Origin of the sequence: Streptomyces sp. NPDC048297, from assembly GCF_043201585.1 — a bacterium.
Lineage (GTDB): Bacteria > Actinomycetota > Actinomycetes > Streptomycetales > Streptomycetaceae > Streptomyces.
In genome coordinates, this window is record NZ_JBICZA010000015.1 from 111,012 (window position 1) to 168,682 (window position 57,671).

A 57,671-nucleotide genomic window follows, 5' to 3' on the forward strand; every position below is an offset into this window, starting at 1 on the left:
TCGCAGAGGAGGCGGAGCCACAGTGCCCGGTCGGTGGCGGAGGAATTGGAGCGGCGGACGAGAGGAGCACGGCACGGGCGAAACTCCAGCCGGTACGTGGAGTCTCTGAGTTCCGGCGGCGGTCGAAGCGGGAGTAGCGGTCGGGAGGTGCGCGGTGTGGACGAGACCTCGCAGAGGAGGCGGAGCCACAGTGCCCGGTCGGTGGCGGAGGAATTGGAGCGGCGGACGAGAGGAGCACGGCACGGGCGAAACTCCAGCCGGTACGCGGAGTCCCTGAGTCCCGGCGGGAGCCGAAGCGGGAACAGCGGACCGTTGGAGCACGGCCCGGATGAAACCCCCGCTGGTACGCGGAGTCCCTGAGTCCCGGCGGAGGCTGAAGCAGGAGCAGGAGCAGGAGCAGGAGCAGGAGCAGGAGCAGGAGCACCAGCGGCGGACGGTAGGAGCGCGGCACGGACAGAGCGGCACGGCGCGCGTGGCCCCGGTATTTCGTCGGTGGCGCGGGCAGGAGCGGCAGGCGGTGCGGGTACGGCCCGGACGGAACACGGTGAGCGGCACACGGACTGCGCGGAGGCGGACATGCGGCGGACGGATCCCGAGGGCCACGGGCCCGTCCGGTACGGGCCGCCGCTGCCCGTGGACGGGCTGCCCGTGCTTCCCGAACTCGCCGCGCACCTGGCCGCCGCCGCGCACCGCCCCGAGGCCCAGCCGGTCGGCGGCGCTCCCGCCCTGCTGGAGGCGGCCTGCGGGTACTGGACCCGGCGCGGGCTGCCCTGTGTCCCCGACCGGGTGGCGGCCGGTCCCGGCGCCCCCGCCCTGCTGCTGGCCCTGACCGCCGCCCTCGCCGGCGACGGCGGCGACGTCCTCGTGCCCCGCCCCCGCGCCTCCTGGTGGGGGCCCTGCGCCCGGCTGCTGGGCCGGCCCGTCTTCCCCGTGCCGACCCCGGCCGAGAGCGGCGGCGTACCCGACCCGTACGCGCTGCTGGAGACCGTCCGCAGGGTCCGTGCGGAGGGCGGCGACCCCCGGCTGCTGGTGCTGTCCGTCGCGGACGACCCGACCGCCACCGTCGCCCCGCCCGAGCTGCTGCACGAGACCGTCGAGGCCGCCGCAGCCGAGGGCCTGCAACTGGTCAGCGACGAGACCTGGCGCGACACCCTCCACGCCCCGCACGAGACCGTGCTGCTCAGCCCCGCCGAGATGCTGCCCGACCGGGTCACCGTCGTCTGCGACCTGGCCGGTTCCCTGCTCCCGGCCGGCTGGCCCGCGGCCGTGGCCCGGTTCCCGTCGGGCGAGGCGGGGGAGTGGCTCCACGCGCGCGTGCTCGACATCCTCACCGCGCTCGGCGCCCGCGTCGCCGCGCCCGTCGCCACCGCGGCCGGGTACGCGCTCGACGAACCCGAACCGGTCACCGAGCGCCGCGAGGCCGCCGTACGCCTCCACGCGCGCGTGGCCGCCGCCGCGCACGCGCGGGTCGTCGCGGCCGGCGCGGTCGCCCGGCCGCCGCAGGCCGGCCGCCACCTGTACGCGGACCTCGGCCCGCTGCGCGAGCCGCTCGCCGCGCGGGGCGTCGGCGACGCACAGGAACTGGAGGACTTCCTCACCGCCCGCCTCGGCATGCCCGCGCCCGGCGGTCACCGCTTCGGCGACGACCTCGGGGCGCTGTGCGTACGGCTCGCCACGGGGCCCCTGCTCGGCGGAAGCGACGAGGAGCGCACGGAATGCCTCACGTCTCCCGCGCCGTTGGAACTGCCGCATGTGCACCGCGCGTTGATCACCCTGGGGTCGGTCTTCGACGATCTCCGCGATGACGCCGAGCGAGGGGAGCATCCTCGATGACGCAGCAGACGCACGAGCCCGGATCCACCGCCATGACGACGACCACGCCCCCGACCCCGACCGCCATGACGAGCACGGAAGACACGGCGAGCGCGCCACATACGACGAGCGCGCCGTACACGACGAGGGCACCGCACATGACCGGCGACGCGCCCGGCGGCGCCATCACTCGCGTCCCTCTCGCCACCCCGGCCCCCCTCACCTCCCCGTTCCCGCCCCCCGCCGCACCCCGGCCGCTGGCCGAACACCGGGTGTGGCCACGGACGTTCCACGACCGGCTCACCGCGCCCCTGCCCGGCTTCAAGGCCCTCGCCCGCTTCGCCCGCGAGGGCGCCGTACGTCCCGGAGCCGACGGCCTGGCCGGCGTCCACGAACTTCCCTACGAACCAGGCCCGTTGCCCCGGGTGGGCGCCCGCACCCTCGCCGTCACCTGGGCGGGGCACGCCAGTTGGGTCGTCCGGATCGGCGGGCTGACCGTACTCACCGACCCCGTGTGGTCACGGCGCATCCTCGGCACGCCCGCCCGCATCACGCCGGTCGGGGTCGCCTGGGGCAGCCTGCCGCGCGTCGACGCGGTCGTCATCAGCCACAACCACTACGACCATCTGGACGCCCCCACCCTGCGCCGACTCCCGCGCGACACACCGGTGTTCGCGCCCGCCGGGCTCGGCCCGTGGTTCCGGCGCCGCCGCTTCACCCGCATCACCGAGCTGGACTGGTGGGAGGGTGCCGAACTGGCCGGTGTCCGCTTCGACTTCGTGCCGTCCCACCACTGGTCCAAACGCACCCTCACCGACACCTGCCACAGCCTCTGGGGCGGCTGGATCCTCACGGCACGCGACGGCCTGCGCGTCTACTTCGCCGGGGACACCGGCTACGGCCACTGGTTCACGCGGATCGGGCGCCGCTACCCCGGCATCGACCTGGCCCTCATGCCCATCGGCGCCTACGACCCGCGCTGGTGGCTGCGCGACGTCCACTGCGACCCGGAGGAGGCGGTCCGGGCCACCGTGGACGTGGGGGCGCGCAGGATGGCGCCGATGCACTGGGGCACGTTCGTGCTGTCGGCGGAACCGGTGCTGGAGCCGCTGGCGCGGGTGCGGACGGCGTGGGAGAAGGCGGGCCTCGACCGGGAGGACCTGTGGGATCTCCCGGTCGGAGCCTCGATGGTGCTGGACTGACAGGCCGCTACCCGCGCGGGAACACGGGCGGGAAGAGTTCGTCCTGCGTGCGCCCGCGGTGGTCGCGTTCCGGGTACGCCGCGCGCATCTGGTCGAACAGCCGCTGGCCGGCCCGCCTGAGTGCGGGGAGGTCGACGCCGGGGATCGAGCCGTCGCGCATGACGACCTTGCCCGCGACCATCGTCAGGACCGCGTCGCGGGCGGTGCCGTTGAGCACCAGCGTGCGCAGCGGATCCTCGGTGACGCCCATCCGGAAGTCGTCCAGGGCGAAGGCCGCAAGGTCTGCGGTGGCGCCCGCGGCGAGCCGTCCGAGATCCGGCCGGTGCAGGGCCTTCGCCCCGCCGGTCCACAGTGCGTCGAAGTAGCCGGACAGATGCCCCTGCCCCAGGTCGCCGGCCTGGAGCTTGGCCACCTGGGTGCCCATGTCGATCCCGCGGATCAGGTCCGGCGGGAACGAGTCGGTGCCCAGGCACAGGTTCGCCCCCTGTGCCCGGTAGCCGCCGAAGGTGTGCAGGTTGTGGGCGTAGCGGGCGTTGGTCAGCGGGCAGTGCACGATCGAGACGCCGGCGTCGGCCAGCGTCGCGACGTTCCCGGTGTCGGTGCCGAGCACGTCGGGGTGCACGTCGAGCACCACCGCGTGCGGGACGATCAGCCGGTCGGACAACAGCCCTGAGTCGGCGATGAGTTGCAGCGGGGTGCGTCCGTAGGCGCGCTCGATGTAGTCACGTTCCGTCCTGCCCTGCAAGGCGTGCAGGCGTACCAGCGCGTCGCGCCGGTGCGCGGCCTCGGCGACGTCCTTGAGGAGTTCAGGGGTCAGGGTCTCGATGCGGCACGGCAGCAGCACCCCGGTCACCAGGGGATCGGCGAGCTGTTCGGTGTGGTCCAGGAAGCGCAGCGCCTCGGCCAGTCCACGCCGGCCCGCCTCCTCGTCGAACATCACGGTGCGCCTGCCGTCGGCGCCGACCACGTTCACGCCGGACCGGAACGACGGCCCGAGGAAGCCGCGCAGACCAAGGCGTGAGGACACCTCGGCCAGCGCCACGAAGTCCTCGTAGGTCTCCGCCCAGTCGCTGTGCACCTCGGAGGCGATCGGCATGTAGCTGGTGATGCCGTGCAGGGCGAGCTGGACCAGCGCGTACTCGCGCACGGTGCGCCGCTCCTCGGCGTCGAACACCGCCCGGGGCGCGGCGAAGTAGTCGGCCGACCAGACGAAACCGGAGGCGAGGTCCGGGGACGCCCAGGAGTCCAGGATCAGGTGGTCGATGTCGGTGAGGGCGTCCAGGTCGATGAGGCCGGGCGTGACCACCGCGTCACCGAGGTCGATGCGCTGGTCGGCCTCGTGCCGGCCGAGTTCGGCGCGGTCGCCGACGTCGAGGACGGTGTCGCCGTCGATCAGTACGGCGCCGTCCGGGATCTCCACGTGCGAGCGCCCGTCGTGGGCGATCACCCAGGAGGCAGTGACCAGGGTCTTCATCGACATCCCTTCACATTCGACCGGTTCGCCGGCAGGGCTCCGACCGTCCGTACGGCGGTGCTACCGGACGTCGGCGGACCCTAGTAGGACCGCGAACTTTGGTATACCGTATCGCCACCCCACCCCGATTTGGTATACCAATTTCGCCTGCCTTCCCCTCCCCCTGTCTTCCCCTCCCCCTGTCTTCCCCTCCCCATCGAGCACCAGAGGATCGACATGCCGGATCCGCATCCGCGTGAGCCGCAGAGTCCGCCGGGCCGCACCGGCGCGCCGGACCCCTCCGACGGGCAGGTGGCCACCCTGTCTCCGGCGCGGTCCACGGCCGCGACAGCCGAGCGCGGTCCCGACGCGGAGGTCGCCACCGCACGGTCGCTGCTGGGCACCGCCTGGCTTCGCATCCGGCGCAGCCGGATCGCCGTCGCCGCGCTGATCGTCGTGGTCCTCATGGTGCTCTTCGCGGTCCTGGCCCCGGTCCTGGTGTCCATCGAGGGCTCGGACCCGTTCACCTCCCGGACCGGGCCGGACTACCTGGACGACTTCGCCACGCCGGGCCTGCCGCTGCCGTACTACCGCTTCCCGTCCGGCGAGCACTGGCTCGGCCTGGAACCGGGGCTCGGCCGCGACATCTTCGCGCGCATGGCCTACGGTGCGCGGATCTCGCTGACCATCGCGCTGCTGTCCACACTGGTGTCGGTCGTCCTGGGCACCATACTGGGCGCCGCCGCCGGTTACTTCGGCGGCAAGGTCGACATGGTGATCAGCCGGGTGATGGATCTGTTCCTGGCCTTCCCGCACCTGCTGCTGGTGCTGTCGCTGACCCCGATCATGCAGTCCCGGCTGCGCGGCACATCCCTCGACTCGGGCAGCCTGGTGCCGATCGCCTCACTGGTGATCATTCTCGGCTTCTTCGGCTGGGCCTACCTGGCCCGGGTCGTGCGCGGCCAGGTGCTCTCGATCCGGGAGCAGGAGTTCGTCGAGGCCGCCCAGGCCTACGGGGCATCGCACCGGAGCATCATCTTCCGGCAGATCATCCCGAACGTCATGGGGGTCGTGCTGGTCTACGCGACCATGATGATCCCCACCAACATCACCGCCGAGGCGGCCCTGTCGTTCCTCGGCGTCGGCGTCAAGGACCCCACACCCTCCTGGGGCCAGATGCTCAACGCGGCCCAGGCAGGCAACTGGTACCTGTCCGACCCCTGGTTCCTGGCCGTCCCGGCCGGCGCCCTGGCGATCACGGTGCTCGCGTTCAACCTCCTCGGCGACGCGGTCCGCGACGCCCTGGACCCCAAGTCCTCCCGCGGCTGACCCAGCTGACCCAGCTGACCCACTGACCCCTCTGACGCGCCATTCCGTTCTTCCTGACGCGCCATCCCTTTGTTATCGGCAAGGAGACGCAGTGAACAGAAGCACCACGGCGGCGATCGCCCTGGCGGTGAGCGCCGGACTGGCCCTGACCGCCTGCGGCGGCCCCAAGCCCGCCGCCGGCTCCCACTCCGACACCCCGCGCGACGCCTTCGCGCCGGTGACGATCGGAGCGGGCTTCTCCACCAAGGGCGGGAACCTCAACGTCCTGATGTCCTCGGACTTCCAGACGCTGGACCCCGGCAACAGCAACTACGTGCAGACCGCCAACGTGGGGCAGCTGTACTACCGCACGCTGACCATGGCCAAGGAGAGCGCGGGCAAGCCGCCGACCATCGTCCCGGACCTGGCCACCGACCTGGGCAAGCCCTCCAAGGACGGCCTCACCTGGACGTACACCCTGAAGAAGGGGCTGAAGTTCGAGGACGGCAAGCCGATCACCAGCAAGGACATCAAGTACGGCGTCGAGCGCACCTACGCCCGCGACGTCTACACCCAGGCACCGCAGGAACTGAACACCGCCCTGGCCGACGACAGTTACAAGGGCCCGTACACCGGCGGCGACTTCAAGGGGATCGACACCCCGGACGACCGCACCGTCGTCTTCCACCTCAAGCAGCCCTTCGCCGAGTTCCCCGCCCTGGTGTCGCGGTCCAACACCGCGCCGGTGCCCAAGGGCAAGGACACCAAGCTCGACTACACCAACCACCCGGTCTCGTCCGGCCCTTACAAGATCAAGTCGTACGACCGCGGCCGGTCGATGAAGCTCGTCCGCAACGACCAGTGGGACCCGGCCACCGACCCGAACCGGACCGCCCTGCCGGACACGTTCACCTTCACCCTGTCCACCGCGCAGGCGACCATCAGCCAGCAGCTGCTCGCCGACTCGGACCCGACCGCGATCACGCTCGACAGCAACGGCGGTCTGCAGGCGTCAGACGCCGCCCAGCTGGGCACCCCCAAGGTCAAGGCCCGCACCGCCGCCGCTCTGCTCGGCTGCACGGACGTGCTGAACCTCAACACCGAGACCATCAAGGACCCGCAGGTCCGCAAGGCCATCGCCCTGGCCGTCGACCGCAGCGCCCTCCACATGCAGTACGGCGGCGAGCGGTTCGGCAAGCTGGCCGCGTCGTACATCAACCCGGCCCAGCGCGGCTACGTCGAGCAGCACACCGACCTCGACCCGACCGGCAAGCCGAAGCCGGACGAGGCCAAGAAGCTCCTCGCGGGCAAGAAGGTCCCCCAGAAGCTGGTCTACGGCTACGCTGACGCCAACCCCCGCTACAAGAACGTCGGCACCGTGCTGCAGCAGAACCTCAAGCAGCTCGGCATCGACCTGCAGCTGCGCCCCATCCCGGCCGCCAACTACTACACGATCCTGGCCGGTGACCAGATGCCCGACATCGCCCGCAGCGGCTGGTGCGGCGGCGCGGACAGCGGCTCGGTGCGCACCACCATCGACCCCAACCTGGGCCCGAGCGTGGACGGCAAGACGTACGGCTTCTCCAACATCCCGCGCTACTACGACCCGAAGATCTCCCGCGAGATGTACGAGCTGCGCGGCACCAACGGGTCCAGCGAGGAACTCGGCAAGAAGTGGGCGACCCTGTTCGACCAGGCCATGCAGGGCTACCCCATCATCCCGCTGGTGCGCAGCTACACCAGCAGCGTGGTCGGCTCCGACGTCCGTAACGCGCAGATGGGTTACTTCTTCGGCGCCATCGACCTGTCCATCGTCGGCGTCCAGCACTGACGGCTCGCGTCACTAAAGAGGTTGAAACGGTGAGTCCCTCCCGAGTCGGCAGGTCGCGCCCATGACTCGTTTCCTGATGCGGCGATTCGTCGCGATGATCGTGCTGCTGTTCGTCATCAGCTTCGTGACGTTCAGCCTGTTCCAGCTCGGTCCGGCGGACCCGGCCGCGGCGGCCTGCGGCCAGGAGTGCACCCCGCAGCGCATCGCCGAGGCCCGGGTCGCGCTCGGGATGGACAAGCCGTTCCTCACGCAGTACTTCGACTACATGTCGGGCCTGCTCGGCGGCCGCATGGTCGGCGCGCCGGGCACCGAGACGCTGTGCTCCTGGCCCTGCCTCGGCAAGTCCTTCCAGACCAACGAGGACGTCACCGCGATCATCGGGCGGGCCCTGCCGTACACCCTGTCGGTGGCCAGCGGCGCGATCGTGCTGTGGACCCTCGTCGGCGTCGGTCTCGGTCTGCTGGCCGCGCTGCGCAAGGGCCGGCTCACCGACAAGCTCATCGTCGGCGCCGCCTCCGTCGGGGTGTCCCTGCCCATCCCGGTGACCGGCCTGCTGTTGCTGCTGTTCTTCGTCAGCACGCTGAACCTGCTGCCGTTCACCACCAACGAGATCACCTCGCCGTTCGGCGCCGCGGGACCGGGCGGCTGGGTCCTGAACTACCTGCTGCCCTGGGTGGCGTTGGCCGTCCTGTTCAGCGCGCAGTACATCAGGGTCACCCGCAGCAACATGCTGGAGACCCTCGGCGAGGACTTCATGCGCACGGCGCGCTCGAAGGGCCTCACCCGGCGCAGCATCGTGTTCAAGCACGGTGTGCGGGCCGGCATCACCCCGGTCGTCACCATGCTCGGCCTCGACATCGGCAGCCTGCTCGGCGGCGCCGTCCTCACCGAACAGATCTTCTCGGTACCCGGTGTCGGCTTCACCGCCGTCCACGCCGCACAGGCCGGCGACCTCCCGGTCACCATGGCCATCACCATGATGGCCGCGTTCTTCATCATCGTCGCCAACGTCCTGGTCGACGCCGCCTACGCGGTCATCGACCCGCGAGTGAGGGTTGCCTGATGACCACACCCGAAGCCGCGCCCCTGCTGGACATCCGCGATCTGCGGGTCAGCTTCCCGACCGACGACGGCGTGGTGCACGCGGTCAACGGGATGGACCTGACGCTGGGGCGCGGGGAGACCATCGGCATCGTCGGTGAGTCGGGATCCGGCAAGACCGTCACCAGCCAGGCACTGATGGGACTCCTCAAGGGCACCTCGGCCACCGTCACCGGACAGATCCTGCTGGACGGACAGGACCTCAACCCGCTGACCGAGGCGCAGATGCGCGCCTACCGCGGCAAGAAGATCGCGATGATCTTCCAGGACCCGCTGTCGGCCATGCACCCCTTCTACCCCGTCGGCGCCCAGATCGCCGAGGCCTACCGGGTGCACAACGACGTGTCCAAGAAGGCCGCGGCGACGGCCGCCGTCGACATGCTCGGCCGGGTCGGGATCCCCGACCCCAAGCGCCGGTACTCCGCGTACCCGCACGAGTTCTCCGGCGGCATGCGCCAGCGCGCGATGATCGCCATGGCACTGGTCTGCGAACCCGAGCTGCTGATCGCCGACGAGCCCACCACCGCGCTCGACGTCACCGTGCAGGCCCAGATCCTCGATCTGCTCGGCGAGTTGCAGGCCGAGACCGGCTCCTCGGTGATCATGGTGACCCACGACCTCGGCGTGGTCGCCGAGGTCTGCCACCGGGTCGTCGTGATGTACGGCGGCGAATGCGTGGAACAGGCCACCGTCGGCGCCCTGTTCCGCGACCCGCGCCACCCCTACACCCAGGGGCTGCTGGCCTCGATGCCGTCACTGGCGACGAAGTCCGAGCGGCTGAACCCCATCCCGGGCTTCCCGCCGTCACTGCTGGCGCTGCCCGAGGGCTGCCTGTTCGCCGACCGCTGCCCGAAGGCACACCTCGTACCCGGCAACGCCTGCACCACCCGCCGGCCGGCCCTGACCGGCCCCGACGGGCACCCCTCGCGATGCCACCTGACGACCCTGGAACCGGCCCAAGAGGTGCTCCGATGACACCGCTGCTGCAGGTCACCGACCTGACCAAGCACTTCCCCAGCCGCTCCGGCGCCTTCCGGTCGGCAGGCGGCGTGATCAAGGCCGTCGACGGAGTCGGCTTCTCGGTCGAGGCCGGCCAGACCCTCGGCCTCGTAGGGGAGTCGGGCTGCGGCAAGTCGACCACCGGACGACTCCTCATGCGCCTGCTGGAACCCACCTCCGGAAGCATCCGGCTCGACGGCCGGGAGATCTCCGAACTGCGTCGCTCGGACCTCCAGGAGTACCGGCGCCGCGTCCAGATGGTGTTCCAGAACCCGTCGTCCTCCCTCAACCCCCGCCAGTCCGTGGGCAGCGCGATCGCCGCACCCCTGCTGGCCCAGCGGATCACCCCGCCCGGCGGCGTCAAGGCCAGGGTGCGCGACCTCATGGACCGGGTGGGCCTGCGCCCCGACCACTACAACCGCTTCCCGCACGAGTTCTCCGGCGGCCAGAAGCAGCGCGTCGGCATCGCCCGCGCGCTCGCCCTGGACCCCAAGCTGATCATCTGCGACGAACCGGTCTCCGCGCTGGACGTCTCCGTACAGGCCCAGGTGATCAACCTGCTGGAGGACATCCAGAAGGACACCGGGGTGGCGTACCTCTTCATCGCCCACGACCTGTCCGTCGTCCAGCACTTCGCCGACCGCATCGCGGTGATGTACCTGGGCCGGATCATGGAACACGGCGACACCGACGAGGTGTTCGGCGCCCCGAAGCACCCCTACACCCGGGCGCTGCTGTCCGCCGTCCCGCAACCGGACCCGGACGCGGACCGCAGCGGGCGGATCCGGCTGTCCGGCGATCTGCCCAGCCCGGCCGACCCGCCGCGCGGCTGCGTGTTCCGGTCCCGGTGCCCGGTGCACGCCTGGCTGGACCCGGAACGCCGGAAGCTGTGCGCCGACGCCGTGCCGAGCGGCGACATCGCCTGCCACCACCCGGACATCGTCGCCGAGACACTGGCCACGACGGCCCGATGAGCCGTGCCGTACCACGCAACAGAGAGGTGACAACCGTGTTGATCCGTGACGTCCGCCCGTGGGGTGGAGAGCCCAGCGACGTCGAACTGTCCGGCGACCGCATCGCGGCGATCCGCCCGCACGACCCGGCCGCACAGCCGGCCGGCGAGGTGGTCGAGGGTCGCGGCCGGCTGTTGCTGCCGTCCTTCAGCGACGTGCACGTGCACCTGGACTCGACCCGGATCGGCCTTCCGTTCCGGCCGCACACGGGCGGCCCGGGGGTCTGGACGATGATGCTCAACGACCGGGAGAACTGGCGCACCGCCGAGGTCCCTCTCCCCGAGCGGGTGGCCGGCACCCTGGAGGCGATGATCGCCCGCGGAACCACCCGGGTGCGGTCGTACGCCCAGGTGGACGTGGACTGCAAGCTCGAGAAGTTCGACGCCGTGGTGGCCGCGAAGGAGAAGTTCGCCGATCTGGCCGAGGTCCAGATCATGACGTTCCCGCAGGCCGGCATCCTCCGCGAGAAGGGCACCGCCGACTACCTGGAGGCCTCGCTGAAGGCGGGCGCCGACGTGATCGGCGGCATCGACCCCTGCACCCTCGACAAGGACCCCAAGGGGCACCTGGACGTGGTGTTCGGGCTGGCCGAGAAGTACCAGGTCGAGGTGGACATCCACCTCCACGAGCCGGGCCACCTCGGCGTGTTCTCCACCGACCTCGTCCTCGAACGCACCCGGGCACTGGGCATGCAGGGCAAGGTCACCATGTCCCACGCCTACGAACTGGGCTCCATCTCCGAGTCGGTCAGCCGCCGCATCATCGACGACTTCGCCGAACTGGACGTCGCGATGGCCACCGTGGCGCCACCGGCCCGCGGGCAGCTGTCGCTGGAGGCGCTGACGGAGGCGGGCGTCAGGGTGGGCCTGGGCGAGGACGGCCAGCGCGACTACTGGAGCCCCTACGGCAACTGCGACATGCTCGACCGCACCTGGCAGCTCGCCTTCACCAACAACTTCCGCCGCGACGACCTGATCGAGATGTCCCTGGCGGTCGCCACCGTCGGCGGCGCCTCGATCATGAGCCACGACGTCCCCCGGCTCGCCGGCGTCACCGACCGCCCCGGCCTGGCCGTCGGCGACCGCGCGGACCTCCTCCTGGTCGACGGCGAGACACCGGCAAGCGCCGTGATGGACCGCGGCACCGACCGCACCGTCCTGCACGACGGCGTCGTCGTCGCCGACCAACTGGCCGTCGTCCACGCCTGATTGCCCCGCCGACGGCCCCGCCGCCGATGGCCTCGCCGTCAACGGCCCCGACCAGGAATCCCGTCCCGTCGGGGCCGTTCTCGGCGCCTCTTCAGCGTGGCGTGTCCTCTCCTCCGGGTAGCAGGTCCAGGTCCTCGGGACGGGAGGTGTCCGGCACCTTGTCCTTGACGTCCTTGACGTCCTTGACGTCCTTGACGTCCTTGACGTCCTTGACGTCCTTGACGTCCTTGACGTCCTCGTCCTCCTCCGTCTGCCGGCCCGCGCGAACCACACGAACCGCCTCCCACGTCGTACCGATCAGAAAGCCCGCTGCGAGCAGCCCGATCACGATCGAACCCTGCCGGATTCCGTCGGCGTCGCGTCCGTCGAGGTACTCGATGTGGATGGCCTGCGCGGGATGCGCCGGGTCGTAGACGACGGGTATCCGCGCCCCCGGCTCCGCACCGAGTGCCGAACTCTGCGAGACATCGACATCCGTGCGTACGGGGCCGGACGGGGCGTCGAAGCGCACGGACACCTCGGTCGCCTGGTCGTCGTCCGAGCGGCCGGTGATCCCGACCACGGTCGCGTCGGTCCTGCGCCCCTGGTCCCGGAGCTTCGCCAGCGTCTCGTACTGCTGGGCGGCGTTCCATCCCATGACTCCCGCGAAGGTGGCGAACACCAGGAACCCACCGGCGGCCAGCCGGAGTCGGGACCAGCGCGGATCCAGCAGCCGCGATCGCGGACCGAGCCTCAGCAGCGCGGCCACGAGGCGGCCCGGGGAAGGGAACCGGCCGGCCGGGCGATCGGCCCGGCCCCGGCGGCGGGCCAGCCGGGAGACGCCGTCCACCGCGGCCAGCGCCAGCGCCCAGCCGGGAAAGTAGAGCCAGTACGGCCCAAGCGGCCCGAACGCCAGCCACACCACGATGGACAGGGCGACCGCCAGAGCCCTCCAGCCTAAGGGAGAGCCGTGCTCTTCCGGGTCGCCGCCCGGCAAGGACTCGCGCTCGTCCACTGCGCCTCCTCTCCCCGTCACGAGGGGAGACACACGGGATGCCGCGCTGGTTGCGGTGCCACCCAGGGCGCGCCTCCCGCGGCACAGGGCCGCGCCCGCGCCCCGAACCGGCACATCCCCCACCGGCCCCACCGCGAAACCCGCCCCGCCGGCCCTACCGCGAAACCCGTCCCACTGGCCCTACCGCGAAACCCGCCGCACCACTCCCGGCACCGCGCCGATCGCCACGGTCAGGGCAACCGCCGCCACCACACCCTCCCACGGCTCCGCGAACAGCGACCCGCCCAGGATGCCGATGACCTGATAGGTCAACGCCCAGGCCAGGCAGGCCGGCAGGTTCCCGCGGCTGAACCTGCGCAGCGGCCAGTCGGCGATCAGGCAGGCCAGCATCACCGGCAGACGGCCCGCGGGCACGAGCCGGGACAGGACCAGGACGGTGACACCGTGCTCGGCGAGCTTCTCCTGGGACTGCGCCAGCCGCTCCTGCGACGCCCGTGCCCGGATCGCCTTCAGCCAGCGTGAGCCGTTGCGCGACCGCATGCCGCGCCGACCCAGCCAGTACAGGGTCGCGTCGCCGAGAAAGGCCGCGACCGAGGCCGTCACGAACACCAGCGCCAGCGAGAACGGCGCCGTCTGATGGAACGCCACCACCGCCGCCGAACTCACCAGCGCCCCGGTCGGCACCACCGGCACCAGCGCCCCGATCAGCACCAGCAGGAACAACGACGGGTAGCCGACCGCCTGTTGCGTCGACTCCGGTGGCACGCTCCGCGTCGACGCGGCGGCGAGCGTCACCGCGGCAGGCAGCCAGTTCACCGCGCGACCTCCAGCCGCACGCTCTCCCCGTGCCCCAGCTTGTGCACCGCCACCCCCGGCGCCGCCTCGGCCGCCAGACGCACGAACTCGTCCCCCGGCGCGTGGAACTCGTGCGGCCGTACCGCGTCGAGGCCGATCGGCCAGTACGTCCCGTAGTGCACCGGCACCGCGCAGCGCGGCGCCAGCCGGGCCAGCGCCCGCGCCGCCCGCCCCGCGTCCAGATGCCCCTCCCCGAGATACGGCCCCCAGCCGCCCACCGGCAGCAGCGCCACGTCCACCGGCCCGACCTCCTCGGCCATGCCGTCGAACAGGCCCGTGTCCCCGGCGAAGTAGGTCCGTGCCTCGCCCTCGACGACGTACCCGAGCGCGGGGGAGCGGTGCGGCCCGACCGGAAGCCGGCGCCCGTCGTGCAGCGCCGGGACCACACGGATCCGTACGTCCCCGATCGTCACGTCGTCGCCGGGCGCCACCTCGGTGATCCGCAGGTCCCGAAGGTCCCGCAGCCGGCGCAGCCCGGGTATCGCACGGGGTGCGCCCCGGGGCACGAGCAGGCGCGTGCCCGGGGCGAGGGCGGCCAGCGAGGGGAGGTGGAGATGGTCGGCGTGCAGATGGGACACGAGCGCCACGTCCGCGCGACGGGCCGAGGCGGGCGGCACGGCGCCCCGGCGGCGCCGCAGATGAGCCAGCCTGCGGGCGAACAGCGGGTCGGTGAGCACCCGTACGTCCGAGTCCACGACCGCGCACGTCGCGTGACCCCACCAGGTGATCTCCACCGGCACCTTCTTCGCCTCCTCCGCGCGACTCCCCCGAAGCCTACGGGCAGGAGTAGGGTCGGCGGGGAAACCCGGAGGTGAGGGGGACGCCATGAGACAGCCACGGGGTGCCTCCGGCGGGCGCGCGCAGGTGCGGGTCACCGCCATCGCGAGCCTGACACCGCTCGAGGAACTCGACGCCGACCCCTTCCTGGTGGACTCCCGCAGCCAGCACGCCATGTGCGCGCGATGGGCCGCCGAGCACGGCTACGTCGTCGCGCGGGAACTTCTCGTCGGCGGCCTCCGTTACGACCATTGCGCCCTGTGGGACGGAGTCCGGCCCGGCGTCGACGTGTTCGTCGCCCCCAGCCGGCGGGTGCTGGAGCGTGCGCTGTCCTCGGTGGAGGAGTTCACCGCCGAGTGCGAGCGGCGCGGGGTGCGGGTGGAGACGGTCGGGCACACCGAGCCGTCGTACGACGCCCAGATGAAGGCCCGTGTGCACCGCCGGCTGTCGATGCCGACGGCCGGTTACGACGGCCGTTGACGGTTGCCGGTTATGACGGCCGTTGACGGCTGCTGATGACGGCTGCCGCTCCTCAGCGCCGCCGCGCCCCGTGTGACAAGGTGGGGCGAGGCTCGGCGGCGGGCGAAGCGAGAGTGGGGGCCCCGCCCGACGCGTGCGGGAGGGCCGGGACGCGAGGGGTACGAGGCGTGCGGTGGCGGCGGGTTGCCGGTCAGATCGGGCGGAGCGCCACGGTGTGGGCTGTCTCCACCCTCACCATGCTCGTCCTCGCGGGTCTCCTGCCCGACTTCCAGCTCCAGTCCGCCGACGGTGACAGCGCCACCCGCATAGCCATCACGGCCGCGCTCGGCGCCGGTGCCTTCGGTGTCCTGTCGGCCGTCGTCTGGCCGCTGCTGGTCCGGTTGCTGCTGCTCGTCCCGGCCCTCGTGCTCGGCCTGCTGGTCTTCTTCCTCAACGGCTCCCTGCTGCTGCTCGCCCTGCGCATCAACCCCTCAGGCGGGGCCGAAGCGGCCCCCGAGACCGCCGTCATCGTCGCCGCCGTGATGTCCGCGGTCGCCTCCGCCACCGGCGCCGCGCTCGCCGTACGCGACGACGACGCCTACCGCCGGCGCCTGCTGCGCCTCGCCGACCGCCGTCGCCGATCGGTGCCGGCCTGCCCGGCGACGCCCGGCATGGTCTGTGTCCAGTTGGACGGCGTCGGCCACGACGTGCTCACCGCCGCCGTCCGCAAGGGCCTCATGCCGACCGTCGCCCGCTGGCTGGCGACCTCGGACGGGACGGAGCCCACGACCCCGGACGGGGCGGAGCCCACCCACCGGCTCACCCCCTGGCGCACCGACTGGTCGAGCCAGACCGGCGCCAGCCAGCTCGGCATCCTGCACGGCAGCACCTTCGACGTCCCGGCGTTCCGCTGGTACGAGAAGGAACGCGGCGAGGTGATGGTGTCCAACCGCCCGACCAGCGCGGCCGAACTGCAGCGCCGCGCCGTCGCGCACACCGGTGACGGAGGACTGCTCACCGTCGACGGCGCCAGCCGCGGCAACCTGTTCAGCGGCGGCGCCGACGAACAGGCGCTCGTGCTGTCCATCGCCGCGCGCCGGCGTGGCCGCGAGAACCGTTCCCGCGCCGGCTACTTCGCCTACTTCTGCGACCCCGCCAACGCGGTCCGCACCGCCCTGTCGTTCGTCGCCGAGGTCGCCCGCGAGATCGGCCAGTCCACCCGCGCCCGCATGCGCAAGCAGCGCCCCCGGGTGAGCCGCGGCGGTCTCTACCCCTTCGTGCGCGCCTTCGCCACCGTCGTCGAACGGGACGTCGTCGTCGCGGCGGTCATGGGCGACCTGCTCGCCGGCCGCACCGCCATCTACGCCGACCTGGTCGCCTACGACGAGGTCGCCCACCACTCCGGGCCGCACAGCAGGGACGCCGAGCTGGTCCTCCAGCGCCTCGACCGTTCCCTCGCCCTCGTGGAGAAGGCCGCCGAGCACGCCCCGCGCCCCTACCACCTGGTGATCCTCTCCGACCACGGCCAGAGCCCCGGCGAGACCTTCCACGCCCGCTACGGCCTCACCCTCGCCGACCTCGTCCGCGCCGGCTGCGGACTGCCGGTGCCGCGCCGGGCCGAGGGCACCCACAGCGGTGCGGAGGCCCGCGCCGCCGTCCGCGCCGCGCTCGGCCGGCCCGTCGAGGAGAAGGGCGGACGGCACCGGCCCGCGCCCGGCTCGCAACCCCTCGTGCTCGCCTCCGGCAACCTCGGCCTCGTCTCCTTCCAGGACGTTCAGCACCGGATGAGCAAGGAGGAGATCGACGCCCGCCACCCCGCCCTGCTCACCACCCTCGCCAACCACCCCGGCATCGGCTTCCTGCTGGTGCGCAGCGAGGAACACGACGGCGTGGTGCTCGGCCCGTACGGCACCGAGATCCCGCTGGCCGAGCTGGACGAGACGCCGGGCCCGCTGGCCCGGTTCGGCCCCGGAGCCGCCGACGCCGTCCGCCGCACCCACTCCTTCCCGCACACCGCCGACATCATGGTCAACTCCGCCCACGACCCCGCCGACGGCGAAGTCCTCGCCTTCGAGGAGCAGATCGGCTCCCACGGCGGTCTCGGCGGCGCCCAGTCCCACCCGTTCCTGCTGTCCCCGTGCACGCTGTCCGCACCGGTCGGGCCGGGGGAGGAACTGTCCGGCGCCGAGCACGTGCACCACGTCCTGCGCCGCTGGCTGCGCGAGGCCGACGGACCCCAGGTGCCGGTGTTCCGGGTGCGGGAGGCCCGGATGTGATCGGATGGGCGCACAGGACCCGGAAACGGCATCCACGCGAAAGGAACCACCGTGGCCACCACGCGCACCGCACACACGGTCTGGGAAGGCGACCTGCTCAAGGGCAGCGGCGTCGTCAGCTTCGACTCCTCCGGTATCGGCTCGCAGCCGGTGTCGTGGGCGTCGCGCTCCGAGAAGGCGAACGGCAGGACCAGCCCCGAGGAGCTGATCGCCGGCGCCCACTCCAGCTGCTTCTCCATGGCCCTCTCGCACGCCCTGGCCGGCGCCGGCACCCCGGCCACCCGCCTGGAGACGAAGGCCGACGTCGTCTTCCAGCCGGGCGAGGGCATCACGGGCATCCACCTCACCGTCCGCGGCGACGTGCCGGGCCTGGACGCGGAGGGCTTCCAGGCGGCGGCCGAGGACGCCAAGAAGAACTGCCCGGTCAGCCAGGCCCTCACCGGTACGACCATCACACTGACCGCCGAGCTGGCCTGACGGCCGAGCCGGCCTGACCGCCCGGCCGGGCCTGACCGCCGGGCCGGGCCCCCGGGCCCGACCCCCGGGCCTGGCCCGGGGCCGCCGCCCCACGCATGCCGCGTCCCCGCCCGGGGCGCGGCATCGCCGTTCCCGGGGTACCCGCGCATTGACAAGGGCGGGCGCGCGTCCTGTGCTGGGAGTGCGGCAGGCCTCCTGGTGGACCCGTCCCGCGGACGGGTCCGGGCGGAAGGGGACGGACGATGGCACGTGCGGTCGGGATCGATCTCGGGACGACGAACTCGGTGGTGGCCCTTCTGGAGGGCGGCGAGCCCACCGTCGTCACCAACGCGGAGGGCGCGCGGACGACCCCCTCCGTGGTGGCGTTCGCGAAGAACGGAGAGGTACTGGTCGGCGAGGTCGCCAAGCGGCAGGCCGTGACCAACGTCGAGCGCACCGCGCGCTCGGTGAAACGGCACATGGGCGACGCGGACTGGCGCTTCCCCGAGCAGGGCTCGGTCGACGGCTCACGGCTGCGCGCACAGGAACTGTCGGCGCGGGTGCTGCAGAAGCTGAAGCGGGACGCGGAGGCCTACCTCGGCGAGGACGTCAAGGACGCCGTGATCACCGTCCCGGCGTACTTCGACGACGCCCAGCGGCAGGCCACCAAGGAGGCCGGGGAGATCGCCGGCCTGAAGGTGCTGCGGATCATCAACGAGCCGACGGCCGCCGCCCTCGCCTACGGCCTGGACCGCGGCGAGGAGCAGACCGTCCTCGTCTTCGACCTGGGCGGCGGCACCTTCGACGTGTCCCTGCTGGAGATCGGCGACGGCGTCATCGAGGTGAAGGCCACCAACGGCGACACCCGCCTCGGCGGCGACGACTGGGACCAGCGGGTCGTCGAGCACCTGGTCAAACGGTTCAAGGCGCACAACGGCATCGACCTCGCGGGCGACAAGATGGCGGTGCAGCGGCTGCGCGAGGCCGCCGAGAAGGCCAAGATCGAGCTGTCCTCGTCCTCGGAGACCTCCATCAACCTGCCCTACATCACGGCCTCCGCCGCGGGCCCGCTGCACCTGGAGGAGAAGCTGACCCGGGCGCAGTTCCAGGAGCTGACCGCCGACCTGCTCGCCCGCTGCCGCGCCCCCTTCGACCAGGCCGTGCGCGACGCCGGGGTGAACCTGTCCGCGATCGACCACGTCATCCTGGTCGGCGGCTCGACCCGGATGCCCGCGGTCACCGACCTGGTCAGGGAACTCACCGGCAAGGACCCGCACAAGGGCGTCAACCCCGACGAGGTCGTCGCCGTCGGCGCCGCCCTCCAGGCGGGCGTGCTGCGCGGCGACGTCAAGGACGTCCTGCTCCTCGACGTGACCCCGCTGTCCCTCGGCATCGAGACCAAGGGCGGCATCATGACGAAGCTGATCGAGCGCAACACCACGATCCCGACCCGTCGTTCGGAGATCTTCACCACCGCCACCGACAACCAGCCCTCGGTCGGCATCCAGGTCTACCAGGGCGAACGCGACATCGCCGCCTACAACAAGAAGCTGGGCGTCTTCGACCTCACCGGCCTGCCGCCCGCCCCGCGCGGAGTCCCGCAGATCGAGGTCGCCTTCGACATCGACGCGAACGGGATCATGCACGTCTTCGCGAAGGACCTCGCCACCGGCCGGGAACAGAAGATGACCGTCACGGGCGGCTCCGCCCTCCCCAAGGACGACATCGACCGCATGATGCGCGAGGCCGAGCAGTACGCCGAGGAGGACCGCAAGCACCGCGAGCGCGCCGAGACCCGCAACCAGGCCGAGCAACTCGTCTACCAGACCGAGAACTTCCTGCGCGACAACCAGGACCGGGTGCCGGCCGGCATCCGCGGCGAGGTCGAGGCGGCCGTCACCGAACTGAAGGGGCTGCTCGAACGGGACGCCGGCACGGCCGAGTTGCGCACCGGCGCCGAGAAACTCGCCTCCGTCAGCCAGAAGGTGGGCCAGGCCATGTACGCACAGACCGGACAGCAGAGCGCGGGACAGCAGAGCGCGGGACAGGCGGACACCGGGCAACCGTCGGCTCCGCCGGACGACGACCAGGTGGTCGACGCGGAGATCGTCGACGACGAGCCGGACGCCCGGGGCGGCGCCGGCGCCGCCTAGCGCCTCACGCCTAGCGCCTCACGCCTAGCGCCTCACGCCTTGCGGGCCACGCCCGCGATCATCGGTACCGCGCCCTCCTTCGCCGCCGCGTCGTCCTCGGCGTCGGGACGCCAGTCGAGGACGGGGCGCACCCCCGGTTCGAGCAGGTCCATCCCGGCGAAGAACCGCGAGAACTCCGCGGACGTACGAGGGAAGAGCGGGGTGCCGCTCTTGCTGAAGAAGTCCGCGACGCGCCCGACCGCCTCCGGGGCCAGCTCCGGGCTGACCTGGGAGAGCACCAGGAAGCTGCCCGGGGCGAGCGCGTCGGCGTACTGGGCGAGCAGGTCGTACGCGCTGTCGTCCAGGTAGTGCGTGAGGGCCACCAGCGACAGCGCGACCGGCTGGTCGAGGTCCAGGGTCTCGGCGGCCAGCCGCAGGATCGTGTCCGGGTCGCGGACGTCGGCGTGCACGTATTCGGTGCCGCCCTCGGGGGTGCCGGTGAGCAGCGCCTGGGCGTGGCGCAGCACGATCGGGTCGTTGTCCGCGTACACCACCCGGGACTCGGGCGCCACGCCCTGGGCGACCTGGTGCAGGTTCGGCTCGGTCGGTATGCCCGTGCCGATGTCCAGGAACTGGCGCACGCCCTGCTCGGCGAGCGCGCGCACCGCGCGGTGCATGAACCGCCGGTTGGCCCTGGCGCCGCGCGCGGCCGTGCCGTCTACCGCGAGGATCCGGCGGGCCAGCTCCTCGTCCACCGGGTAGTTGTCCTTGCCGCCCAGCAACCAGTCGTACACGCGCGCCGGGTGCGGCCTGCTGGTGTCGATGGTCCTGGGCGCGGTCTCGGAACCGGTCATGCGCTGTGTGCTCCTCGGGTGTCACAGATGTGGGGTGCCGCAGGTGCCGGGGGCACGGTGCCCGGTGTCAGAGGTTCTCGCGGTACTCGCGCAGGATCTTCTGGGTGCGCCGCGCCGAGGACGCCAGGGCCGTCATGTGGTCCAGCACCTCCAGATGCGCGGCGACCTCCTCACGGGAGTCCAGATACAGGGCACCGGTCAGGTACTCGGTGAACACCATGTCCGGCAACTCCGGTTCGGAGAAACGGAACAGGGTGAACGGCGCGTACGCCCCCGGGTGCGGTCCGTCCGCGAACTCGGCGACCTGCAAGGTCACCCGGTCCCGCTCGGCGAACTCCAGCAGCCGGTCCACCTGTTCGCGCATCACGTCACCGCGCGTGCTCACGGGCCGCGCCAGCACCGTCTCGTCCATGACCACCCACAGGTGCGGCGCGTCGTCCCGATCCAGCAGCCGCTGCCGCTCCATGCGCAGCGACACGTGCCGGTCGACCGACTCCGGGCCGGTCTGCCCTATGGTCCCGGCCTCCAGCACGGCGCGCGCGTAGCCTTCCGTCTGCAGCAGGCCGGGCACGAAGTGCGGCTCGTAGGAGCGGACGAGGCGGGCGGCGCCCTCCAGGCTCACGTACAGGCTGAACCAGTCCGGCAGCACGTCGTGGTACCGCTGCCACCAGCCCGGCTGGTTCGCCTCCTCGGCCAGCCGCACGAACGCCCCGGCGTCCTCCTCGCTCAGCCCGTACGCGGTCAGCAGCACCTGCACGTAGGGGATCTTCAGCGCGACCTCGGCGGTCTCCATCCGCCGCACGGTCGCCGACGCGACCCGGAGGATACCGGCGGCCTCGTCGCGGCCGAGACCCGCCGCCTCCCGCAGTTCCTGCAGCCGCCTGCCGAGCACCACCTGGCCCACGGTCGGCGCGGCCCGCCGCTCACTCACGCCACGTCCTCCTCTGAGCGCCGTCGTACGCGGGCAGTCTGCCATGTGCCCGCCCCGTCGCACACTTGGTCGACGGGAAGCGGTCCGCGCCAGATGTCAACCTGCCTGTGTCTGGAGGTACTTGACGGTCGCCGGGTCCGCCGGCAGGAACGTCTCGATGGCGAGTCCGGCGACCGTCACGTCCATCGGTGTGTTGAAGGTGGAGATGGACGACACGAACGACAGGATCCGGCCGTCGTGCTCGATGCGCAGCGGCAGCGCGAAGTACGGCACCGGCTCGGCCGGTTCACCCGCCTCCGCGGCCTCGGGCACCAGGTAGGCGGACACCTCCTCGTACAGGGCACGCAGGTCGTCGGAGCGGTGCAGCGCGATCTCCCGTTCCATCTGGGCCAGCAGATGCCCGCGCCACTCGGGCAGGTTGCGGATGCGCGGGGCCAGACCCTCCGGGTGCAGCGTGAGCCGCATCGCGTTCGGCGCCGGGGTCGTCAGTTCCTCCGGTACGCCCTCCAGCAGCATCGCGATGCCCCGGTTCGCGGCGATGACCGTGTAGGTGGCGTCGACCACCAGGGCCGGGTACGGCTCGTAGCCCTGGATCAGGCGCTCCATGCCGTCGCGCAGCGCGTCCAGCGAGGGGTCGTCCAGCGGGGTCTCGGGATAGTGCGGGGCGTAACCGGCCGCGAGCAGAAGGGCGTTGCGCTCGCGCACGGGCACGTCCAGGTGCCCGGCCAGCCGCAGCACCATCTCCTCGCTGGGCCGGGACCGGCCGGTCTCGATGAAACTGATGTGCCGCGCGGAGGAGTCGGCGCGCAGCGCCAGCTCCAGCTGCGAGACCCGGCGCCGCTCCCGCCAGGAGCGCAGTAGCGGACCGACACCCTTGTCGCTCCTGTCGGTCCCGTCGGTCTTGGTCCCGGCGGTCCTGTCGGCGGGGGTGGCGGCTGAGGCGGCGGTGCCGGACGCGACGATGCTCATGCGTACGACCGTAGTCGAGGAACAGCCGACCGCACGGCACCATGGCCCACCGCGCCCTCGCCGACGACCTCGCGGCGATCTCGCGGCGACGTGCGTACCGCGCGGACCGTGGCAGTCTGATCACGTACCCGCTGATGACGATCCCGGTCCCCGCCGCACGGACGGACGCGCCCCGCGCCGCACGGACGGACGCGCCCCGCGCCGCACGGACGGACGCGCCACGCGCCGCACGGACGGACGCGCCACGCGCCGCACGGACCCGGGCTCTATGAAGGGAGACAGGCATGGCCGTCGAACCGCTGTCGCCGAAGGAGATCGAGGACCGGCTCGCCGAACTGCCCGGCTGGTCGGTTCAGGAGGACCGCCTCACCCGCACCTACCGGCTCGGCTCGCACTTCGCGGCGGCCACGCTGGTCCTGCACATCGCCGCCGTCCAGGACGAACTGGACCACCACAGCGACCTCACACTCGGCTACCACACGGTCCACTTGAGCGTGAACACGCACAGCGCGGGCGGCGTCGTCACCGGGAAGGACTTCGCACTCGCCCACAGGGTGGAGGACATCGCTCCAGGCCACGGGGCACACTGACGCGTGTGCTCGACTACGACAAGGAAGCCGGCGTCTACGACGCCTCGCGCGGCGGCGAGCCGCGGGCCGAGGCGGCGGCCGATGCCGTCCTGGGGCTGCTGCCCGACCGGCCCGGCCGTCTCCTGGACGCCGCGTGCGGCACGGGGATCGTCACCCGGCGCATGGCCGCGGGCCGTCCCGCGCTGAGGGTGACCGGCGCGGACCTCGCCTCCGCCATGACCCGGATGGCCGCGGCCCGCCTGCCCGGCGCGATCCTGCGCGCCGACAGCCGCCGGCTGCCCTTCGCCGCCGCCACCTTCGACGCCGTCACCAGCGTCTGGCTGCTGCACCTGCTGTCCGACCCCGCCGACGTACGGGCCGTGATCGGTGAGTGCGCGCGCCTGCTGCGGCCCGGCGGCGTGTACGTCACCACGGTCGACAAGGCCGAGGCGCACGACGTCGGCAGCGACATCGACGCCGTCCTCGCCACCCGGCCCCGCCGCACCGTCCACGACGGCGCCGCCACCGTCACCGGCCACGCCGTCGCGGCGGGACTGACCCCCGCCGGACAGGCCTCCTTCCCGGGCGTCGGGCAGGGCCGCAGCCCCCGCGACACCATCGCCGACCTCCGGCGCGGCTGGTTCTCCGTGCTGCCGCCCGGCGAGCCCCGCACCGAGGAGTTCGCCGAGCGCCTGGCCCGCCTCCCCGACCAGGACCGCCCCCGCCCTGACCCCGTCTTCACCCTGCGCGCCTTCAGGAAACCGGCCCACGGCGAGCCGTAAGGCCCGGGAGGCAGGGGGCGCCGACGAAGAACGGCACGTCCTCGTGGAAGAGCGGCGCGTCCCCGTGGAAGAGCGGCGCGTCCCCGTGGGGGTCAGTTCCCGTCGAGGGCCAGGCCTCGCCGGATCGCCACCTCCACCGCCGAATAGTCGCCGTCCGCCCGCTCCAGCTCGTAGGGCGCCGCCGGGGACAGCGGGGGCTGTGCCATGAACCGGGGCCGGGTGCCGTGATGCGGCTGGGCCGCGTGCACCAGGAACGGATGACAGAGGTAGACGTCACCGGGCCGCCCCGTCGCGTACGCGAGCGGCCGGTGCGCCGAGGCCTGTGCCACCAGCGGGCCGAGTTCCAGGAAGGAGGCGCCCGCCTCGCCGTACGGCTCCAGGACCGGCGGCACGTCCAGGTGCGAGCCGACGCGGATCCGGGTCGGGGCGTCCGCCTCGGTGACCTCGCTGAACAGGAACAGCATCAGCAGGGCACGGTCCCGCGAGCGCAGATTGGTGTGGTAGTGCCGCGCCCCCTCCGGCAGATAGCTGCCTTCGATGTGCCAGCCCGCGTCGTCCGGCTCCTCGGCGTGCGGGAAGCGCAGCGGGAACGTGCCCAGCGAATAGCGCGGCGCCCACCGGTCCTTGCCGACGAGCGCGTCGAACGCCTCATGCGGAGCAGGGGAGTTGGGTGCTGCCGCGAACGGTCCCTGCGCCATGCCGGGCACCCACACCACCGGGTCCTTCCAGGTGCCGGGGTCGTCCGGGTCGTAGCCCGTCTCCCGCCACAGCAGCCGCGCACCGTGCTCGGCGACGCTCGGCGCGACCGCGCCCTCGATCTTCACGAATCCGTCGGTCAGGAAGCGGCTCGTCAACTCGTCGTCCATCGCGCCATCGTCGGGGACCGGCCCCCTGTCCGGCACATGGTTTTCCGCGGCGCCCCCGCACCCGCTTTTGCCGGACCGGCAACAGGACTGGCCCGGTCCCGGTGCGCCGTCGCACGCTGGCACCCTCCGGACGAGAGGCTGAGGAGCATGGCGCACGACCACGAGGACCACCGCGACCCGCACGGCGACCACGCGCCCGCGGACGGGCACGGACACCAGCACGGCCATGGGCACGGGCACGGGCATGGCCACGGGAACACCGACATCCACTGGGCCGAGATGGGCCCCACGCTGGAGGCGCAGGCCGAACTGTTCACGCCCGTGTACGAGCGGGCGGCGGCCTGGCTGGCGCGGGAGGTGACCGAGCCCGGACTGATCGTGGACGCGGGCAGCGGCCCCGGGGTCGTCGCGTGCCTGTTCGCCGAGGCCTTCCCGGGAGCGCGGGTCGTGGCCGTCGACGGCACCGAGCCGCTCCTGGAACGTGCCCGCGCCCGCGCCGCCCGCCAGGGCGTGGCCGATCGCTTCGACACCCTCGCCGGTGAACTGCCCGGTGTGCTGGGTGAGTTGGAGTACCCGGCCGATCTGCTGTGGGCCAGCCGCACCCTGCACCACCTCGGCGACCAGCAGGCCGGCCTCGCCGCGTTCGCCGAGCGGCTGGCCCCCGGCGGCACCCTCGCCCTCCTCGAAGGCGGCCTACCCACCCGCTTCCTGCCCCGCGACATCGGCATCGGACGGCCCGGCCTGCAGGCCCGGCTGGACGCGGTGGAGGAGGAGTGGTTCGCCCGGATGCGGGCCGACCTGCCCGGATCCGTCGCCGTGACCGAGGACTGGCCGGCCCTGATGGCCTCCGCGGGCCTCAAGCACACCCGCACCCGCACCTTCCTCCTCGACCTGCCCGCCCCGGCCTCCGACCGCGCCCGCGCCTACGTCCTCACCTCCCTGGCCCGCCTGCGCGAAGGCGTCGGCGAGGCCCTGGACGCCGAGGACCGCGCCACCCTGGACCGGCTGCTCGACCCGTCGGACCCGGCGAGCGCGCACCAGCGGCCGGACGTGTTCGTCCTCGGCGCGTACACCGTGCGCACCGCGGTCCGAACGGCCTGACAGGCGAAGGCAGTTGACTTGGAGTCCGCTCCAACTGATTGACTCCGCGTCGTTCGTCGACACACAGGGGGAACACCATGAACGACGCTCCGGTCGCGCTCATCACCGGCGGCGGCAGCGGCATCGGTGCCGCCGTCGCCCGGCAACTGCTGGACGCGGGACACCGGGTCACCGTCACCGGCCGCGGCGCACAGCGCCTGCGGGACTTCGCGGACAGCCTGGGGAATCCGGCCGCACTGCAGACGGTCGTCGGCAGCGCGGCGGACTACGACGACGTCCAGGACGCCGTCGACCGTACGCTCAAGGCCTACGGCCGCCTGGACACCGTGATCGCCAACGCGGGCTTCGCCACCCACGACTCGGTCGCCGAGGGGGACCCGGCGGGCTGGACCGAGATGGTCCTCACCAACGTCCTCGGCCCGGCCCTCCTCGTCCGTGCCTCCGTCGACGCGCTGAAGGAGAGCAGGGGCCGGATCGTCCTGCTCGGCAGCGTCGCCGGGTTCGTGAACACGCCGGGCAACATCTACGGCGCCACCAAATGGGCGGTGACCGGGCTCGCCGAGAACACCCGGCGCCAGGTCACGGAGTTCGGGATCGGCGTGACGCTGGTCGCCCCCGGCCGGGTGGAGACCCCGTTCTGGGACGGCTACGGCAGCCTGCCCCCGGGGCACCTCCTGACCGCGGACCAGATCGCCGACTCGGTGGTCTGGGCGATCCGGCAGCCGGCCGGGGTCGACGTCAACACCGTGGTCGTACGACCGCTGGGACAGCCCAACTGACGTATGGACAGGGTCAGTTGTTGGCCAGGAACTGCTTGGCCAGCTTGTCCCCGAGGGAGACGGCCGCGCTGTGGCTCTCGATGGGGGAGACCTTGGAGTTCGTGAACAGGATGTAGGTCACGCCGGAGTCGGCCCCGCCCGTCGCCGGGTCGGGGTCGATGCCGAGGGCCTTGGCGGTGGCGTACGAGGCCTCGCCGATGATCTTCGTGGGGCCGGTGTCGCCGACGACGGCGTACTCGACCTTGTTGCCGTGGACGACGGCGACGACACCGCCGCCCTTGACGCCGGCGCCCGAGTAGTTCCAGATGCCGCTCGAACTCGGGACCACGACGTACGGCAGGGACTCGGCCTTCAGCGGCTTGCCGTCGGACTGGTGGAACGCGGTGTCGGCCTGGAACCAGGGGTCGCGGTTCTCGTTGCAGTCGGTGGTGCGCCGGCCGTCGCAGTCGATGTCCATGTCGGCCTTCCAGAAGACCGCGCCGTTCTTGCCGCACACCGGGACGGTGGCGGAGGTCTCGTCGTCGGTCTTGTACGTGCCGTGGGAGATCTGCGAACAGGACGTCACCTTGGCGAGCAGGGCGGAGGCGCTGACCGTGCCCTCCTGGGCCGAGGCCGGGGTGTCGGTCCCGGGGTGTCCGGAGGCGTTGGCGGGGAGTGCTGCGGCGGCGAGCAGGGCGGCCCCGGAGGCCGCGGCGAGGGTCAGTGAACGAAGACGCACTGTGGGGGGACCCTTCTGTTAGGAAAGTTTCCTTACCGGGTGCCGTACAAGGTGGCGCCATCTACATGTCCCCGTCAACCTCCGGACGGCAACTCGGGGGCGCCCCTTCGGGTGGGGCGGGCGCGGCGATCCCCTTTTGCGGTGCTCTGCGCCCTGGTCAAGACTGGTCGTGTCGAGCCGGGAGGCGAAACGTGATGTTCGTGCGCACCATCTACACGACCGGTGACCCCGCGAAGATCGACACGGCCATCAGGGCGCTCAACACCCAGGGCCGGGAACTGCTCGAAGAACGTCCGGGGTATCGGGGCGCCGGTGTCTTCGTGGACCGGGAACTCGGCAAGCTGCTCGGAGCGAGCTGGTGGGACTCCGAGGCGGCGCGGCGCAACAGCGACGAGGTGATGCGTGAACACCGGCCCGAGATGCTGGAACCGTTCGCCGGCACGCTCACCGTGGAGAACTTCGAGGCGGCGGTCCACGACCGGCTCCAGCCGTCACGGATCGGCGGGGGACTGCGGGTCACGCGCATCGAGTTCGATCCGCGGGACGCGGACCTGATCGTCGACACCTTCCGGACGACCGTCGTTCCCCGCCTGGAGACCCTGCCGGGGCTCGCCAAGGCGGGGTTGCTCATCGACCGGGAGCGCGGTGTGGGGCAGGCCGGCACGATGTTCATCGACCGGGAGTCCATGGTGGCCTCGCGGGCCGGCCAGGCGGCCGCCCGGCACGAGGGCGCCGCCAAGGCCCATGTGAACGTGGTCTGTCTGGAGGAGTTCGAGGTCCTCCATGACGACGTGCGCCTCGACTGACCTGCCCTGCAACGCGGTTCGGTCCCGCCGTCGGTGCGGCGGGGCCGAACGGTGTGCAGCTGTCTGTCGCCGGAGGCGTCAGCGCGTCGCCGGGGGCGTCAGCCGACGTCGAACGTGGTCGGGTCCGGGCCCAGCCGCCGGTCCTCGTTCAGCGCGCTGATCGCCCCGAGGTCCTCGTCGTCCAGGCTGAAGTCGAACACCTCGATGTTCTCCTTGATCCGGGAGGGCGTCACGGACTTCGGGATCACGATGTTGCCGAGCTGGACGTGCCAGCGCAGCACGACCTGGGCCGGAGTGCGGTTGTGCTTCTGCCCGATGGCGACGATCGCCGGCACGTCCAGCAGGCCCTTGCCCGAGCCGAGCGGCGACCAGGCCTCGGTGCGGATGCCCTGGTCGGCCTGGAACGCGCGCGCCGCGCGCTGCTGCAGGTGCGGGTGGAGCTCGATCTGGTTGACCGCCGGGATGATCGAGGTCTCCTCGGCCAGCCGCTCCAGGTGCTCGGGAAGGAAGTTCGACACGCCGATCGCCCTGACGCGGCCCTCGGCGTACAGCTTCTCGAACGCCTTGTAGGAGTCGATGTACTTGCCCCGCGACGGCAGCGGCCAGTGGATCAGGTACAGGTCCAGGTAGTCGAGACCCAGCTTCTCCAGTGACGCGTCGAAGGCGCGCAGCGTGGAGTCGTACCCCTGGTCGGCGTTCCAGAGTTTGGTGGTGACGAAGACGTCCTCGCGGGCGAGACCGGAGGAGCTGATCGCCTTGCCGGTGCCCTCCTCGTTGCCGTAGATCGCCGCTGTGTCGATGCTGCGGTACCCGGCCTCGAGCGCCGTGGCGACGGCCCGCTCGGCCTCGTCGTCCGGTACCTGCCAGACGCCGAAGCCCAGCTGGGGCATCTCGACGCCGTTGTTGAGGATGATCGGGGGGACCTTGCTGCTCACGGGCCGTGATCCTTCGGTTGTCGACAGGTGGTGCTCCCATAGTCAACGATCAACGGCCGTCGTGCATTCCTTACGGAGTGAACGGCGAAGAACGATCGGTGCGGCGGATCGTGCGGCGGATCAGGCCCTGGGCCGGCCCTAGGCCTGGTAGAGCGCCTCGACCTCGCGCTCGTACGCCTTCTCGATCGCCTTGCGCTTCAGCTTCAACGACGGTGTCAGCAGGCCGTGTTCCTCGGTGAACGGCTGCGCCAGTATCCGGAACGTACGGATCGACTCGGCCTGGGAGACGAGGGTGTTGGCGGCCACCACCGCTCGCCGCACCTCCGTCTCCAGGTCCGGGTCGCGCACCAGTTGCGCCGCGGTCAGCTTCGGCTTGGCGCGCATCTGCAGCCAGTGCTCGACCGCCTCCATGTCCAGGGTGACCAGGGCGGCGATGTAGGGGCGGTCGTTGCCGACGACGATGCACTGGTTGATCAGCGGATGGTCGCGGACCCGCTCCTCCAGCACTCCGGGGGACACGCTCTTGCCGCCGGAGGTCACCAGGATCTCCTTCTTGCGGCCGGTGATCGTCAGATAGCCGTCCTCGTCCAGAGCGCCCAGGTCACCCGTGGCGAGCCAGCCGTCGTGCAGGGTCTCGTCGGTGGCCTTGGGGTTGTTGAGATACCCGTGGAAGACGTTCTCGCCGTGCAGCCAGATCTCCCCGTCGTCCGCGATGTGCACGGTCATCCCGGGGATGGCCTGGCCGACGGTGCCGTAGCGGGTGCGGTGCGGCGGGTTGGCGGTGGCCGCGGCCGTCGACTCGGTCAGGCCGTAGCCCTCGTAGATCTGCACGCCCGCGCCCGCGAAGAACAGTCCGAGGCGGCGGTCCATGGCCGAGCCGCCCGACATGGCGTTGCGGATCCTGCCGCCCATCGCCGCACGGACCTTGCCGTACACGAGCTTGTCGAAGAGCTGGTGCTGCATCCTGAGGCCCGCGGACGGACCCGGCCCGATGCCCCACGCCTTCGCCTCGATGGCCTCCGCGTACTTCACCGCGATGTCGACCGCCTTCTCGAACGGCCCCGACTTCCCCTCCTTCTCCGCCTTGCGCCGGGACGCGTTGAACACCTTCTCGAAGATGTACGGCACGGCCAGGATGAACGTCGGCCGGAACGCGGCCAGGTCGGGCAGCAGGGCGGCCGCGTGCAGCTGCGGCTGGTGCCCGAAGCACACCTTGCCGCGGATCGCGGCGACCTCGACCATCCGGCCGAAAACATGCGCCAGGGGCAGGAAGAGCAACGTGGAGGCCTCGTCGCCCTTCTTGGAGTGGAACACCGGCTCCCAGCGCCGGATGACGGTGTCCGCCTCGAACATGAAGTTGCCGTGCGTGAGCACGCAGCCCTTGGGGCGGCCGGTGGTGCCCGAGGTGTAGATGATCGTGGCGATCGAGTCGGGGGTGACCGCCTGCCGGTGCCGGTGCACCACCTCGTCGTCCAGGTGCGCGCCGTCGTCGTACAGCTCCTGCACGCAGCCCTCGTCCAGCTGCCACAGCTGCCGCAGCCGCGGCAGGCGGCCGATGACGGTGGCGATGGTCATCGCGTGGTCCTCGTGCTCCACGATCGCCGCGGTGCACTCGGCGTCGTACAGCATCCAGAAGCACTGCTCGGCCGAGGACGTCGGGTAGACCGGCACCACCTGGGCGCCGATGGTCCACAGCGCGAAGTCGAAGAGGGTCCACTCGTAGCGGGTGCGGGACATGATGGCGACGCGGTCGCCGAAGCGGATGCCACGGGCGAGCAGCCCCTTGGCGAGGGCGAGGACCTCGTCACGGAACTCGGCGGCCGTCACGTCGTGCCACTGCCCGGCCTCGTCCTTGCGGCCCAGCGCCACGTGCAGGGGGTCCGTCCCGGCGTGCTCGAAGACGACATCGGCCAGGCCGCCCACCGGCGGTGCCGATGTCATCGGAGGGTTGGTGAACTCGCGCAAAACCCCGCTCCCCGCTCCTCGGTCATGCCCGTGATGCTCCGCTCAGCGCCGTGAAAGCTACCCCACCCGCCTGCCGGACGGGAGGGGTATGGAAACCGGCCAAATCTCGCGTTCTACCCGCCCCCGTAACGGAAAATGCCCGCACATGGGGAAGGGACGGACACAATACTGACGGGTCAGTAAGTTCCGGTACCGTAATCTCCACCGAATCTGTACGACCCGGTTACCACGTGCGACGATGCGCGCACGGCCGCGCCGGCACCGTCGCTCCGGCCCCCTCGGTCGCCGTGCCGGTCCCTCAGTCGCCGCGGCGCCGCAGCCGCTCGCCGCCCGCCAGGATCGCCGCCGCCAACGCGTTCGCGGCGTCCTGGGCGCCCGCCCGCCGACGCCCGTGGACGACGACGAAGTCGACCTTGCCGAGCTCCGGCAGCCCCGCCCGCTCCGGAACCCGGAACAGGCCCTGCGGGATCAGCCGCCGGGAGTGCGCCATCACACCGAGCCCCGCACGCGCGGCGGCGATGAGCCCGTTGAGGCTGCCGCTCGTGCACACGATCCGCCCGTCACGGCCCTGCGCCTCCAGCGCCTCCAGTGCGCGCGCCCGGGTGATGCCCGGCGGCGGGTACACGATCAGCGGGACGGGCCGGTCGGGGTCCAGGCGCAGCCGCTCCGCGCCGATCCACACCAGGTCGTCACGCCACACCAGCGCCCCGCGCGGATCCTCGGCACGCCGCTTGGCCAGCACCAGGTCGAGCTTCCCGGCGGCCAGTTGCTCGTGCAGGGTGCCGGACAGCTCGACGGTCAGCTCCAGGTCGACCTCGGGGTGGTCGTAGCGGAAGCCCTCCAGGATCTCCGGCAGCCGGGTCAGCACGAAGTCCTCCGAGGCGCCGAACCGCAGCCGGCCGCGCACCCGTGTGCCGGTGAAGAACGCGGCTGCCTGCTCGTGCACCTCCAGCAGCCGGCGGGCGAAGCCCAGCATGGCCTCGCCGTCCTCGGTCAGCTCCACCGAGTGCGTGTCCCGGGAGAACAGCTGGCGTCCGGCCGCGTCCTCCAGCCGGCGCACATGCTGGCTGACCGTCGACTGGCGCAGCCCCAGGCGCCGGGCCGCCTGCGTGAAGCTCAGCGTCTGCGCCACCGCGAGGAACGTGCGCAGGTGTGTGGGGTCGTACATGACGGCAGCCTAGCTTGCTCATCACGGAACGCGATGACAGTCAGAGTGGTATGTGGGATTTCCGATCGGCCCCGGGGGGAGGACGATGGAGACGGACCCCTCCGGGCCCGCCGGGAACCGCGACGCACCACCGACGAACAGCGCGACGCACCACCGACGAAGTGCACAACACACAGCACGACGCACAGCTGAAGAACCGCACGACGCACCACCGACGAACCGCACGACGACCTGCAATCGGAGCACCGTGAAACGCCTGCGCTGGCCGAGTTGGATGCCGATCGACCCCTACATCCTGCTGTTGCTGGCCACCGTGGGACTCGCGGCACTCCTGCCGGCCCGGGGCACCGGCGCGGACGTCGCCTCCGGGGCGTCCACGGCCGCCATCGCCTTCCTGTTCTTCCTCTACGGCGCCCGGCTCTCCACCCGTGAGGCGCTGGACGGACTGCGCCACTGGCGGCTTCACCTCACCGTGCTGGCCTGCACGTTCGTCCTCTTCCCCCTGCTGGGGCTGGCCGCCCGCGGCCTGGTGCCGGTACTGCTGAACCAGCCGCTCTACCAGGGGCTGCTGTTCCTGACGCTGGTCCCGTCCACCATCCAGTCGTCCATCGCGTTCACCTCGATCGCCCGGGGCAACGTGCCCGCCGCGATCTGCGCGGGCTCCTTCTCCTCCTTGGTCGGCATCGTCATCACCCCGCTGCTGGCGGCCGGGCTGCTCGGCAACAGCGGCGGCGGGTTCTCCGCTGACTCCCTGATGAAGATCGTGCTCCAGCTGCTGGTGCCGTTCCTCGCCGGACAGGTGCTGCGCCGCTGGATCGGGGACTTCGTCGTCCGCCACAAGAAGATGCTCGGTCTGGTCGACCGCGGCTCGATCCTGCTCGTCGTCTACACCGCGTTCAGCGAGGGCATGACCCAGGGCATCTGGCACCAGGTCAGCCCCGCGCGGCTGGCCGGGCTGCTCGGCGCGGAGGCCGTGCTGCTGGCCGTGATGCTCGCCCTGACCTGGCACGGTGCCAGGGCGCTCGGCTTCGGCCGGGAGGACCGGATCGCCATCCAGTTCGCCGGTTCGAAGAAGTCCCTCGCCGCCGGACTGCCGATGGCGAGCGTGCTCTTCGGCGCCCACGCATCCCTGGCCGTGCTGCCGCTGATGCTCTTCCACCAGATGCAGCTGATGGTGTGCGCGGTCATCGCCAAGCGCCGGGCCCGCGACCCGCAGGCGACCCCGCCGCCGTCATCCGCTCACCTGGTCCAGGGGCAGCCACAGGACCGTGCCCTTCGCTGACCGCGGATCCTTCGGGTCCTTCAACTCGTCGTCGCTCACCAGACGGTCCCACACGTGGACGTCGTCGAGCGCGCCGGTGTAGTGGACGAGGCTGTCCATGCGCTGGCCGACGTGGACACCGAAGGGGGAATTGCGGCTGACCGACCCCGGTACGTCGGCGACGGAGGACTGTGTGCCGTCGACGGACAGCGACAGGCTTCCGTCGCCGCGCCTGAGGACGGCGTGGTGCCACAGACCGTCGTTGTACGCGGTGGAGATCCGCACGGACACGGTCTTCGGCGCACTCGCGCCGTCCCGCGTGGTCATGAGGGCCTGCACACGACGGTTGGCCGGCTCACCGCGCAGCCACACCTGCGGCTGACTGCCGCCGACGCCCCCCATCCACAAGAACGGCTGGTCCCCGGCCTGAGCCGTGTACCTGAACCAGAGGGACACGGTGAAGTCCTTCGTGCCGAGCGGCAGGTCCGGGCTGTACGGCAGGCGTACGGCGTCGTCGGTGCCGTCGAACTCCAGCGCGCCGCCGGCCACCCCGTCCGTCTCCTGGGCGCCGCCGAGCACCGCGGCCGGGTGGGCGTGGGCGGCGAGGTCCGGGGTGTGCGGGTCGGGGCCGCGGCGCGGGGCGAGCCAGTCCTCGGTGAAGCGGGCGAAGCGGATCTCGTCGCGGGCGTCGACCGCCCCGCCCTCGTACATCAGGCCCACGGTGTCCGCGCCCACCTGGACCATGTCGGAGTAGCCGGACCAGTCGGTCGTGACGACCGTGCCCCGGTCCACGCTGTCCCAGGTACGGCCGCCGTCGTAGGAGGAGCGGATCATCATCGTGCGGCGCCGGTCGGGGTCGCCGGGGCAGGCGAGCAGGATGCGGTCGCCCAGGCGCAGGGTCGAGCCCTGCACCTGCGGGGCGTACAGGTCCGGGAGGTCGCGGAAGGGCGCGGTGAAGCTGCCGCCGCCGTCGCGGCTGAGCGTCTGGGTGCGGTGGCCGAGGTCGGTGCCGTCCTGCTCGCGCCCGCTGACCAGGATCGCGCCGTCCGTGCGCTCGGTGAGGGCGAGTTCGGAGGGCTTCTGCCGGAAGGTGCCGTCGTCGGCGATCGGCCAGGTGTCGGTGGCGCCGATCCGCCAGTGGCCGCCGTGGTCGTCGCTCACGATGAGTGCGGCGTGGTTCGCGGTGACCCGGCTGCCGTTCCAGGTCTCGGTGTTGACCCCGAAGACCAGCCGGCCGGCGTAACGGCCGCGGGTGAGCTGGAGGCCGTGCACGGGGCCGGTCGCGTACCAGGAGTTCCAGTCCGCCGGGAGGATCTCGGGGCTCAGGTCGCGCGGCTGCGACCAGGTCGCACCGTCGTCGTCGCTGTACTGCAGATGCGGGGTGCGGTCGCAGGGGACCGGGCAACTGGCGCTGTCCGTACGGCCCGTGTTGTACGTCTCCGCCAGCCAGATCCGGCCGGTGTCGCGGTCCACGATCGGCGCGGGGTTGCCGTGGGTGTCGCCCGCGCCCTCGCCCACGACCCGCAGCGGACCCCAGGTGCGGCCGCCGTCGGTGGAGCGCTTGACCACGACGTCGATGTCGGCCGCGTCCCCGCAGTTGAGGACCCGGCCCTCGGCGAACGCCAGCAGCGTGCCGTGCTTCGTGCGCACGATCGCCGGGATGCGGAAGCAGGCGTAGCCGGGGTCCTGGGAGGCCTTGAAGAGGATCCGCTGCGTGAACTCGGGGGAGGCGGGGGCGGATTGGGCGTGTGCGGGTCCGGGGGAGCCGGGGGCGGGATGGGCGTGTGCGGGTCCGGGGGAGTCGGCGGTGGACGGGACGTGTGCGTCGGCGGGCTGGGCGTGTGCCGGGTGGGGGCTGACGAGCGACAGCAGGAGCAGCGCCGCCGCGGCGAGGGCGATGACGAGAACGGACCCGGTACGGGCGCGAAGACCTGACGGCATGGAGCGACCTGCCCTTCGTCGGCCGGACATCTGGACATCCGGACATCCCACGTCCAACATACGCTTCAACGAAGGTAGTTGCGGCCCGCGCGCCCCACAAGGAGCGCGCGGCACGGGACGTGCGCCCCGGCGCCGTCCGGTCCTCTCGCCGGTGGCCGGTGGCCGGTGGCCGGTGGCCGGTGGCCGGTGGTCGGCGAACGCGATCAGTTCACGGGCCTGTCGATCCGGATTTCCGGCACGGTCGGCTGACGGCGGCTAACGTTCCGTCATGACCGCAGCTCCCGTGCTTGATCCGCAGCGCACCGCCCTCGTCCTGGTCGATCTCATGGACCGCGTCGTCGCGCTGCCCCTGGAACCCCGCACAGGCACCGACGTGCTCGCCGCGGCCGAGGAGTTGGCGGCGGCCTTCCGCTCCGCCGGCGCGCTCGTCGTACTGGTCCGGGTCGAACGCCCCTCGGTGGCCGAACAGCCGCCCGGGAGCGGGCTGGTGGCCGGGCTCGTGCGGGACGGCGACATCGAGGTGGTCAAGCGGACGATCGGCGCCTTCCAGGGCACGGACCTGGACGAGCGGCTGCGCGGGCGCGGCATCACCACGCTGGTGTTCGGCGGCATCGCCACCAATCTCGGCGTCGAGTCCACCGCCCGCGCCGCCGCGGACCTCGGCTACGACCTCGTCTTCGTGGAGGACGCCATGGCCGCGCTGACCGCCGCCGAGCACGAGGCCTCGGTCCGGCTCGACTTCCCGCGGCTGGGCACGGTCGTGACCGCAGCCCAGGCACGCCTCGCGATCGGCTGAGACGCCTCGGCCCGGCACACGGTCTGGCCTCGGCCCGGGGCATGGTCTGGCCTCGGCCCGGGGCACGGCCTGCGTCCACGACCACCACCGGACCGCCCCGTGGAGTGCCGTCTTCTCACACTGCGGCGCTCCGCACGGCGAGCAGGTCCGTGATGGCGTGCACGGTGCGCAGGGTGGGCACCGGTACGCCCGTGATCTGAGCGAGTTCGACGACGGCCGCGAGCAGTACGTCGAGTTCCAGCGGCTTGCCGCGCTCCAGGTCCTGGAGCGTGGAGGTGCGGTGGTCGCCGACGCGTTCGGCGCCGGCGAGCCGCTTCTCCACGGAGACGCCGACCTCGCAGCCGAGGGCCCCGGCGACCGCGAGGGTCTCGCGCATCATCGTCTCGATGACCTCCCGGGTGCCGCCATGCAGGCACATCTGCCGCATCATGGCGCGGGCCAGCGCGCTGATCGGGTTGAAGGAGATGTTGCCGAGCAGCTTGACCCAGAGGTCGCCGCGCAGATCCGCTTCCACCGGGCACTTCAGACCGCCGGCCTTCATCGCCTCGCTGAAGTCCACGCAGCGTGCGGAGACACTGCGGTCGGGCTCGCCGATCGAGAAGCGGGTGCCCTCCAGATGTCGTACGACGCCCGGTGCCTCCAGTTCGGTCGCCGCGTAGACGACGCAGCCGACGGCCCGTTCGGGAGGAAGGACGGCGCTGACCGCGCCGCCCGGGTCGACGCTCTCGACGCGCCGGCCGTCGTAGGGGCCGCCGTGCCGGTGGAAGTACCACCAGGGGATGCCGTTCTGGGCGGTCACCACGGCGGTGCGCTCGTGCAGCAGCGGCTCGATCAGCGGCCCGCATGCCGCGTAGGTGTTGGCCTTCAGGCACTCCGTTCGGTTCGAGGGATACCGCGGAGGTGGGGGGAGGAGGGGCCGCGGACATCCGTCGGCTCGATCCTGGGTGATGGAATATTGTCTACAGTATGGAATGACTCTCGGCAAGGGTTCGCGTATCGGCCCGCCGGAAGGGGCCGCGCGGCAGGGAGTGATGCGGGGGAGTGCTGCGGGGGAGCGATACGGGGAGTGATGCGGGGAGTGCCGCAGGTAGTGCTCGGGCTTCCGAGGGACTGCCGGATGCCGACAACTGGGATGCCCGTTTCCTGTGGCCTTACGTGCCCTCGTACCCGCCGGTCACTGATCACACTGGATGATCCCGCTACCCAAGGCATCGAGGGGATCCCGACATGAACGGCTCGCGCATCGCGGCCATCGGTCATTACCAGCCGGCCAAGGTGCTCACCAACGAGGATCTGGCGGGCATGGTCGACACCAGTGACGAGTGGATCCGCAGCCGGGTGGGCATCCGCACCCGGCACATCGCCGGTCCCGACGAGCCGGTCGACGAACTGGCCGCGCACGCCGCCGCCAAGGCCCTTGCCGCCGCCGGTCTCACCCCCGCCGACATCGACCTGGTCCTCGTCGCCACCTCCACGGCGATCGACCGCTCCCCGAACACCGCCGCCCGGGTCGCGGCCCGGCTCGGCATCCCGGGGCCCGCCGCGATGGACGTGAACGTGGTGTGCGCCGGGTTCACCCACGCCCTGGCCACCGCCGACCACACGGTCCGGGCCGGTGCCGCCACCCGGGCGCTGGTCATCGGCGCGGACAAGATGTCCGACGTCGCCGACTGGAGCGACCGCACCACCTGCGTCCTCGTCGGCGACGGCGCCGGTGCCGCGGTGGTCGAGGCGTGCGCGCCGGGCCAGGAGCCCGGGATCGGGCCGGTGCTGTGGGGGTCGGTGCCCGAGATGGGCAACGCCGTACGGATCGAGGGCACCCCGCCGCGGTTCGCGCAGGAGGGCCAGAGCGTCTACCGCTGGGCCACCACCCGGCTGCCGCCGATCGCCCGCAGCGCGTGCGAGAAGGCCGGGGTCGAGCCCGCCGACCTCGCCGGGGTCGTCCTGCACCAGGCCAACCTGCGCATCATCGAACCCCTCGCGCAGAAGATCGGCGCCGTGAACGCCGTGGTCGCGCGCGACGTCACCGAGTCCGGGAACACCTCCGCCGCCAGCATCCCCCTCGCACTGTCCAAGTTGGTCGAGCAGGGCAGCGTGCGCAGCGGCGACCCGGTCCTGCTGTTCGGCTTCGGCGGCAATCTGTCGTACGCCGGCCAGGTCGTGCGGTGCCCCTGAGGGGTGAACCGGGGCGCGGGCCGGACGTGACGCGTCCGGTACCCGCCTGTGCTGGTTTTTGTGCACCGTAGACTGTAGACGAAGGACAATCCATAGTGGGCAGTCCACTGTGCACCGCAGGAGGGGGACCGCGATGTTGCCGACGGGACTGCCACAGGGAACCGTCCCCAGGCTCGAACGGCCCGGCCCCCTGCGCGAACGGGTCTACGAGGCACTGCTGGAGCTGATCACCGCCCGCGCCCTGGAGCCGGGCCGCCATCTCGTGGAGAGCGAACTCGCCGGTCAGCTCGGTGTCTCCCGGCAGCCGGTGCGCGAGGCGCTGCAGCGGCTGAACACCGAGGGCTGGGTGGATCTGCGGCCCGCGCAGGGCGCGTTCGTCCACGAGCCCACCCAGGCGGAGGCCGACCAGCTGCTGTCGGTCCGCTCGCTCCTTGAGGCGGAGGCCGCCCGGCTCGCCGCCCTGAACGCCGACAAGGCCGGCATCGACGCCCTGCACGAGATCGCCGGGCAGGGCAGGCTCGCCGTCGCCGCGCACGACGTCACCCGGGCCGTCGCCCTGAACGCCGCCTTCCACGCCAAGATCATGGAACTGGCCGGCAACGCGGTCCTCGCCGAACTCGCCGCCCAGGTCGACCGCCGGGTCCGCTGGCACTACACGCCGGTGGCCCGACTGCGCGGCGGCACCTCCTGGGACGAGCACGAGGAACTGATCGAGGCCATCGACAGCCGCGACGGGCAGCGCGCCACCCGGCTGATGCGGGAGCACACCGAGCACACCCGGCAGTCGTACCACGAGCAGGACAACTCCTGAGCGCAGTCGGCCCGTTCATGGGGCATGGCCGTGCGGGGTTCCCCGTCGCTGATCGGTGAGCCGATCGTCGAGGGGAACACCGGGCGGCCCGCGGGCCGCCCGGTGACCTTCTCAGGAGGCCGTCTGCGGGCGCGCCGCAGGCACCGTCGCCTTGCCGCCGTCCCGCCCCGGCTGCCGCAGCAGCAGGGCGATCGCCGCCGCCACCATGGACACGCAACCGGCCAGCGCGTAGGCCCCGTTGCAGCCCCAGGCGGCCACCACCATCGAGCCCAGACCACCGCCGAACAGACCGCTGATCAGCTTGCCGCTGTACACCAGCCCGTAGTTGGTGGCGTTGAAGTTCTCGCCGAAGCAGTCCGCCGTCATGGCCGCGAACAGCGGGAAGATCGCGCCCCCGCCGAACCCGGAGACCATGGAGCAGAACAGGAAGAACGGCATGTCCCCGCGCGTACGGCCATGCTGATCGGCGCGGTGGGCACGCTGCTGGCGTGAGCGGCCCAAGATGTCCGGATCGGACTCGCCGATCCGGTACACACGGCCGTGGCGGTACGTCACCTCTCTGTGAGGGACGGACACCGAATGGTCGGTCGTTTTCATCTGTGCTGCATCCCTTGCGTCGAAAGCTCTGGCCAGCGCCCCCTGTCCAATGCCTTTCGTGCGCGCTCGGGTCCCGGGGCCGGCCGACGCGCACCGCCGGCCGGCCTCTTCGCACTCACCTCATGAGCCGCCTCCCAGCAGTCCCGCCGCCCGCGCCCACCGGTACTTCGCGCCGAGCACGGCCACCGGCCGCTCGGTCGTGTACGGGTAGGCGCCGACTCCTCGCTCGTACAGGTACCGGCATGCCTCCTCGACCTCGACGTCCCCCGCGAGGGAGGCCACGACCGGCTTCTCGACACCGCGTTCACGGAACTCGGCGACCACGCGGGCGGTCAGCTCCGCGAAGACCATCGGCGGGGTGACGACGGTGTGCCAGTAGCCGAGGACCAGCGCGTGGACGCGCGGGTCCTCCAGACCGAGGCGGATCGTCGCCTCGTACGTCGACGGCGGCTCGCCCCCGGTGATGTCCACGGGGTTGCCGGCCGCACCGAACGGCGGGACGAACCGGCGGAACGCCTCGTCCAGGTCGGGCGGGGGGAGTCGGAGAGCTTGAGCGGGCTGCCGACGGTGACGAACTCGCCGCGCTCGGGGTGCGGGACGCGCACCACCATGTCGTTGGCGGCCAGCGAGTCGTCCTCGATGATCTCCTTGGTGGACAGGATCGGCCCGCACGGGATGTTGTGCGCGTTCAGCCGCTCCAGCACCTCCCACTTGGGCAGCGTGGCCGACCACTCCTCGATCAGCTGGAACATCTTGCCCAGCTTCGGCAGCCGGGCCCCCGGCGTCGCCCACTCGGGGTCGTCGGCCAGTTCGGGCCGGCCGATCAGCTCGGTGATCGGCTTCCAGCCGACCGGCTGGACGATGACGTACACGTAGTCGTTGGGACCGCCCGGCGCGCAGCGGACCGCCCAGCCGGGCTGGCCGCCGCCGGAGGCGTTGCCGGAACGGGGGACCTCGTCGCCGAAGTCCTCGTTCGGGTACTCGGCGAGCGGCCCGTGCGCGAGGCGCTGCTGGTCGCGCAGCTTCACCCGGCACAGATGGAGCACCGCGTGCTGCATGGCCACGTTGACCCGCTGCCCGCGCCCGGTCCGCTCCCGCTGGAGCAGCGCCGCGAGGATCCCCGCCACGACGTGCACACCCGTGCCCGAGTCCCCGATCTGGGCGCCCGTCGCGAGCGGTGGCCCGTCGTCGAAGCCCGTGGTCGCCATCGACCCGCCCATGGCCTGCGCGACGACCTCGTACGCCTTGAAGTCCGTGTACGGGCCGTCGCCGAAGCCCTTGATGGAGGCGTAGACGATCCGGGGGTTGATCTCCCGGACGCGCTCCCAGGTGAACCCCATGCGGTCCACCGCGCCGGGCCCGAAGTTCTCGACCATGACGTCCGAGCGCCGGATCAGCTCGGTGAGGATCTCCCTGCCGCGCTCGGTCTTGGTGTTGAGGGTGATGCTGCGCTTGTTGCAGTTGAGCATCGTGAAGTACAGCGAGTCGACGTCGGGCAGGTCCCGCAGCTGCCCGCGGGTGATGTCACCGGTCGGTGCCTCCAGTTTGACGACGTCGGCGCCGAGCCAGGCCAGCAGCTGGGTGGCGGAGGGTCCGGACTGCACGTGTGTCATGTCCAGGACGCGGACGCCGTCCAGTGCTCTGGTGGTCGTTGCGGTCATGGGGCCACCGCACTCGTACGGATGCCGGCACGGGGGCTTGCTACATGCGGTCGACAGTACATTGCATACAGTCGACCGGCACTTTTGAGACAGGAGCCGGAACAGACCTGTACGAGCACCGGGCAAGAGAACTCCTCAAGGACCACGGCATCGTGGTGCCGCGCGCCGAGGTGACGGACTCGCCCCAGGAGGCGCGCGAGATCGCCCGGCGACTCGGCGGCAGGATCGTGGTGAAGGCCCAGGTGAAGACCGGGGGTCGGGGCAGCGCGGGCGGAGTGAGACTCGCCGCCGCCCCGGCCGCCGCCGAACTCACGGCCCGCCAGATGCCGGCCATGGACATCAAGGGCCACCCGGTCGGCACGGTCATGCCGGCCCGACCTGTCGACATCGAGAGCGAGTTCTACCGCAGACCGTCGACGTCCTGGTCCGGCTGTGGCAGGTCCTGGTCCGCGAGGACGCGCTGCTGGTCGAGGTCAACCCGCTCGCGCGCACCGCGCAGGGGCAGTTCGTCGCCCTCGACGGCAAGATCACCCTGGACGACAACGCCCGCTTCCGGCAGGCCCGTTGGGGCGCGGAGCCGGATGAGCGCCGCGACGCGCTGGAGGCCATGGCCCCCGCCCGCATCCGCGACCTCGTCACCAAGCCCGTCGTCGGCTACATCGCCGGGTTCACCGCACCCAGAGGGCCGCACCATGGGCCACGCGGGCGCCATCGTCTCGGGCGCCACCGTCTCGGGCCCCAGCGGCACGGCCCACGCGAAACAGGAAGCACTGGAGGCGGCCGGCGTACGCGTCGGCCGCACACCCGGCGAGACGGCCGCTCTGGCCCTGGAGACCCTCCAGAACGCCTGACCCGCCCCGACCACCACCGCCACCACCGCCACCACCACCGACGACCACACCGGGTCGCACCAAGCTCATGCCCCTCATCCTCACGGCACGCACACGCGTGATCGCGCGCCGTTCAGGCTCCGCCGTCCGGACACTCTGCGTGTCCGGACGGCTACCCGGCGGACGGATATGCAGGTGAAACGCACTCCGAAACCTTGGTATTGTTGTCCATGTCGCCGCGGGGCACACCCCGCGCAAGGCGGCAGACACCTGGTCCGGGTGGCGGAATGGCAGACGCGCTAGCTTGAGGTGCTAGTGCCCTTTATCGGGCGTGGGGGTTCAAGTCCCCCCTCGGACACCAGCTGAGACCCCTGTTGATCAGGGGTCTTCTGCTTTCCCGAGCCGCGGGCTCCCGCGCCCCGTCCCTATGGCGCCTTCCATGGCTTCTCTGGTGATCTGGGGCTGACGTCGGGACCCGCCGGAGCGCATGCCGCCCGTCAGTGAAGAAGCCTGACGCGCGTCCACACGCCAACTCGCAGGTCGCGGTGGCCGGTTCATGGAGACCGCGATCGAGCCGCACCCACTGCCCGTTGAGACCAGCTTGTCAGGCCTTTGGGGTCAACCTCCCCGCGACCGCAGCACCGTGGGCGATCGCGCATGGATATTGGCGGCTGGTTCGAGGAGGGTCCGTGGAGCGACGAAGAATCGCAGTAATAGGTGGCGGGATCGCCGGGCTGACCGCCGCCTACGTCTTGCGGCATGCCTGCGAGGTGACGCTGTACGAAGCCGACAACCGGCTCGGCGGACACTCTCACACCCACGACATCGCCTCAGGGCACGAGGAAACGGTGCGTGTGGACAGTGGGTTCATCGTCCACAACGCACGGACGTACCCATGGCTCCTGAAGCTCTTCGACGAACTCGGGGTGCGCACCCAGGACGCGGAGATGAGCATGTCGGTGTGGTGCGAGGGGTGCGGCCTGCAGTATGCGGGCGCCCGCGGACCGTCGGGCCTGTTCGCCCAGCCACGCAACATGCTGCGGGGGCGCTACCTGCGCATGCTCGCCGAAGTACCGGTTTTCCACCGCGCGGCCCGCGCCCTGCTCGCATCGGAGCGCGACACCGGCCTGACGTTGGGCGAGTTCGTCGAACGAGGCGGCTTTTCGGCCTATTTCGTCAACCACTTCGTGACGCCACTGGTCTCGGCGGTGTGGTCGTGCGCGGCGCGGACGGCGCTGCAATACCCGGCCGCGTACCTGTTCCGGTTCCTCGACCACCACGGGCTCCTGTCCGTGAGCGGCTCGCCCCGATGGAAGACGGTGTCCGGCGGCTCGATCGAGTACGTGCGTCGGATGGCCGAACACCTCGGCGCCGTCCGGACCAGCACCCCGGTGCGCACCGTGCGGCGGTCGGCCGACCGTGCCCACGTGGTGACCGAGGACGGAACGACCGGCGAGTTCGACGCGGTGGTGCTCGCCGTCCATGCCGATCGCGCGTTACGGATCCTCGCCGACCCCTCGGAAGCCGAACGGCAGGTGCTCGGTGCGTTCGGCTACTCCCGCAATCCCACGACACTCCACACGGACAGCCGTGTGCTGCCCACTGCCCGGGCGCGGGCGTCGTGGAACTACCTGATGCCGTCCTGCGAGGCCACGGCCGGTGAGGTCCAGGTCAACTACTACATGAACCGGCTGCACCGTCTGGAAACGCCTGAGGAGTACGTGGTCTCCCTCAACGCCGGCAGCCGGATCGACGAGCGACGTGTGCTGGCCCGTATGGTGTACGAGCACCCCGTGTACACGCCCGAATCGGTCGCCGCCCAGCGGCGGCTGCCGGAGCTCAACACGGCGGTCACCGTGTACGCGGGCGCGTACCACGGCTGGGGGTTCCACGAAGACGGCTGCCGCTCAGGGGTCCAGGCGGCCGCCGCGTTGGGGGTGTCCTGGTGACCGGCGCACATCCGCCGGTGCCGGCACTGTACAGCTGCCGGATCACCCACATCCGCACCGCGCCGATACGGCACGTCATGCGGCACCGCACCTATCTGTGGCTGGTCGATCCGGACAGTCCGCCGGTCCTGCCACTGGTCCTGCGCCCGTTGGCCCGCTTCCGGCCCGCGGATCATTTCGGGGGCTCGGATCCGTCGATCCGCGCGGGGCTGGAGCGTTTCCTGGCGACGCGGGGCATCCAGCTCGGCGGCGGCCGAGTCCTGATGCTCGCGCACGCCCGGGTTCTCGGCCACGTCTTCAACCCGCTCACCCTGTACTGGTGTCACGGCCCGGACGGCGCGTTGCGGTGCATCGTGGCGGAGGTCCACAACACCTACGGCGAACGTCATTGCTATCTCGTGGAGACCGACGGGCGCAGCGGGTCCGAGGTGCCCAAGGAGTTCTACGTCTCGCCGTTCTTCCCTGTCGAAGGCGCCTACCGGATGCGACTGCCGTTACCCGGTGAGCGCCTGGACCTGACGGTTTCGCTGCACCGCGACGGGACACGCCCGTTCACCGCGACCGTGCGGGGCAGGGGCGGCCCTGCCACACCCGGTCGGCTACTGGTCGCGGCGGTGCGGCATCCGTGGTCCACGCTCGCGGTCTCCGCCGCCATCCGGCATCACGGCATCCGACTGCTCCTGCGCGGCTTGCCGGTGTATCCCCGCCCCCGCCCCCGTCCTCACGCCCAGGAGGGATCATGACCGCAGTCCACCAGTCCAGCGATCGCAGTACCCCGGCCTTCGGCCTGTCCGTGGACATCGACGAGTCCCGGTGGCCTGATGTCGCGCGCGCGCCGCGCAGTTCTCCATTGTGCGCCGGCGTGGCGGGATTTCTGCTCCGACGGGCCTTCGAACGCCTGCCCCTCACCGTGCGATGGGGGCAGACGCCGGCGGCGGGCGGCACGGGACCGTTGCTGGAGATACACGACCCGGAGGCGTTCGTCCAGCGCATCGGGGCCGACGGCCTCATCGGCTTCGGCGAGTCCTACATGGCCGGGGAATGGAGTGCCGAGGACCTGGTCGAGGTGCTCACTGTGCTGGCGGCCAACGCGACGTCACTGGTCCCGCGTCCGTTGCAGCGTCTGCGCGGCACGTGGATGAGGCGGCACCCGGCCGGCGAACGCAACTCCCCGGAGGGGGCGCGCGAGAACATCCGCCGCCACTACGACCTTTCCAACCAGTTGTTCGCTCTCTTCCTCGATGACACGATGACCTATTCGTCAGCGGTTTTCCCCCGTCTCCCCGCACGTTGGGACGACCTGGCCTCCGCCCAGCGGCGCAAGATCGACCGCTTGCTCGATGCGGCGGACGTGGGACCCGGCACCAGGCTGCTGGAGATCGGCACCGGCTGGGGTGAGTTGGCCACACGGGCCGCGGCTCGCGGAGCCCGGGTGGTGACGGTGACCCTGTCGCGGGAACAGCGTGACCTCGCAGTCGAGCGGATCACCCGTGCGGGCCACGCGGACCGGGTCTCCGTCCGGCTGTGTGACTACCGGGAGATCGACGGTGTGTACGACGCCGTGGTGAGTGTGGAGATGATCGAGGCCGTAGGCGCTGAATACTGGCCCGTCTACTTCGACCGGTTGGCCGGCGTGCTGGCCCCGGGAGGGCGTATAGCGCTCCAGGCGATCACCATGCCGCACAAGCAGGTGCTGGCCACCCGCGGTGACTACACCTGGATCCGCAAGTACATCTTCCCCGGTGGTGTCATTCCGTCCCTGAGGGCCGTCCGGCAGGTCGCGGCGGGCAGCGGGCTGCGGGTCGAGAACGTGGAATCCTACGGCGAGCACTATGCCGAGACCTTGCGACTGTGGCGGCACAGGTTCCTCGACAGAGCAGACGGCCTGGCGGACCTCGGATTCGACGAGACGTTCCGCCGCATGTGGGAGTTCTATCTCGCCTACTGCGAAGCCGGATTCCGGGCCCGCTACCTGGACGTTCACCAGGTGCTTCTGAAGCATGACGGCACCGCGGACACCGAAGGTGCCCGATGACTCGCCGGTCCTTCCTGCGGAGGTCCCCGGGACAGGACAGCGGGACGAACGCGGCGCACGCGACCACCTCACGGCTGAAGGTCCACACCGCGCCGCCGCGGCCCCGCGCCGCAGTGCTCTTCCTCCACGGAGGCCGAGTGGCAGACCTCTTCCCGCCACCGTCGATCAACCTGCCCGAACTGCGCATGCGTCCTTTCCGGTGGACGGTCCGCCTCAGGCTCCGACAGCACGCCCTGCTTCTGGCATCGGTCCGCTACCGCCACCGCGGATGGAACGGGGAACGGGAGGACGCGGCGTCTGATGCCCACAGTGCCCTGCGGGAGCTGTCCGCACTGGCACCCGGGGTACCGGTCGTGCTGGTCGGTCATTCCATGGGGGGCCGGGCAGCGCTGCGCAACGGCGGGTACCCGTCCGTACGCGGCGTCGTCGCCTTGGCGGCATGGTGTCCACCGGACGAACCCGTGTCCCATCTGCGAGGCCGCACGGTCGGGTTCGTACACGATGAACGGGATCGAATCACCCCTGCCGAGGACGCCTGGGCCTTCGCGCGGCAGGCCCGCGGCGCCGGCGCGAACGTCCACACGGTGTCGGTGCCACGCGGCGGTCACACCATGGTCCGCGGCGCCCGCAGGTGGCACCGGATCACCGCGGATCTGGTGACGCAGCTTGTGGAGACGTCGGCCACCGTCACACCCACGCGGTGAACGCAAGGTCCTCCCTCGTGGTGTGTGACGCGGCTTCTTGTCAGCTGGTCGGTGCCGGGAACGGGTCGAGGTCGGACGTGAGAACTTGGCCGGGCTTCGGGACCTTCTGGTCCACCAGATAGGAGGTCACCATCGCGTTGAGGGCCTGGTTCTGGCCGACCGCGCAGTGCTCGATCATGTCGACCGTGACCAGCACGACGTTGCCGAGTTCTTGTTGCAGGTTCAGGGCGTACACGCGCGGGGTGGCCGGGTCGAAGAGGTTGCTGACGGCCAGGACCGGGTTGGCGGTCTTCCTGTTCCACGGGCCGGCGTAGCCCTCGCCGGCCCGCGCCGGGAACGGCCAGGTCGCGCACGGGGGGCTGTCGAAGATCTGGTAGCGGCCGAACGTGGGGGCGTTCTGCTCCCAGGTGCCGGCCAGGTTCGCGAACGTTCTGGGGTTCGTCGGGTACGGCTTGTCCTGGCAGTTGACGCCGAAGTAGGAGTCGTCCGTGGTGTACGGGGAGTCGCCGAGCGTGTCGCGCAGTGCTGTCGGGGCGATCTCGGCCAGTAGGTCCGCGTCGTCAGAGGGCACCGTCCCGGCCAGGGTCCGGAGGGCCGGCTGCGGGTTGATCACCTGGTCAAGGGCCTGCAACGAGCGGGCCAGCGGCGCCAGTTGGGCCTGCACGTACAGGGCGCCGGCGACCTGGCCGGTGAAGCTGCTCAAAGTGACCTGCGCACCGCTCGGCAGGGTCACGGGGCTGGTGCGCAGGTGGTCGCGGATCGCGTCGAACCGGGCGCGGGTGTCGCCCTCGGCGAACGCGCAGCGCGACGTACCGGCGGCCTCGCAGCGCTTCAGGAACTCGTCCAGCGCGAGTTCGAAGCCGGCCGCGCGCTGCCGGTCGTACTCCAGGCCGTCGTGCGTGCGCAGGTACGGGTCGACGTTGCCGTCGATGACGAGGGCGCGCACCTTGTCCGGGAACATGTTGGCGTACGTGTCGCCGATCAACGTGCCGTAGGAGAAGGCGACAAAGCTCAGTTGTGCGTCACCGACGCCCTGACGCATCCGGTCGAGGTCGCGTGCCACGTTCATGGTGGACATGTGCTTGGCAAGGGCACCCGCGTTGGCGGCGCACGCGTCGGTGTAGTCCTTGTCGGCCGTGAGCGTGCTGTTCACCTCCGCCGGTGTGACGGGCACAAGGGTCTTGCGGGAGAGGACCGCGGTGGCGTCCTCCTGGGTCTTGAAGCACTGCAACGGGTTGCTGCGGGCCACACCGCGGGGGTCGAAGCCGATCAGGTCGAAGTGGTCCAGGACGCGGGGTTCGAGCCGGTTCGTGGTGGCCCACAGGTAACCACTGCCGCCGGGGCCGCCGGGGTTGATGAACAGTGAGCCGATGCGCTCGGACGGGTCGCCGGCCCGCCGCCGCATCATGGCGATACCGATCTTCTGCCCGGACGGGTTCGCGTAGTCCAGCGGCACCGGGTAGACGGCGCAGTCGTAGATCCCCGGATCGGGCTTGGACGGGTCCGGGTTGCAGGGCGTCCAGACCACCCGGGGGACCTGACCGGACGTGGCCGGGGTGGGGGTCGTCGTGTCGGCGGGTGCCGGCGCGGCCGACGCCGTGGCGGTGACGCCGCAAACGAGGGCGAGGGCGCTGAGGAGCGAAGTCGCCAAAGCTGATATGCGAGACAAAGTGCCTCCTTCTGTCATGAAGACCGGTAAGGATGGCAGTACTTGAGGATCCGGTAAAGATCCTGTGCGGCTTCTGAAAACTTTCACCGCGTCAGGTCGCGCGCATGACGGGCCGACTGGCGGTCGGTCACCCCTGGGCGAAGATCGCGTTCGCGATCGCATGAGATCTTGCAGGGAGAATTTTTATTGTTGCAATGCGCCATCTAGTTATTGCGCCTCCTTGTCGCTGAGATTACGGTCCCCCTCGCGTCATCATCAGAACCCCCCTGTCTCCCCCCGCCTCCCCCCGCTTTCACCCCCGGCCTTCGCCCCTCCTGGCCTTCCCCCCGCCCTCGTCCCCCCTCCTCATGCCCCTCCCTCCCTGGCGGTGTCAGCGGCACATTTCCGGCATGTCCTGATGAAAGGAGTGGTAAGTGCTCCATTCCATCCGACAACTGAGACGAGCCCTCGTCTGGGCGGTCAGCACCGCGATGGTCGCTGCCGTCGGCATCGTGGCCCTGGCTGTCCCACCTGCCTGGGCCGCGGCCACCGCCACCGGCGGCAGCGGCGCGAGCCTGCCGTACGTCGAGGTGCAGGCGGAGAACTCCGCCACCAACGGCACGGACATCGGCCCGAGTTACACCCAGGGCCAGCTGGCCGACGAGGCGTCGTACCGCAAGGCGACCACGCTGCAGGGCGCCGGCCAGTACGTCACGTTCACCACACCGGTCGCGACCAACTCGATCAACTTCCGCTACAGCATCCCCGACACCTCGGGCGGCTCGGTCTACACCGCCTCGCTCTCGCTGTACGTCAACGGCGTCAAGCAGCCCGACTTCACCCTGACCAACGCCTACAGCTGGTACTACGGCAGCTACCCCTTCACCAACACCCCGGGCGGCAACCCGCACCACTTCTACGACGAGGCCCACCGCCTGTTCTCCACCACCTATCCGGCGGGTACGACCTTCAAGCTCCAGGTCGACCCGGGCGACACCGCCTCCTCGTACACGATCGACTTCGCCGACTTCGAACAGGTCGGCGCCGCCCTGAACGCACCCGCGGGATCGGTGTCGGTGACCGGCAAGGGCGCCGACCCGAGCGGTGCGGCCGACGCGACCGGCGCGTTCAACGCCGCGATCAGCGCGGCAGGACCCGGCGGCACCGTGTGGATCCCGCCCGGCACCTACAACATCCCCGGCCACATCAGCGTCGACGACGTCACGATCGCCGGGGCCGGCATGTGGTACTCGACCGTCACCGGCACGGCACCCGGCTTCTACGGCAACTCCGCGCCCTCGGCCAGCACCCACGTGCACCTGCAGAACTTCGCCGTCTTCGGCAACGTGCAGGAACGCGACGACGGTGCCCAGGTCAACGGCATCGGCGGCGCGATGAGCAACTCGACCGTCGCCAACCTGTGGATCGACCACATGAAGGTCGGCGCCTGGATGGACGGGCCGATGGACGCTCTGACGTTCAGCGGTCTGCGCATCCGTGACACCACCGCCGACGGCATCAACTTCCACGGCGGCGTCACCAACTCCAAGGTGACCAACAGCGACATCCGCAACACCGGCGACGACGGCATCGCCACCTGGGCGGACTCCGCCATCGGCGCCGACGCCAACGACACGATCTCGAACAACACCGTGTCCCTGCAGATCCTCGCCAACGGCATCGCGATCTACGGCGGCCACGACAACACCGTCAGCGGCAACCGGGTGGTGGACAGCGGCATCAGCCAGGGCGGCGGCATCCACGTGGGGCAGCGCTTCTCGTCGACACCGGTCGGCACCACCACCATCTCCGGCAACACCATGGTCCGGGACGGCAGCCTCGACCCGAACTGGCAGTTCGGCGTGGGCGCGCTGTGGTTCGACGGCAGCCAGGGCGCGATCACCGGCCCGGTCAACGTGACCAACGCGCTGATCCAGCAGAGTCCGTACGAAGCCGTCCAGTGGGTCGAGGGCACCATCAGCGGCGTCAGCCTCACCGACGTGACCATCGCCGGTACCGGAACCTTCGCCCTCCAGGAACAGACCGGCGGCGCCGCGAAGTTCACCAACGTCACGGCGACCGGCGTCGGCTACTCCTCCCCGGTGTACAGCTGCTCGGTCGGAAGCTTCACGGTGACCGACGGCGGCGGCAACTCCGGTATCGGCGGCACGCCGTACTGCGGAGGGTGGCCCGCTCCGGTCTATCCGCCGTACCCGTCCGAAGGCGTGACGGCCACCCCCGGCGCGCTCAACTTCGGTTCGGTCCCCACTGGTTCGACCAGCGACGTGCAGAGCGTGACGGTCTCCAACCCGACCGGCACCGCCGCGTCCGTCTCCTCGGTCTCCACCAGCGGCGACTACTCCCAGACCAACACCTGCGGCTCCTCCATCGTGGCGAACGGCTCGTGCACCGTCAGCGTGAAGTTCGCGCCGACGGCGACCGGCGGCCGTAGCGGTACCCTGACCGTCGACGCGGGCGGGGTCACCAACACGGTCAGCCTCTCCGGAACCGGCACCGCGCCGGGCCCGGTGCTGAACACCGACCCGGCGAGCCTTGCCTTCGCCGCCACGGTGGTCGGCTCCCCGGCCGGCACACAGACGGTGAAGGTGACGAACTCGGGCACCACCCCGGCGACCGTCTCGGGCGTCTCGGCCACCGGTGACTTCAGCCAGACCAACAACTGCTCCACCCTCGCGGTCGGCGCCTCCTGCACCGTGACCGTCGGCTTCACGCCCACCACGGGCGGATCGCGCACCGGCAACCTGACCGTCACCAGCAACGCCAACAACAGCCCGACCGTCGTCCCCCTGGCCGGCAGCGGCATCGACAGCACCACCGATATCGCCGCCGGACGGCCGGCGTCGGCGAGTTCGGGCAACAGCCCGTACGTCGCCTCGAACCTCACCGACCCGGACGCCTCGACGTACTGGGAGAGCGCGAACGGTTCGTTCCCGCAATGGGCCCAGGTCGACCTCGGCCAGAACTACGCCGTCGGCAAGGTCGTCCTCAAGCTCCCGCCGGCGACGGCGTGGTCGGCCCGCACGCAGACGCTGTCGGTGCAGGGCTCCACGGACGGCTCGAACTTCTCCACGATCAAGGCGCCGGCCGGCTACACCTTCGACCCGAACGCCAACGGCAACACGGTGACCATCACGTTCGACTCCGCCACGGCCAGATACCTGCGGGTGAACATCACCGCCAACACCGGGTGGAACGCCGCCCAGTTGTCGGACTTCGAGGTGTTCCCGAGCGGCGGAGGCTCCTCCAACGCGACCCTGTCGGCAAACCCGGCGTCACTGTCGTATCCCACCCAGGCCCTCAACACCGCCAGCGGCGCGCAGACGGTCACGGTGACCAACACCGGAACCGCGGCCGCGACCGTCTCCGGCATCACCGTCACGGGCGACTTCTCCCAGACCAGCACCTGCGGGACGTCGATCGCGCCGAACGCCTCCTGCACGGTGCGCGTCACGTTCACGCCCACCGCCTCCGGCACCCGCACCGGCGATCTCAGCATCGCCAGCAACGCGTCGAACGGCACGACCACGGTCGCGCTGACCGGCACCGGCGCCGGCGCGGTGAGCAGGAACCTGGCAGCCGGCGCGGCCACCACCGAGTCCAGCCACACCGACGTCTACCCGTCGTCCAACGTGACGGACGGCAACCAGGGCACCTACTGGGAGAGCGCCAACAACGCCTTCCCGCAGTGGGTCCAGGTCGACCTCGGTTCCGCACAGAGCGCGAGCCGCGTCGTCCTCCAGCTCCCCGCGACCTGGGGCGCCCGTGACCAGACGCTGTCCCTGTCGGGCAGCACCGACGGCTCCTCCTTCAGCACCGTCAAGTCGTCGGCCACCTACACCTTCGATCCCGCCAACGGCAACACGGTCACCCTCACGTTCACCGCGACCACCCAGCGGTACTTCCGGGTGAACATCACCGCGAACAACGGCTGGCCGGCCGGCCAGATCTCCGAATTCCAGGTCTGGAACACCTGATCCGACCTGCCTGCCGGTGCCGCCGGGCGCGAGTGCGCCCGGCCGCACCGGCCACCGAGGCCACTCGACCCGAGGAGTCCAGATGGGTGTCACACGCAGAGTCTTCTTGCAGGCCGCCATCGCGGCCGGCGCGGTGGGAGCCATGGGCGCCACCGAAACCGTACTCGCCCCGCGCGCGTCGGCGGCCAGTGCGCCCGGCGACGTGGTCGGCAAGATCACCGTCGGCTACCAGGGCTGGTTCGCCTGCGTCGGCGACGGCGCGCCCATCAACGGGTGGTGGCACTGGAGCCGGGACTGGGGCCGGACGCCGTCCCCGGCCAACTCCGCCATCACGTGCTGGCCCGACGTGCGTGACTTCACCAGCACCTACCAGACGTCGTACGCCTCTCTCGGCAACGGCCTTCCCGCCACGCTGTTCTCCTCGTACGACCAGCAGACGGTGAACACCCACTTCCTGTGGATGCAGCAGAACGCCATCGACACCGCCGGCCTGCAACGCTTCAACCCCAACGGTGGCGAGGGCCCCACCCGCGACGCCATGGCGACCAAGGTGCGCAGCGCCGCCGAGTCGTACGGGCGGAAGTTCTACATCATGTACGACGTCACCGACTGGGCGAACATGCAGCCCGAGATCAAGACGGACTGGACGAACAAGATGTCCGCGCACACCGCGTCCCCGGCGTACGCGAGGCAGAACGGCAAGCCGGTCGTCTGCGTCTGGGGCTTCGGCTACAACGACAACCACCACCCCTTCTCCGCCGACGCCTGCCTCGACGTCATCAACTGGTTCAAGGGCCAGGGCTGTTACGTCATCGGCGGTGTCCCGCGTGAATGGCGGACAGGTGTCGGCGGCTCACGGCCCGACTTCCTGGGCGTCTACCACGCCTTCGACATGATCTCGCCGTGGATGGTCGGCGCCATCGGGAACGTGGCCGAGGCCGACAACGCGTACGCCACCTACACGGTCGGCGACCAGGCCGACTGCAACGCCCACGGCATCGACTACCAGCCCTGTGTCCTGCCCGGCGACGTCTCCGGCCGGCAGCGCGCGCACGGCGACTTCATGTGGCGGCAGTTCTACAACGTGGTGCGGGCCGGGGCGCAGGGCATCTACATCTCGATGTTCGACGAGTACAACGAGGGCAACCAGATCGCCAAGACCGCCGAGACACTGGACTGGGTACCCACCGACTCCGGGTTCCTCGCCCTCGACGAGGACGGCACCCACTGCTCCTCCGACTACTACCTGCGCCTGACCGGCGACGGCGGCCGCATGCTCAAGGGCGAGATCGCGCTGACCGCCATCCGCCCCACCCAGCCGGTCGTCTCCGCCGGCGGCGACACGACGCCGCCCTCCGCGCCGGGTGCCCTGGCCGTCACCGGGCACACCGGCACCTCCGTCACGCTGGCCTGGAACGCGTCCAGCGACAACACCGGCGTGACCGGCTACCGCGTCCTGCGGGTGTCCGGCTCGACCAGCACGCAGGTCGGCACCACCGGCGCCACGTCGTTCACCGTCACCGGGCTCGACACCTCCACCACGTACACCTTCGACGTCGTCGCCCTCGACGCGGCGGGCAACGCGTCGCAGCCCTCCAACCAGGTCACCGTCACCACGGACCCCCCTTCGGGCACCACCAACCTCGCTCTGCACCGCCCCACCGCGGAGAGCAGCCACACCCAGGTCTACGCCTCGGGCAACGCGACCGACGGCGACACCAACACCTACTGGGAGTCCGCCAACAACGCCTTCCCACAGTGGGTCCAGGTCGATCTGGGCGCCTCCACCGGTGTCAAACGGATCGTCCTCAACCTCCCACCCGCCTTCGTCTGGGCCACCCGCACCCAGACCCTTTCCGTCCAGGGCAGCACCGACGGCGGCAGCTTCGCCGAGCTTCTCGCCCCGGCGGGCTACACCTTCGACCCGGCGACCGGCAACACCGCGACCGTCACACTGCCCTCCACCGTCACCACCCGCTACGTACGACTCACCTTCACCGCCAACAACGGCTGGCCTGCCGGACAGGTCTCGGAGTTCCAGGTCTACGGCGCCTGATGCCCACTTCGCCCGGGATTCATTGACGTGTGCATGATCGCTCTGTAGCGTCTTTTCAGTCCAGGTTTCAGTTTTTGCAATGAATCATGGGCAATAGAGCGAGATCGACATCGAGGTTTTCGCGCAACAGCCGACTCGCAGAGTTCGTCACCCCCTCGTTCCACCCCACCCGCTAGGAGCCGAGGAAGAGGATGAGAACCACCAGAAGATCCTTCGCGCCACCCGCGCTGTCCGCCTCAGGCCGGCAGCGAACCGCCGTCGTCGCAGTGCTCGGCATGCTGGCAGCACTCCTGGCAGTGCTGCAGGCCGTACCCGCCCACGCCGCAGGGGCCAACCTGGCGGCGGGCAGGACGATGAGTGCCAGCAGCTACACCCAGACCTACGCGCCGTCCAACACCAACGACGGCGACCAGGCCACCTACTGGGAGTCCGCCAACAACGCCTTCCCGCAGTGGCTGCAGGTCGACCTGGGTGCGACCACCAGCGTCAACCAGCTCGTGCTGCAGGTGCCGGTGACCAACTGGGCCGCCCGCACCCAGACGCTGTCGGTCCAGGGCAGCACCGACGGCAGCAACTTCACCACCATCGTGGCGTCCAACTCGTACACGTTCGATCCGGCCACCAGCAGCACGGTCACCATCAACTTCGCGGCGACCGGCACCCGTTACCTGCGAACACTGGTCACGGCCAACACCGGATGGCCGGCGGCCCAGGTCTCCGAGTTCCAGGTGTACGGGCCGAACACCGCCGACACCACGCCCCCCACCGCCCCCGGCACCCTGTCCTACACCCAGCCGCAGTCCGGTCAGATCGCCCTGTCGTGGGGAGCGTCGAGCGACGCCGTCGGTGTCACCGCCTACGACGTCTACCGCAACGGCGCACTGGCGGCGACCGTCGGCGGCTCCACCCTGACCTGGACCGACAACCAGCCAGGCACGGCGACGGTGTCGTACTACGTCAAGGCGCGCGACGCCGCCGGCAACGTCTCGCCCGCCAGTAACACCGTCACCCGCACCGGCAGCGGCGGCGGCGGCACCAACCTGGCGCTGAACAAGCCGATCACCGGGAGCCCGTACACGTACATCTACGCCCCGACGAACGCGAACGACGGCGACCTCACGACGTACTTCGAAGGCTCCTCGTACCCGAGCCGGCTCACCGTGCAGCTCGGTGCGAACGCCGACGTCACCTCCGTCGTGGTGAAGCTGAACCCGGCCTCCATCTGGGCCACCCGCACCCAGACGATCGAGGTGCTCGGCCGTGAGCAGGGCGCGACGGACTTCACCAGCATCTCGGCCGCGCACACGTACACCTTCGACCCCGCCACCGGCAACACCGTCACCATCCCGGTGAGCAACAGGGTCGCGGACGTCCAGCTGAGCATCACCGGCAACAGCGGAGCCCCCGGCGGCCAGGTCGCCGAACTCCAGGTGATCGGCACGCCGGCCCCGAACCCCGACCTGACGGTCTCCGCGTCCTCGTGGTCCCCGTCCGCCCCGGTGGAGACCGACCCCATCACCGCGTCCGCCACGGTCGCCAACGTGGGCACCGCGGCAGCTCCGGCCTCCAACGTCAACTTCTACCTGGGCAGCACCAAGGTCGGCACGGCCACCGTCGGCGCGCTGGCGGCCGGTGCCTCCACCACGGTGTCCACGGTGATCGGCACGCAGCAGGCCGGTTCGTACCAGCTCACCGCCAAGGTGGACGAGGCGAAGAGCTTCATCGAGCTGGCTTACGACAACAACGCCTTCACCCACCCGAACAACCTCGTCGTCGCGCCGGTACAGAGTTCCGACCTGGTCGGAACCGTGGACTGGACCCCGAACAACCCCTCGGCGGGCAACACCGTCGCGTTCTCGGTGACGCTGAGGAACCAGGGCACGATCGCCTCGGGCGGCGGTTCCCACGGTGTCACGCTCACCCTGCTCGACAGCACCGGCGGGACGCTCACCACCCTCACCGGCTCCTACACCGGCACGATCGCCGCAGGCGCCACCGCCCCGCCGGTGAGCCTGGGCAACTGGACGGCCGTCAACGGCAAGTACACCGTGCACACCGTGATCGCCGCCGACAGCAACGAGTTGTCGGTCAAGCAGGCCAACAACACCAGTGACACCTCGTTGTTCGTCGGCCGCGGCGCCAACATGCCCTATGACGTCTACCAGGGCGAGGACGGCCAGATAGGCGGCGGCGCCGCCGTGGTCGGCCCCAACCGCACCATCGGCGACCTGGCCGGTGAGGCGTCCGGGCGCAAGGCCGTCACCCTCAACAGCACCGGCTCCTACGTCCAGTGGACCACCCGGGCCAGCACCAACACCCTGGTGACCCGCTTCTCCATCCCGGACGCCCCCGGCGGCGGCGGTTCCACCGCGACCCTGAACGTCTACGTCGACGGCAGCTTCCTGCAGACCATCACGCTGAACTCCAGGTACGCCTGGCTGTACGGCGCGGAGACCGGTCCGGGCAACGATCCCAGCGCGGGACCGGCGCGTCACATCTACGACGAGGCGCATGTGATGCTCGACCGGACGGTGCCCCAGGGCAGCGTCGTCAAGCTGCAGAAGGACTCGTCCAACACCTCGCAGTACGCGATCGACTACATCAACACCGAGCAGGTCGCCCCGGTCGCCAACCCGGACCCGACCGCCTACCTCACCCCCGCCGGCTTCGGCCAGCAGGACGTGCAGAACGCGCTCGACACCGTCCGCCAGGACACCACGGGCAAGCTCGTCGGCGTCTACCTGCCCCCCGGGCAGTACCAGACCAGCAACAAGTTCAACGTCTACGGCCAGGCCGTCAAGGTGGTGGGAGCAGGACCCTGGTACACCCAGTTCAACGCGCCCGCCGGGTCGGAGAACTCGGACATCGGCTGGTCGGTGTCGAGCAGCGCCAA

42 protein-coding genes, 1 tRNA gene and 5 pseudogenes (1 of these 48 only partly in view) are annotated in these 57,671 nt (G+C 71.0%); 30 read left to right on the plus strand and 18 right to left on the minus strand.

Annotated features, from left to right (window positions below; all coding sequences use genetic code 11):
- Window positions 1-576: 576 nt before the first annotated feature.
- Both ACGFYV_RS18610 and ACGFYV_RS18615 read left to right on the plus strand, forming a co-directional pair.
- Window positions 577-1,833, plus strand: a complete 1,257-nt coding sequence (locus ACGFYV_RS18610) for an aminotransferase class I/II-fold pyridoxal phosphate-dependent enzyme (RefSeq protein WP_393879468.1) — start codon at window positions 577-579, stop codon at window positions 1,831-1,833.
- Window positions 1,834-1,970: 137 nt separating this feature from the next.
- Window positions 1,971-3,014 (plus strand): MBL fold metallo-hydrolase, encoded by a 1,044-nt coding sequence (locus tag ACGFYV_RS18615; RefSeq protein WP_393879540.1) that lies wholly within the window; start codon window positions 1,971-1,973, stop codon window positions 3,012-3,014.
- A 7-nt stretch (window positions 3,015-3,021) separates the two neighbouring features.
- Here ACGFYV_RS18615 and ACGFYV_RS18620 read toward each other — a convergent pair whose 3' ends face one another.
- Complete coding sequence (locus ACGFYV_RS18620) at window positions 3,022-4,494, minus strand: chlorohydrolase family protein (protein ID WP_393879469.1); 1,473 nt, start codon at window positions 4,492-4,494, stop codon at window positions 3,022-3,024.
- A gap of 210 nt (window positions 4,495-4,704) precedes the next feature.
- Here ACGFYV_RS18620 and ACGFYV_RS18625 point away from each other — a divergent pair, with 210 nt between their 5' ends.
- The 6 genes from ACGFYV_RS18625 to ACGFYV_RS18650 all read left to right on the plus strand — a co-directional run bounded on the left by ACGFYV_RS18625 (window position 4,705) and on the right by ACGFYV_RS18650 (window position 11,927).
- On the plus strand, window positions 4,705-5,796 hold the full coding sequence (locus ACGFYV_RS18625; RefSeq protein ID WP_393879470.1) for an ABC transporter permease: 1,092 nt from the start codon (window positions 4,705-4,707) through the stop codon (window positions 5,794-5,796).
- Window positions 5,797-5,887: 91 nt separating this feature from the next.
- Window positions 5,888-7,606, plus strand: a complete 1,719-nt coding sequence (locus ACGFYV_RS18630; protein WP_393879471.1) for an ABC transporter substrate-binding protein — start codon at window positions 5,888-5,890, stop codon at window positions 7,604-7,606.
- A 61-nt stretch (window positions 7,607-7,667) separates the two neighbouring features.
- Window positions 7,668-8,669: an ABC transporter permease gene (locus ACGFYV_RS18635; RefSeq protein WP_393879472.1), complete on the plus strand. Its 1,002-nt coding sequence runs from the start codon at window positions 7,668-7,670 to the stop codon at window positions 8,667-8,669.
- Window positions 8,669-9,682 (plus strand): ABC transporter ATP-binding protein, encoded by a 1,014-nt coding sequence (locus tag ACGFYV_RS18640; protein ID WP_393879473.1) that lies wholly within the window; start codon window positions 8,669-8,671, stop codon window positions 9,680-9,682. Before ACGFYV_RS18635 ends, ACGFYV_RS18640 begins: the two co-directional genes overlap by 1 nt.
- Window positions 9,679-10,680, plus strand: a complete 1,002-nt coding sequence (locus ACGFYV_RS18645) for an ABC transporter ATP-binding protein (protein ID WP_393879474.1) — start codon at window positions 9,679-9,681, stop codon at window positions 10,678-10,680. The genes ACGFYV_RS18640 and ACGFYV_RS18645 overlap by 4 nt, the downstream gene beginning before the upstream one ends.
- 35 nt (window positions 10,681-10,715) lie before the next feature.
- Complete coding sequence (locus tag ACGFYV_RS18650; RefSeq protein WP_393879475.1) at window positions 10,716-11,927, plus strand: amidohydrolase; 1,212 nt, start codon at window positions 10,716-10,718, stop codon at window positions 11,925-11,927.
- Window positions 11,928-12,018: 91 nt separating this feature from the next.
- Here the strand turns inward: ACGFYV_RS18650 and ACGFYV_RS18655 are convergent, their stop codons facing one another.
- The 3 genes from ACGFYV_RS18655 to ACGFYV_RS18665 all read right to left on the minus strand — a co-directional run bounded on the left by ACGFYV_RS18655 (window position 12,019) and on the right by ACGFYV_RS18665 (window position 14,516).
- A complete protein-coding gene (locus ACGFYV_RS18655; protein WP_393879476.1) occupies window positions 12,019-12,921 on the minus strand; it encodes a DUF3592 domain-containing protein in 903 nt (300 codons plus the stop codon).
- Between the two features lie 180 nt (window positions 12,922-13,101).
- Window positions 13,102-13,716: a DedA family protein gene (locus tag ACGFYV_RS18660; RefSeq protein ID WP_393879477.1), complete on the minus strand. Its 615-nt coding sequence runs from the start codon at window positions 13,714-13,716 to the stop codon at window positions 13,102-13,104.
- A gap of 17 nt (window positions 13,717-13,733) precedes the next feature.
- Window positions 13,734-14,516 (minus strand): MBL fold metallo-hydrolase, encoded by a 783-nt coding sequence (locus ACGFYV_RS18665; protein WP_393879478.1) that lies wholly within the window; start codon window positions 14,514-14,516, stop codon window positions 13,734-13,736.
- A gap of 85 nt (window positions 14,517-14,601) precedes the next feature.
- Here ACGFYV_RS18665 and ACGFYV_RS18670 point away from each other — a divergent pair, with 85 nt between their 5' ends.
- The 4 genes from ACGFYV_RS18670 (at window position 14,602) to dnaK (ending at window position 19,897) form a co-directional block, all read left to right on the plus strand.
- Window positions 14,602-15,033: a hypothetical protein gene (locus tag ACGFYV_RS18670; protein WP_393879479.1), complete on the plus strand. Its 432-nt coding sequence runs from the start codon at window positions 14,602-14,604 to the stop codon at window positions 15,031-15,033.
- Window positions 15,034-15,245: 212 nt separating this feature from the next.
- Window positions 15,246-17,288, plus strand: a complete 2,043-nt coding sequence (locus ACGFYV_RS18675) for a phage holin family protein (protein WP_393879480.1) — start codon at window positions 15,246-15,248, stop codon at window positions 17,286-17,288.
- A gap of 51 nt (window positions 17,289-17,339) precedes the next feature.
- A complete protein-coding gene (locus tag ACGFYV_RS18680) occupies window positions 17,340-17,765 on the plus strand; it encodes an OsmC family protein (protein WP_393879481.1) in 426 nt (141 codons plus the stop codon).
- Between the two features lie 242 nt (window positions 17,766-18,007).
- Window positions 18,008-19,897, plus strand: coding sequence for a molecular chaperone DnaK (gene dnaK, locus ACGFYV_RS18685; protein ID WP_393879482.1), 1,890 nt, complete (start codon window positions 18,008-18,010; stop codon window positions 19,895-19,897).
- Window positions 19,898-19,929: 32 nt separating this feature from the next.
- Here the strand turns inward: dnaK and ACGFYV_RS18690 are convergent, their stop codons facing one another.
- From ACGFYV_RS18690 to ACGFYV_RS18700, 3 genes are all read right to left on the minus strand, one after another.
- Entirely contained in the window at window positions 19,930-20,730 is an 801-nt protein-coding gene (locus tag ACGFYV_RS18690; RefSeq protein ID WP_393879483.1) for an SAM-dependent methyltransferase, read from the minus strand.
- A 67-nt stretch (window positions 20,731-20,797) separates the two neighbouring features.
- A complete protein-coding gene (locus tag ACGFYV_RS18695; protein WP_393879484.1) occupies window positions 20,798-21,661 on the minus strand; it encodes a helix-turn-helix domain-containing protein in 864 nt (287 codons plus the stop codon).
- A 96-nt stretch (window positions 21,662-21,757) separates the two neighbouring features.
- Window positions 21,758-22,630: a helix-turn-helix domain-containing protein gene (locus tag ACGFYV_RS18700; protein WP_393879485.1), complete on the minus strand. Its 873-nt coding sequence runs from the start codon at window positions 22,628-22,630 to the stop codon at window positions 21,758-21,760.
- Window positions 22,631-22,914: 284 nt separating this feature from the next.
- Between ACGFYV_RS18700 and ACGFYV_RS18705 the strand changes: the two genes are divergently transcribed.
- Window positions 22,915-23,220, plus strand: a complete 306-nt coding sequence (locus tag ACGFYV_RS18705) for a 4a-hydroxytetrahydrobiopterin dehydratase (protein WP_393879486.1) — start codon at window positions 22,915-22,917, stop codon at window positions 23,218-23,220.
- Between the two features lie 5 nt (window positions 23,221-23,225).
- Window positions 23,226-23,981 (plus strand): class I SAM-dependent methyltransferase, encoded by a 756-nt coding sequence (locus ACGFYV_RS18710; protein ID WP_393879487.1) that lies wholly within the window; start codon window positions 23,226-23,228, stop codon window positions 23,979-23,981.
- 92 nt (window positions 23,982-24,073) lie between these two features.
- Here the strand turns inward: ACGFYV_RS18710 and ACGFYV_RS18715 are convergent, their stop codons facing one another.
- Window positions 24,074-24,847: a phytanoyl-CoA dioxygenase family protein gene (locus ACGFYV_RS18715; RefSeq protein ID WP_393879488.1), complete on the minus strand. Its 774-nt coding sequence runs from the start codon at window positions 24,845-24,847 to the stop codon at window positions 24,074-24,076.
- Between the two features lie 147 nt (window positions 24,848-24,994).
- Here ACGFYV_RS18715 and ACGFYV_RS18720 point away from each other — a divergent pair, with 147 nt between their 5' ends.
- Both ACGFYV_RS18720 and ACGFYV_RS18725 read left to right on the plus strand, forming a co-directional pair.
- Complete coding sequence (locus tag ACGFYV_RS18720) at window positions 24,995-25,948, plus strand: class I SAM-dependent methyltransferase (protein WP_393879489.1); 954 nt, start codon at window positions 24,995-24,997, stop codon at window positions 25,946-25,948.
- 77 nt (window positions 25,949-26,025) lie between these two features.
- Window positions 26,026-26,727 carry an SDR family oxidoreductase gene (locus ACGFYV_RS18725; RefSeq protein ID WP_393879490.1) on the plus strand — a complete coding sequence of 234 codons (702 nt, stop codon included), beginning with the start codon at window positions 26,026-26,028 and terminating at the stop codon, window positions 26,725-26,727.
- A gap of 13 nt (window positions 26,728-26,740) precedes the next feature.
- Here ACGFYV_RS18725 and ACGFYV_RS18730 read toward each other — a convergent pair whose 3' ends face one another.
- Complete coding sequence (locus tag ACGFYV_RS18730) at window positions 26,741-27,445, minus strand: glycoside hydrolase family 75 protein (RefSeq protein WP_393879491.1); 705 nt, start codon at window positions 27,443-27,445, stop codon at window positions 26,741-26,743.
- A 194-nt stretch (window positions 27,446-27,639) separates the two neighbouring features.
- On the opposite strand from ACGFYV_RS18730, the gene ACGFYV_RS18735 reads away from it, so the two are divergent.
- Entirely contained in the window at window positions 27,640-28,251 is a 612-nt protein-coding gene (locus tag ACGFYV_RS18735) for a hypothetical protein (RefSeq protein ID WP_393879492.1), read from the plus strand.
- A gap of 98 nt (window positions 28,252-28,349) precedes the next feature.
- On the opposite strand, the gene ACGFYV_RS18740 is transcribed toward ACGFYV_RS18735, so the two are convergent.
- The 3 genes from ACGFYV_RS18740 to ACGFYV_RS18750 all read right to left on the minus strand — a co-directional run bounded on the left by ACGFYV_RS18740 (window position 28,350) and on the right by ACGFYV_RS18750 (window position 32,319).
- On the minus strand, window positions 28,350-29,186 hold the full coding sequence (locus ACGFYV_RS18740) for an aldo/keto reductase (protein WP_393879493.1): 837 nt from the start codon (window positions 29,184-29,186) through the stop codon (window positions 28,350-28,352).
- Window positions 29,187-29,324: 138 nt separating this feature from the next.
- On the minus strand, window positions 29,325-31,151 hold the full coding sequence (locus tag ACGFYV_RS18745; RefSeq protein ID WP_393879494.1) for an AMP-dependent synthetase/ligase: 1,827 nt from the start codon (window positions 31,149-31,151) through the stop codon (window positions 29,325-29,327).
- 298 nt (window positions 31,152-31,449) lie between these two features.
- On the minus strand, window positions 31,450-32,319 hold the full coding sequence (locus ACGFYV_RS18750; RefSeq protein ID WP_393879495.1) for a LysR substrate-binding domain-containing protein: 870 nt from the start codon (window positions 32,317-32,319) through the stop codon (window positions 31,450-31,452).
- A 247-nt stretch (window positions 32,320-32,566) separates the two neighbouring features.
- Here ACGFYV_RS18750 and ACGFYV_RS18755 point away from each other — a divergent pair, with 247 nt between their 5' ends.
- Window positions 32,567-33,601, plus strand: a complete 1,035-nt coding sequence (locus ACGFYV_RS18755) for a bile acid:sodium symporter family protein (RefSeq protein ID WP_393879496.1) — start codon at window positions 32,567-32,569, stop codon at window positions 33,599-33,601.
- Here ACGFYV_RS18755 and ACGFYV_RS18760 read toward each other — a convergent pair.
- Window positions 33,551-35,521 (minus strand): exo-alpha-sialidase, encoded by a 1,971-nt coding sequence (locus ACGFYV_RS18760; protein ID WP_393879497.1) that lies wholly within the window; start codon window positions 35,519-35,521, stop codon window positions 33,551-33,553. The two genes, ACGFYV_RS18755 and ACGFYV_RS18760, sit on opposite strands and share 51 nt — an antisense overlap.
- Before the next feature lie 268 nt (window positions 35,522-35,789).
- Here ACGFYV_RS18760 and ACGFYV_RS18765 point away from each other — a divergent pair, with 268 nt between their 5' ends.
- The gene (locus tag ACGFYV_RS18765; RefSeq protein WP_393879498.1) at window positions 35,790-36,317 is read left to right on the plus strand and encodes an isochorismatase family protein; all 528 of its coding nucleotides are present in this window, start codon (window positions 35,790-35,792) and stop codon (window positions 36,315-36,317) included.
- A 115-nt stretch (window positions 36,318-36,432) separates the two neighbouring features.
- On the opposite strand, the pseudogene ACGFYV_RS18770 reads toward ACGFYV_RS18765, so the two are convergent.
- Window positions 36,433-37,185 (minus strand): annotated as a pseudogene (locus ACGFYV_RS18770) (2-dehydropantoate 2-reductase); the annotation flags it as partial.
- 359 nt (window positions 37,186-37,544) lie between these two features.
- Here ACGFYV_RS18770 and ACGFYV_RS18775 point away from each other — a divergent pair.
- On the plus strand, window positions 37,545-38,492 hold the full coding sequence (locus ACGFYV_RS18775) for a beta-ketoacyl-ACP synthase III (protein ID WP_393879499.1): 948 nt from the start codon (window positions 37,545-37,547) through the stop codon (window positions 38,490-38,492).
- Between the two features lie 133 nt (window positions 38,493-38,625).
- A complete protein-coding gene (locus tag ACGFYV_RS18780) occupies window positions 38,626-39,303 on the plus strand; it encodes a GntR family transcriptional regulator (RefSeq protein ID WP_393879500.1) in 678 nt (225 codons plus the stop codon).
- A 111-nt stretch (window positions 39,304-39,414) separates the two neighbouring features.
- Here the strand turns inward: ACGFYV_RS18780 and ACGFYV_RS18785 are convergent.
- From ACGFYV_RS18785 to frc, 3 pseudogenes are all read right to left on the minus strand, one after another.
- Window positions 39,415-39,732, minus strand: a pseudogene (locus ACGFYV_RS18785) (MFS transporter); the annotation flags it as partial.
- Window positions 39,733-40,020: 288 nt separating this feature from the next.
- A pseudogene (locus ACGFYV_RS18790) lies at window positions 40,021-40,434 on the minus strand (CoA-binding protein); the annotation flags it as partial.
- Window positions 40,434-41,561: pseudogene (gene frc / locus ACGFYV_RS18795) on the minus strand (formyl-CoA transferase); the annotation flags it as partial. The pseudogenes frc and ACGFYV_RS18790, both read right to left, overlap by 1 nt.
- A gap of 44 nt (window positions 41,562-41,605) precedes the next feature.
- Here frc and ACGFYV_RS18800 point away from each other — a divergent pair.
- The 6 genes and pseudogenes from ACGFYV_RS18800 to ACGFYV_RS18825 all read left to right on the plus strand — a co-directional run bounded on the left by ACGFYV_RS18800 (window position 41,606) and on the right by ACGFYV_RS18825 (window position 47,079).
- A pseudogene (locus tag ACGFYV_RS18800) lies at window positions 41,606-42,412 on the plus strand (ATP-grasp domain-containing protein).
- 252 nt (window positions 42,413-42,664) lie between these two features.
- Window positions 42,665-42,752, plus strand: a tRNA-Leu gene (locus tag ACGFYV_RS18805).
- 328 nt (window positions 42,753-43,080) lie between these two features.
- Window positions 43,081-44,340 (plus strand): NAD(P)/FAD-dependent oxidoreductase, encoded by a 1,260-nt coding sequence (locus ACGFYV_RS18810; protein ID WP_393879501.1) that lies wholly within the window; start codon window positions 43,081-43,083, stop codon window positions 44,338-44,340.
- Window positions 44,337-45,083, plus strand: a complete 747-nt coding sequence (locus tag ACGFYV_RS18815; RefSeq protein WP_393879502.1) for a DUF1365 domain-containing protein — start codon at window positions 44,337-44,339, stop codon at window positions 45,081-45,083. The genes ACGFYV_RS18810 and ACGFYV_RS18815 overlap by 4 nt, the downstream gene beginning before the upstream one ends.
- Entirely contained in the window at window positions 45,080-46,375 is a 1,296-nt protein-coding gene (locus tag ACGFYV_RS18820) for a class I SAM-dependent methyltransferase (RefSeq protein ID WP_393879503.1), read from the plus strand. Before ACGFYV_RS18815 ends, ACGFYV_RS18820 begins: the two co-directional genes overlap by 4 nt.
- Window positions 46,372-47,079 (plus strand): alpha/beta hydrolase, encoded by a 708-nt coding sequence (locus ACGFYV_RS18825; protein WP_393879504.1) that lies wholly within the window; start codon window positions 46,372-46,374, stop codon window positions 47,077-47,079. The genes ACGFYV_RS18820 and ACGFYV_RS18825 overlap by 4 nt, the downstream gene beginning before the upstream one ends.
- Before the next feature lie 40 nt (window positions 47,080-47,119).
- On the opposite strand, the gene ACGFYV_RS18830 is transcribed toward ACGFYV_RS18825, so the two are convergent.
- On the minus strand, window positions 47,120-48,730 hold the full coding sequence (locus ACGFYV_RS18830) for an alpha/beta hydrolase (RefSeq protein ID WP_393879505.1): 1,611 nt from the start codon (window positions 48,728-48,730) through the stop codon (window positions 47,120-47,122).
- 431 nt (window positions 48,731-49,161) lie between these two features.
- Here ACGFYV_RS18830 and ACGFYV_RS18835 point away from each other — a divergent pair, with 431 nt between their 5' ends.
- The 3 genes from ACGFYV_RS18835 to ACGFYV_RS18845 form a co-directional block, all read left to right on the plus strand.
- The gene (locus ACGFYV_RS18835) at window positions 49,162-52,722 is read left to right on the plus strand and encodes a choice-of-anchor D domain-containing protein (RefSeq protein ID WP_393879506.1); all 3,561 of its coding nucleotides are present in this window, start codon (window positions 49,162-49,164) and stop codon (window positions 52,720-52,722) included.
- Between the two features lie 82 nt (window positions 52,723-52,804).
- Window positions 52,805-54,778, plus strand: coding sequence for a discoidin domain-containing protein (locus ACGFYV_RS18840; protein WP_393879507.1), 1,974 nt, complete (start codon window positions 52,805-52,807; stop codon window positions 54,776-54,778).
- 275 nt (window positions 54,779-55,053) lie between these two features.
- Window positions 55,054-57,671 carry the 5' portion of a discoidin domain-containing protein gene (locus ACGFYV_RS18845; RefSeq protein ID WP_393879508.1) on the plus strand. 919 nt of this gene lie beyond the right edge of the window, so the window shows 2,618 of its 3,537 coding nt (coding positions 1-2,618); it begins with the start codon at window positions 55,054-55,056; its stop codon lies off the right edge, out of view.

Coding starts and splice junctions, on each gene's coding strand:
- ACGFYV_RS18690 (WP_393879483.1), bottom strand. CDS start 20,730: ATGACCGGTTCCGAGACCGCGCCCAGGACCATCGACACCAGCAGGCCG.
- dnaK (WP_393879482.1), top strand. CDS start 18,008: ATGGCACGTGCGGTCGGGATCGATCTCGGGACGACGAACTCGGTGGTG.
- ACGFYV_RS18645 (WP_393879474.1), top strand. CDS start 9,679: ATGACACCGCTGCTGCAGGTCACCGACCTGACCAAGCACTTCCCCAGC.
- ACGFYV_RS18775 (WP_393879499.1), top strand. CDS start 37,545: ATGAACGGCTCGCGCATCGCGGCCATCGGTCATTACCAGCCGGCCAAG.
- ACGFYV_RS18750 (WP_393879495.1), bottom strand. CDS start 32,319: ATGTACGACCCCACACACCTGCGCACGTTCCTCGCGGTGGCGCAGACG.
- ACGFYV_RS18640 (WP_393879473.1), top strand. CDS start 8,669: ATGACCACACCCGAAGCCGCGCCCCTGCTGGACATCCGCGATCTGCGG.
- ACGFYV_RS18670 (WP_393879479.1), top strand. CDS start 14,602: ATGAGACAGCCACGGGGTGCCTCCGGCGGGCGCGCGCAGGTGCGGGTC.
- ACGFYV_RS18620 (WP_393879469.1), bottom strand. CDS start 4,494: ATGTCGATGAAGACCCTGGTCACTGCCTCCTGGGTGATCGCCCACGAC.
- ACGFYV_RS18635 (WP_393879472.1), top strand. CDS start 7,668: ATGACTCGTTTCCTGATGCGGCGATTCGTCGCGATGATCGTGCTGCTG.
- ACGFYV_RS18735 (WP_393879492.1), top strand. CDS start 27,640: ATGTTCGTGCGCACCATCTACACGACCGGTGACCCCGCGAAGATCGAC.
- ACGFYV_RS18610 (WP_393879468.1), top strand. CDS start 577: ATGCGGCGGACGGATCCCGAGGGCCACGGGCCCGTCCGGTACGGGCCG.
- ACGFYV_RS18700 (WP_393879485.1), bottom strand. CDS start 22,630: ATGAGCATCGTCGCGTCCGGCACCGCCGCCTCAGCCGCCACCCCCGCC.
- ACGFYV_RS18715 (WP_393879488.1), bottom strand. CDS start 24,847: ATGGACGACGAGTTGACGAGCCGCTTCCTGACCGACGGATTCGTGAAG.
- ACGFYV_RS18705 (WP_393879486.1), top strand. CDS start 22,915: ATGGCCGTCGAACCGCTGTCGCCGAAGGAGATCGAGGACCGGCTCGCC.
- ACGFYV_RS18720 (WP_393879489.1), top strand. CDS start 24,995: ATGGCGCACGACCACGAGGACCACCGCGACCCGCACGGCGACCACGCG.
- ACGFYV_RS18820 (WP_393879503.1), top strand. CDS start 45,080: ATGACCGCAGTCCACCAGTCCAGCGATCGCAGTACCCCGGCCTTCGGC.
- ACGFYV_RS18625 (WP_393879470.1), top strand. CDS start 4,705: ATGCCGGATCCGCATCCGCGTGAGCCGCAGAGTCCGCCGGGCCGCACC.
- ACGFYV_RS18825 (WP_393879504.1), top strand. CDS start 46,372: ATGACTCGCCGGTCCTTCCTGCGGAGGTCCCCGGGACAGGACAGCGGG.
- ACGFYV_RS18840 (WP_393879507.1), top strand. CDS start 52,805: ATGGGTGTCACACGCAGAGTCTTCTTGCAGGCCGCCATCGCGGCCGGC.
- ACGFYV_RS18760 (WP_393879497.1), bottom strand. CDS start 35,521: ATGCCGTCAGGTCTTCGCGCCCGTACCGGGTCCGTTCTCGTCATCGCC.
- ACGFYV_RS18725 (WP_393879490.1), top strand. CDS start 26,026: ATGAACGACGCTCCGGTCGCGCTCATCACCGGCGGCGGCAGCGGCATC.
- ACGFYV_RS18765 (WP_393879498.1), top strand. CDS start 35,790: ATGACCGCAGCTCCCGTGCTTGATCCGCAGCGCACCGCCCTCGTCCTG.
- ACGFYV_RS18780 (WP_393879500.1), top strand. CDS start 38,626: ATGTTGCCGACGGGACTGCCACAGGGAACCGTCCCCAGGCTCGAACGG.
- ACGFYV_RS18615 (WP_393879540.1), top strand. CDS start 1,971: ATGACCGGCGACGCGCCCGGCGGCGCCATCACTCGCGTCCCTCTCGCC.